The organism is Pseudomonas sp. SWRI99 (assembly GCF_014270125.1).
In the GTDB taxonomy this organism is placed as follows: Bacteria; Pseudomonadota; Gammaproteobacteria; order Pseudomonadales; family Pseudomonadaceae; genus Aquipseudomonas; species Aquipseudomonas hamedanensis.
In genome coordinates this window covers 1-57,671 of the sequence record NZ_JABWQR010000031.1, presented here as the reverse complement: position 1 = coordinate 57,671, position 57,671 = coordinate 1, and the positions used below count along the sequence as shown (strand labels likewise).

Genomic DNA, 57,671 nt, shown 5'->3' with positions numbered 1-57,671 from the left:
ATCTACCGCAGCCTGCGCGCGGGACGGGCAGACACTCATTCGATGTGTATGCCGATTTCTTTTGCGCAGGATGTCTTATGAATGATGTGTCGGGCCGGTCTGGCCGTGCGGCGGGTTCCGCGACAAAAAAACTCCCACCTTTAAGTCCCGCGTTCCTTACGCAAGAGGATGCTGCTTATTGGGTTCATTTGCGTATTCCGCTCCAGGCGGACAGAGAATATGGAAGTGTGATTCTGCAGCGTCCGGACGGTAAGTTCGTTGTCACTTCACCCATTGCTGGCGATGTCAGCAGCTTCGACCTGACCACCATTATCGAACTCGATGCGTCGGGCTTGCTGGTTCCACCCAAGGGCTACAGCTTCGCAGCCAACATTCACAGCCATCCGCCTCGCCATGGAGTCTTTCGCAAGCTTTATCCGGATCTGGATGAAATGAACCTGCGGCTGTTCATCAACTTCTTCTCCAGTGAGGATTTCATTGGCGATGTGGCTAATCAGGAGATCTTCCCCAGTGTTTATCTTTCTGGCCCCGATGGCACCTTGCTGAAGTATTCGCCCAGCGGTTCGGAGGAAGAATTCAACTATTACAGCTGGCACGACGCGGGTTCACCTCCCGGCCATCCGCACGGGACCTATGACGTGCCAAGCATCATCAGAAAGTTTGCCACTGTCGGTGAACTCAAGGTGGTCGTTTCCAATGCTGATTGGGGTAACTCTGTCGGCGTTGTGCCACGTAATTGGCAGCGGGGCAAAGCCTTTGCCCAAGGCGTGGTGCGCGAGATGCCACTGATGACCCGCGTCTGCGTCAGTGCCGAACGGGCAGTGCTGGCTGCGTTGAAGCTCAAGGGCACGCAGACTTCGGGTCTGGTGCTGCGCAAACGTGCAGGCAAGGAGTTCGTCGCAACACTCGCACGCCCGGCCGGTCTGGCGGCGTGGGACCCTGCGCGGTTGTTTCCGCCCGGCGAGAGTGGTCAGCTGAAGCTTCCGGACGGTTACGCGCTGGAGGGTTTTTATGACGCGTCCGGACCGCCCCGCGCGCAATTACCTGCCACCCAACCGTGGTTATACGAGAGTTTCTTCACGCCACAGGCAATCGCCTGGGCCGTCGCCTGCCATGGCAAAAGCCGGCAGCTGTCCGCCCCCGGCGAACCGTTGTCGTTGTACTTGCAGACAAAGGACGCCGCAATGCTGAAATACACCTTCAGTGGCAGCCCGATCGAAGCGGCGCTGAGTGTTGCCCAGGCCGACGGAACAATTGGCGATGGCGGCGTGCAGGCGAAACTGGCGAGCGGCGCCCTGCGTCCGCGCGAATTTGTCGCGATGCTGGTCCTCGCAGGTACCGTTGAGGTACTGCGGGGTAGCCCGCTGTGGGCGCGGCTCGGTCGGGTCGACCTCGACTGGACGCCATACGCGGACTTTCCCTGGCCGGTGCTGAGTCGCTCATTTTTATCGGCGGACGATGCCGCGCGGTATGCCCACGAACAGATTGGCGAGCGCCGCGAGCGTCAGCGCGTCGGCTATGTCTTTCAGACTCCAGAAGGGTTTGTTGCGACCGAACCGCTGGCGGGAGACATCGCTTCGCTGAGGCTGGGCACGCTCTATCCCCTCGACAGCAACGGGAGGCCGATTTTCCCCGACGATTGCGTGCTGCATGCCCGGTATGTCGCCCACGAAGCCTTGTCGCGGCTCGACCCGTTGCACGTTCAAAGTTTGCACTGGAGTCGTCAGCAGGCTGCCTTGAGCCTGCAGATGCTCAGTGTCGAAGAGACCCGGCAGGTGTTGCTCGACAACATCGCGCTGTATGTTTCAGGCGCGCCAAACAGTCTGATCAGCTATCAACCGTCCGCAACAGCGTTGGCGCGCGATTTGTCTAGTCGTCTGGGCACGCCCGAACAGCCCGGTGCATTGGCGGCGGGATTGGACAATGGCACTGTCCTGCCTGAAGCGTTGATTCGCGAGCAGGCCGCGGCCGCTCGCATGACGACCCTGCTGGACAACACTCTGTGGGGCGGCCGTGGGCAAATAGCGGCGACGTGGTCTGCGCCGCTGCTGACTGCGGTTTTAACCCTGAGGCGCCCTGAACCAGTGTCCTTTGGCGCAATTTTCTCCAGTGCCGATGACGCGGCGCTGGACCGCTATGCGCACGACACGCGGCTACAGGATCAGGCTCGTCCGTGGTTCGGCTTCATCCTCAAGCACGACAATCGCGAAGCCTACATTGCCAGTGAAGTGGTGCCCGTCAGCGACCAGCGCAACAACGTATTCCAGCTGCAAGCCGTGTTCGGTGTGCAGCGAACGCCACCCTGGTACCAATACCCGCAAGGCTTTCACCTGCACGCCTGCTTCTACTCGCGCCAACGGGTAAAGCTGCCGGCGAATGTTGCCGATGCCTGGCTGGCGCAGCACTTTATCGCGCCTGACGATCTGGCGATCTCGGTGTATTACGCGCGCCGTCGCTCGCTCGCGCCATTGGCAACGGCTGCGCTGTATATCTCCACCCACGATGGTGCCCTGCTCAAATATGTAAAACACACCACCAGCACGCTGTTTGATGACGATTCACCGCTGCTGCGGCTGGACACGCTCAAGCGCAATCTTGTCCAGGGATTGATGCAGGCAGAGGACTTTGTCCGGGTCGTCGGCAGCAGCGGCGAACTGACGGTCATGCGCACGAGCCGGTGCTGGGACAGGGCGGGCCTTGTCACGACCGACTGGCAACCGAGTGCCTACCCGCTACGCCAGGCGCTGACGCCGGTGTTTCAAAGCGCCGATGACGCAGCGGTATATGCCAAAGGGCTTATACCCGGCATGACACAAAAGCCTCATGGCGGCGTAATCCTGAAAAGGCCTGACGGCTTGTATGTCGCGACCACGCCCATCGAAATATCCCGGGAGGATTTTGACATCGGCGAAATCTACCCGGAGGAGAATCCGGCACTCGGCTCGTTTCCGGCAGGCTGCCAGGTGATCGCACGTTATCGCTCAAGAGTCGCCAGAGAACTTTCAGTGCTGTTGTCGTCAGTAGAAAAGCAGATCTACGCCAACATGCTCTCGGTCCACACGCTGTATTCGGCATTTGTGCACCTGCGGGACAGGCACTTGAGTGAATACCTGTTCGCGCCGGACGGTGCCTTGATTCGTTATGAGCCAGGCCTGTGGGATCAGTTGTTCATTGATTTTCTGTTTACCCTCGCCGAGTACCAGGCGGTGCCTGAGTCGTTCGATGCGAAAAAAATCAAACAATGCATTCACAGTGGCGAGTTGCTGCCCTCTGCGTGGGTCGACGCTCTGGCCAAGGCCGGTCATCTGCATGTGGTGGTCGGCAGTTTGCTGTGGGGCATGCCCGGTACGGTGAACGAGTGGCCGACCTCTTCGATCAGCCTGCCGCCGCCGTCGGGTTACAGCAAAGCCACGAGCGCTCCGGCGTGCAGCCCGGCATTTGTTCAGGCCGATGCGGCTGCGCGGTATGTTCACGAGGCTTTGCTGAGTCGAGACACCCAGACCTTCGGTTTCATCTCCTGCTCGCCGCAGGGTTTGTACATCGCCAGCCTGCCAGTCGAAGTGCAAAAGTCGGCGCTGGCACTTGATCGGGTATTCGAGCAAGGCAAGCTCACTGAAGGGTTTGCCCTGTACGGGATTTATCTGCGCTCGGCACTGCCGGCTCTTGGCGCGCCGAACGATGATTTGCAGTATTTCTGTTTCCCCCCGAGCGACGTGCAGCGGGCGTGTGCGCAGGCCAATACACCACAGGGATACAGGCCCATCTATTTCTCTTGCGCCGACGGCGCGCTCTTGCGCCTGCAACTCCATGCGTTCGAACCCGGTGAGTTCCACGACCGCTTCGGCCAGATCGAGTTGCGCCCCAACGCCTTTGTATCGATGGAGCAGGCGGCGGCCGATGAGCGTGACATTGCCAGCGGCACCTTCCGGTTTGCCGACTATCTGCGCCGGATGGCCCACGCCGGCCAGCTCGACGTGATCGAGACCAGCGCATACTGGTCGCGTCATGGCCAAGTGGCGCAAGACTGGCAGCCGCGTCAGGCCGATGTCCGCGCCGAGCAACGCTGGCGGGACCATCCGGTTCCGGCGCTGGGGCCGATATTCCATCATCCCGACGACGCGGCCCGCTATGCCCATCAGCGAACGGATGACGCCGTGGTCGACACCGGTTACGAGGGCGCGGTTCTGGCGCAGCAGTCCAGCGGCCGATTTGTGCCACTGGAGCCGATGGTTTATGTCGTCGGCGACGAAAATCCGCTGGTGCGCATAGTCCGCACCGGGGCAGATTCTGCCGTCAGTTGGCGCAACCCGGCGCCGCGTTACCCTGCGGGATATGCGCTGATGGCCACCCATCAATTCCACGTCTCAGGCAACACCCTGCTGGTGCCGGATGCCGATCAGGTGTACGCGAATTTCGCCTCGCCTGCGCTGGTGTTTGCGCATACCCACGAGCCTGTCGAGAAAGGCCTGAGTATCCAGGACTATTACTATTCGACACCGCATGGCGTGCTGCTCAAGTACACCCCTGTGTACTCGCAGGCGGAAAAAGATCTGTTGTCGACCCGGGCTGTGACGTTTGAGGGCGGACGCTGGGTGAGCCGGCTCAGTCCCGGGGAGTTTCTGGCACGGCTAATGGAACTGGGTGATTTCAGGGTGTTGGTAGCCGGCCATTACTGGCATCAGACCGGCCGCATGGGCAACACCTGGCGGACCCGACGTCAGCAGAGCCCGACTCCGGGGCCTGTCAGGCTGCGCGATGAGTTGTAAGTCTGCATAAAAAAGCTGGAGCGGGCAGTAGAAACGGCCCGCTCCACTTATCTCAGCGTGGCATATCAGCCGTGCGCCGGGCGACTCGCGGCAGCACAAACCGATCGAGCAACCACACCACCACCAGCGAAGCCCCCACCAACGGAAACACCACGGCCAGTACCAGCATGATCGCCACGCCGGTTTTCCATGTCGGCAGATCATGGCGCAGCGGCGGCACGCCAAACTTGCCTTCGGGGCGGCGCTTCCACCAGATCACCACACCGCTGACGGCGCTGAGCAGGATCATCAGGCAAATCAGCAGCACGACGATCTGGTTGAAAGTGCCGAACATTTTGCCTTCGTGAAGCATCACGCCGATTTCGGTGGCTCGGGCGACCGTGCCGTAGTGCTCGAAACGCACATCGGCGAGGACCTTGCCGGTGTACTGATCGACATGCAGCGTCGCGTCGTTGCGTGGGTCGTCGGCGAATACGGCGATGGTGAACACGCCGGTGGCGGTGGTCGGCAGGGTGATGCTGTAGCCGGGTTCGACCTTGCGTTCGCTGGCGATGTCCTGCACCGCTTGCAGGCTGACGTCGGGGGCGGCTGGACCGGCGTGGGCGTTGCCGTGGGCCATGTGTTCGGCGTGGTCGCCGGACATCGGCATCGGTGTGTTTTCCATCGCCCAGGGCACGGTCTGGCGAGTGGTGCTGTTGAGGCTGCGGGCTTCGATGTCCGAGGTCGGCACGTTCTCCCACATCGCCGCCGGGAACACGTTCCAGACCTGCGCGTATTGCTTGCCCCAGAAGCCGGTCCAGGTCATGCCGCTGAGCAGCATCAGCAGCAACAAGGTCGCGCCCCAGAAGCCGGTGACCGCGTGCAGATCGCGCCATAACACGCGGCCGCGGCTGTTCAGCCGTGGCCACAGAATGCCGGAGGCCTGACCGCGCGGCCACCACAGGAACAGACCGGACACCACCAGCACCACGCCCCAGCCGGCGGCCATTTCGATCAGGCGATCGCCGACGGTGCCGATCATCAATTCACCGTGAATCGCGCGGGCGATGGCTTGCAGGTTTTGCTTGGCATCCTGCTCGCCGAGGATGTCGCCGTGGTAGGGATCGACGAACACGTTGAGTTCGTGGCCGGCATTCTTCACCACGAATTGCGCGCTGCGCTCGGCGTTCGGCGGGGGCAGGTATTGCGTTACCTGACCTTGTGGATAAGCGTTTTTGACCCGTTGCAGCAAGTCATCGGCCGGCACGGTGTGGTGCCCGCTCGGCACTTCAAGCAGGCTGCTGTACATCAATGAATCGAGCTGCGGCTTGAACAGGTAAATGATCCCGGTCAGCGCCAGCATGACCATGAATGGCGCGACGAACAGACCGGCATAAAAATGCCAACGCCAGGCCAGGTTGTAGAAGTTCGGTTGGGGCTTTTGCATCACGTGTGCTCCGCTAGGCTTGGTTCTTTTCGTTGTCTGTCTGGATTGCACATCTGTGGCGAGGGAGCTTGCTCCCGCTGGCCTGCGAAGCAGGCCCTGGCTTTGCAACTCAACAGAGCGGCCGCTGCGCGCCCCGGCGGGAGCAAGCTCCCTCGCCACAGGGCAGTGTTCACACCAGAAATTTCTGTTGGTGCGTTAGAAACTCATATCCGCTTTGGTCCAGAGCGTGCGCCCCGGTTCATTAATCGCTTGCGGGTCATTGGCCGGGTAGCCGAATCCGGCGTTGCCCGCCAGGTTCAGGTGTTCGGCGTAAGCCTTGCCGAACAGGTTGTCGACGCCGCTGCTGACCTTCCAGTGCCGGTTGATCCGGTAGGCAGCGTTGAGCGAAAACACGCCGAAACCCGAGCTCTGGGTGTAATCCTTGCCGACCACGTTGCCCTTGTTCTGATCGATGCGGTGTTGCGCGGCCACCACGCGCCACAGCGCCCCGGTGCTCCAGTGGTCTTCGCTGTAGGTCAGGCCGAAACGTGCGTCCAGTGGCGGCATTTGCGGAAGGGCCGTGCCGTCGCTGCTGTTCTTGCCCCAGGCGTAGGCCAGGGTCGCATCGGCCTTCCAGCGTTCGCTGAGCTTGTAAGCGGCACCGAGCTCACCGCCCATGATCCGCGCGTCGATGTTCTCGGCGCGGGATGTGCTCATGCCCATCATTCCCGGGGTGTAATCGAACAGGATGTAATCGCGCACCACGCCGAGATAGCCCGAGGCCCAGGCCTCGAGTCCGGCGCTTTTGTAGTTCACGCCGAAATCGAGCTGTGTGGTCTTTTCCGGTTTGATCGAATCGAACGCGTTGACCGAACCGGCCGGGCCGGACTTGGGCGAAAACAGCTCCCAGTAATCCGGGAAGCGTTGCGCGTGGCCCAGGCCCGCGTAAAGCGTGGTCGGGCTGTCGGCCAGGTCATGCTCGTAGCGCACGAAGCCGCTTGGCAGGGTATCGGCGCGGGTATCGTCGGCGGTCGGGTTGGCGCGGGCCATCATCCCCGAACCGATGTTCTGCCGATAATCCCTGGCCGAGGCTCGGTCAAGCCGCGCGCCGCTGACCAGGCGATCACGCTCGGCGGCGTACCAGGTCATTTCGCTGAACACGCCGTAGTTGTGGAAATCGGCGTCCTTGCTGTAGGGCAGATGCTTGTAGGTATCGATGCCCATGGCACTGCGTTGGCGATGCTCGTTAGTCTGCGCGTCGAGTCCGGTGATCAGCTCAATGTCTGCCCAGCGCCAGGTCGCCTTGATGCGTGCACCGAGGGTGCGGCGATCGACGTTGGACGCCATGGGCCCCGCCATCATGCCGGTGCCGGAGGGCGTGCGCAGGGTGTAGTTGTCCATCACGTGGTCGGCGTAGTTGTAATAGACCTGCGCTTCGAACTTCTCCAGCACGTCAGTGACATTGGACTTTTCGAAGCGCAGGCCGAGGCTCTCGCGCAGGAACTGCGAACCGTCCATGCCACGCCCGGCGTAGCGCGCCTCGCCGTCGCCCTTGCCGGCAGTGAGTTCGATCAGCGTGTCGGCACCCGGCGTCCAGCCGAGGGCGATGTCACCGTTCCACTTGTCATAGCGCGAGGCGACGATGTCGTTGTTGCCGTCGCGGTAATCGTCGGAATGCGCGGTGTTGCCGATCACCCGCACGTAGCCCAACGGCCCGCCGGCAGCAGCGTCCACAACTTTATCGAAACGCCCATGGGAGCCGGCCAGAATGCTCGCGTTCACCCGGGTGCCGAGTTCGCCGAAGCTCTCCGGCTCACGGTCGAACAGCACCGTGCCGGCCGATGCGCCCGGTCCCCAAAGCACGGTTTGCGGGCCTTTGATCACGGTGAGCTGGTCGTAGGTTTCCGGGGAGATATAAGAAGTCGGCGCGTCCATCCGGCCCGGGCAGGCACCCAGCATCATGCTGCCGTTGGTGAGGATGTTCAGGCGTGAACCGAACATCCCGCGCAGCACCGGATCGCCATTGGTGCCGCCATTGCGCACCAGGGCGAAGCCGGGAATGGTTTTCAGATAGTCGCCACCGTCACTGGCCGGCACCGGCTGGCGCGGGTCCTTGGGGTTGGTGACGATGGTCAGCGGCGAACTCGGGGCGATCGCGGTGATCACCGTCGGGCTCAGTTCGTCGCGGTGCGCGGCATGATCATCGGCCAGCGCCAATGGCGCCAGCAGTACGCCGCAAAGAGCGGCAGTCGCGTGCCTGAAACGAATCGGCGATTCGCTCGCGGCAAAAAACGCGCGGGCAGAATCCACGCGTGAAACAGCAGTAAACCTGGACATGACAATTTCCATCGAACAGTCGTCAACAACACGGCCGGCAGCCTGGAGCTGTCTTCTCAACCGTGTGCAATCAAAGGTGCGGGTTTACGCGGCGATGGGCGGGGCGCGGGTGCGAGCGCCGGGGAAGAAGGGTTGGCGGGCATGGCCCAGACGCGGCGAGGGCGCGGTGAAGGTATTCAGCGGCGGGATGTTGAAGGCGATGAAGTCGCCGCCGCTGGTCAGTGCCGGGCAATTGAACAGCAGGCTGCAATAGCCGCACTTTTCCCAGAGCACATGATGCGAGGATTGCGGCGGGCAATGCTCGGCAGCGGGCTTGGCGTCATGGCCGCTGTGGTCCATGCCCGGCATGTCCATCGACATGTCCAGGCTGATTGGCATTGATGTCGAGGCGTGTTGATCCATCGGCATCGACTGAGAAATCAGTGGGCCGATGAAGATCATCAACATGGCGAACAGGGCGATCCAGCTGCCGCGGCTCAGGTGTGGAGCCTGACGGCGTTGCGTGAATGGCCTGATGCGCAGCGCACGCATGGGCGAAGTCAGCCGGTTCGGTTACTGAGCGTGCACGTGGGGCTGGGTGGCTTCTGGTGGCTTCTTCTGCACGGCAACCTCAACGGTAACGTCACCGGCCTTGTCGAAATGCAAGGTCATCGGGAAACGTTTGCCGTCGCTGAGCAGGCTGCGATCAGTCGGGTTGAGCAGCATGACGTGATAAGCCATCGGCGCAAACGTCACGGTGCCGCCCGGCGCGATGTCCACGCCCGGCACTTGCTGCATCTTCATCAGATCGCCCTGCATGACATGCTCGTGCAGTTGCGCTTCGGGGGCGATGGGCGAGTCGACGCCGAGCAGTCGGTCAGCGGTTTTGCCGGTGTTGTGAATGATGAAATAGGCGGCGACGGTCGGCGCATTCGGCGGCAGCTCTTGCGACCATGGGTGGGCGATTTCCAGCGCACCGACTTTGTATTCATGGGCGTGAGCGAAGCACGCCGGCAGCAACAGCGCAGCGAGGACGATGAGTTTCTTGAACATGGCAGTTCTCCAGAACGATTTGAAACGCGGGGGATTGCGCGAACAAATCAGACCAGAGGGGAAGCACGGGGATTGAGGCTCGGCCATTGCTGGCGCGGTGTCGGGGCTTGCAGCGAGACGGGCGCGACGCTGCGATTGCTCTCGAATCGGGCGAAGTACAACTGCGGCGAATGCCCCGGCAGCGCCACCAGCGGCGCCGAGCCTGAGCAACACCAGCAATGCTGCATGTTCGAATGGCTGTCGTTTGCCGGGGCCTTTTGATCGGTGGCGCCGATGTCGATCGCCACCATCTTCATCCCGCTGCCGGTGCAGAAACTGCTCCAGAGTATTTGCCCGGCCGGGGTACTGGCCGTCTGCGCCATCGCCCCGCTCATCGGCATGGCGAGCATGTTGAACAGCACTGCAAAGCAGGCGATCCAGGCAAATGCTAACCGGCGTCGGTTCATGGGGCAGGTCCGTTGGGTGGGCGATCAGACGCGGCCCATTTAGCCTGATCAGCGCCGATAAGTAAAAAAGCGTCGTGCGGTTTGGTGTCGCAGTGCGGCACGGGTTGCTCAATTCACAGGGACAGCATGAACCTGCATATCTACACCAAGCGTAGTTCGGATTACCGAGAATATTTTGGCGAGATTATCCATGCTCGGATTGCCTTTCGCTGAGAGCATCCGATGCAAGCTTTTACTGGGTCGCTCGGTTTCCCTTGCGAGCTCTTCAAAACCTACGGTGGCGTTAATGAGGTCGCGCAGAATTATCCTGGCCATCTCTGGCTCGCCATTCAAAAATAAAGTCGCGGCTTCATCCAGCAATGCTTGAGCAAATTCAGGATCACGCTGGGCGCGCTCCGCTATTGAATGTTTGTAGCTTCGAGTGAGAACCATCAAATTACCTCCGGTTCTGTTCAGCTTTTTTTCGAGTACGGAATTCGGCTACCAATGCCTTGACCCGTTTGATGTCTTTCTTTTGAGTAGATTTGTCACCTCCGCCGAACAGAATAATCAGGCGTTTTCCTTCTTGTATCAGATAGATTCTGTACCCAGGTCCCCAATTTATTTTGTATTCACCCAGGCCATCAAACCATTTGATATTTGAAGTATTGCCCAATTCCAACCTGACCATCGCATGAGAGACCTTTGCGGCTGCCTGGACACTCAAAGTGGAAATCCACCGCCCAAACGGGCTTGATTCGTCTTCCTGTACATATTCTTCGAGTGTGATCACGGCTGGCCCTGAAGGTAACAAATAGGTTACTTGTCATGCAAGCTGCGGATCTTGCCTCATGAGAGGATCGCCGCCAACGCGGCAAGTGTTTCTTGAAGCGACAGAAATTCCCGATCAACCCCCGGCAACCCCGGCCGCTTCAACACCAGCACTGGCACCCCGCGCTCGCGTGCCACTTCCAGCTTCGGCTCGGTCGCGGTGCTGCCGCTGTTCTTGCTGATCAGCACATCGATCTGCCGGCGTTCAAACAGTGCTCGCTCGTCTTCCAGCAGAAACGGCCCGCGTGCGCCGATGACTTCGCAACGTGCGTTGCCGGGGTAGACGTCGAGGGCACGCAGGGTCCAGAACTGGTGGGCGGGGATTTCGTCGAGGTGTTGCAGTGGTTCGCGGCCGAGGGTGAACAGCGGTCGCTGGAACGGTGCGAGGGCGGCGATCAGTTCGGCCCAGTCGGCCACCTCGCGCCAGTCATCGCCCGCTTGCGGTTGCCACGCCGGTCGGCGCAAGGCCCAGCAGGGGATACCGGTGAGTTGCGCCGCGCGGGCGGCGTTGGCGCTGATTTGTGCGGCGTAGGGATGGGTGGCGTCGAGCAGCAGGTCGATGCCTTCTTCAACTATGAACTGCGCCAGACCTTCGGCGCCGCCATAGCCGCCGACCCGAACCTGACAGACCAGATCGGTTGGCACGCGGCCAACACCGGCGAGGCTGTAAATGTGCTGCGGGCCGAGTGTGCGAGCGATCGCCAGCGCTTCAGTGACACCGCCCAGCAGCAAGATCCGCTTCATGGCAAACCTCCGGCATGCCCGACAATCCCGCCTTGGCGATCGATTGCAAACACCTCGACCTGCACCTGCGCCGGCACCACGCTGCGGGCGAAATCCAGCGCATGGCGACACACCTCATCACCCAAAGCGATCCCCGCCGCACTGGCCATGGCCAAGGCTTGCTGACTGGTATTGGCCTCACGAATGCGCTGTTGCAACGCTGCGTCCGCGCCAATCGCCGCCGCCCACTGCGCCAGTTGCGGCAAATCGATACTGGAATGCCGCGAGTGCAGGTCCATATGCCCGGCCGCCAGTTTGCTGATTTTGCCGAAGCCGCCGCACAGGCTGAGTTTATCCACAGGCACCTTGCGCAAGTGCTTGAGCACCGCGCCGACGAAGTCGCCCATTTCGATCAGAGCGATTTCCGGCAGGTTGTAGACCCGGCGCATGGTGTCTTCGCTGGCGTTGCCGGTGCAGGCGGCGATGTGCAGATAACCGTTGGTTTTCGCCACGTCGATGCCCTGATGGATCGAGGCGATGTAGGCCGCGCAGGAAAAAGGCCGGACGATGCCGCTGGTGCCGAGGATCGACAGCCCGCCAAGAATGCCCAGGCGCGGATTCATGGTTTTCAGTGCCAGTGCTTCGCCGCCCTCGACGTTGACCGTGACATCGAAGCCGCCGCCGTAGCCGGTTTCAGCGGCGAGCAAGGCCAGATGGTCGCCGATCATTTTGCGCGGCACCGGGTTGATCGCCGGTTCGCCGACGCCCAGCACCAGACCCGGTCGGGTCACTGTGCCGACACCGACGCCCGCGTTGAAGCGAATCCCCGGCTCGGCGCTCAGCCGCACCTGCGAATAGAGCAATGCGCCGTGGGTGGCGTCGGGGTCATCGCCGGCATCCTTGATCGTGCCGGCCTCGGCGCCGTCCTCGCTCAGGCGACAGAACTCCAGGCGCATTTGCACCTGCTTGCCCTTGGGCAGAGTGATGTGCACTGCATCGGCGCCGACGCCGGTCAGCAACAGGCGCGCGGCCGCGAGGCTGGTGGCCGTGGCGCAGCTGCCGGTGGTCAGGCCACTGCGCAGGGGCGCGGGTCGTTCGGCGGTCTCGTCACGCATCGAGAGGTTTGACCAGATCGAGCAGGGTGATCGGCAATGCCTGGCGCCAAGTGTCAAACTCGCCAAGCGGCTGCGCCTGGGCGACATGAACGCGCGTCAGTTCGCCGCCGTATTGTTCGCGCCAGTGCATCAGGGCCATTTCGCTTTGCAGGGTCACTGCGTTGGCGACCAGACGGCCGCCGGGCTTGAGTTGTTCCCAGCAAGTCTCGAACACGCCTTCGCGGGTCACGCCACCGCCGATGAAAATGGCATCCGGGCGCTCCAGTCCGGCCAGCGCGTGCGGGGCTTTGCCGCGAACCAGTTGCAGGCCGGGTACACCCAGCGCATCGCGGTTGTGTTCGATCAATTGCTGACGGCCTTCGTCTGCCTCGATAGCCAGTGCCCGGCAGGCTGCGTGGGCGCGCATCCATTCGATACCGATCGAGCCACAGCCGGCGCCGACGTCCCAGAGCAGTTCGCCGGGGATTGGCGCCAAGCGGGCGAGGGTGATGGCGCGCACGTCACGCTTGGTCAGTTGGCCGTCGTGCCGGAAGGCTGAGTCGGGCAGGCCGGCGAGGCGCGATAATTGCGGGACACAGGTATCGGCCAGGCACTCGATCGCGACCACATTGAGGTCGGCAATCGGCATGTCCGTCCACTGGTTGGCTGTGGCATCGAAGCGTCGCTCGGCATCGCCGCCCAGATGCTCCAGAACGCTCATGCGACTGGCACCGAAGCCGCGCTCACGCAACAACTGCGCAACGGCCGCCGGGGTGCTGCCGTCATTGCTCAGCAGCAACAGACGCACGCCACTGAACAGTTGTGCATTGAGCGCCGCCAGCGGTCGCGCCACCAGCGACACAATCGTCACCTCCTGCAATGGCCAGCCAAGCCGCGCCGCGGCCAGCGAGCAGGACGAGGGGGCCGGCAGAATCAGCATCTCATCGCTCGGCACCTGACGCGCCAGGCTGGCGCCGACGCCGTAGAACATCGGGTCACCGCTGGCCAGCACGCAGACCGGCGCGCCGCGCGATTCCAGCAACGGCGCGAGGGAAAACGGGCTCGGCCACAACTGCCGTTCGCCACGGATGCACAGCGGCAGCAAATCCAGCTGGCGCCGGCCGCCGACGATCCGCGAGGCGCCCAGCAGGGCGCGCCGGGCGTTTTTGCCCAGGCCCTTGAAGCCGTCTTCACCGATTCCCACGATCGTCAGCCAGGGTGACATTTATATTCCTCTAAACATGCCGTTCCGACGGGCAGACTTTTCATGCCGCCGGACAAAGCAGGCATAATACCGCGCCTTCGTCCGCGAAGCGCCTTCGCCACACAACCGGTCAGCCCCTTGAACGAACGCCCGATGTCCACCGCCTTACGCCCCTCGGCCTGCCCGGGGTTGCTGCGTATCGTCCAGGCACTGGACGGCGGCATCTGCCGGATCAAGCTCGATGGCGGTTCGATCAGCGCCGCTCAAGCCGAGGCCGTGGCTGCGGCCGCCGAGCAGTTTGCGGGCGGGGCGATCGAAGCGACCAATCGCGGCAATCTGCAGATTCGCGGGATCGGTGAGCAATCGGCAGCACTGATCGCCAGTTTGCTCGCCGCGGGCCTTGGGCCAAAGAACGCTGCCGGCGACGATGTGCGCAATCTGATGCTCAGCCCCACGGCCGGGGTCGACCGGCAGATGCGTATCGACACGCGCCCGCTCGCGGAGCAAGTCCTCGACACCTTGCAAAGCCATCCGCGCTTCCATGAGCTGAGCGCCAAGTTCGCCGTGCAACTGGACGGCGGTGAAGCGCTGGCGATGCTCGAACATCCCCATGATCTATGGCTGTCGGCGTTCGAGCGTGAGGGCGAAGTCCTCTGGGCGTTTGGTCTGGCCGGTTGCCCGACGGATCGCGCACTGGGCGCGGTGACGCTGGATAACGGCCACGCGCTGGTGGTCGCCGTGCTCGAAGGGTTCCTCGACATGGCCCGGCCAGCGCAGACGCGCATGCGCCATTTGCTCGAAGAATTACCAAGGCTCGCATTCCTCGAACAGTTGCGCGAGCGCGTGCCAGTCAAAGCGATCAGCAACTGGCAACGCACGACTCAGGCAGAGCCGCTGCACATCGGCGCGCATGAGCAGCATACGACGGGTCGGTGCTACGTCGGCGCGGTGCCGCCACTGGGGCGACTCGATCCGGCGATGCTGCGCGGCGTGGCGCAACTGGCTCGTCAGTTCGGCGACGGCAGCCTGCGTTTCACACCGTGGCAAAGCCTGCTGGTGCCAAACGTGCAGACGACCGATACCGACAAGGTGCTGGATCAATTGCAGGCGCTGGGTCTGTTGATTGATTCAGCCGAACCGCTGTCACGCCTGATTGCCTGCACCGGAGCCGATGGCTGTGGCAAAGGCCTGGCCAACACTAAACAGGATGCTCGCCAACTGGCGTCTCGGCTACCGGCGGGGCTCAGCGTGCACCTCTCGGGCTGCTCACGCTCCTGCGCCGCGGCCCACTGCGCGCCGGCGACGTTGCTGGCGGTGACCCCCGGTCATTACGACCTCTATTTTCGCAATGCAGACGCGCCCGGTTTCGGCGCGTTGCACGCACGCAATCTTACTATTGAAGCGGCCGCAGCTTTGCTCGACGCCCGCTCCCGGAGCCCCCTTGATGCTTGATTACATCCGCGACGGTCAGGAGATCTATCGCAACTCCTTCGCGATCATTCGCCGCGAGGCCAATCTGGCGCGCATCCCTGCCGATCTGGAAAAACTCGCGGTGCGAGTGATCCACGCCTGCGGCATGGTCGAGGCCGTCGACGGTCTGCAATTCTCCGAGGGCGCGGGCCAGGCCGGGCGCGCTGCGTTGACCGCCGGTGCGCCGATTCTGTGCGACGCGCGTATGGTTTCCGAAGGCGTAACCCGCACGCGCCTGCCGGCCAATAACCCAGTGATCTGCACCTTGCGCGACGACAGCGTGCCAGAGCTCGCTCGCGAACTGGGCAACACCCGCTCGGCAGCGGCGCTGGAGCTGTGGCGTCCGCACCTGGAGGGCAGCGTGGTGGTGATCGGCAATGCGCCGACCGCGCTGTTCTATTTGCTGGAAATGCTCGATGCCGGCGCACCGAAACCGGCGCTGATTCTCGGTTTTCCGGTGGGTTTTGTCGGTGCCGCCGAGTCGAAAGCGGCCCTGGCTGCCGACAGCCGGGGCGTGCCGTTCGTGATCATGCAAGGGCGTCTGGGCGGTAGCGCCATGGCCGCCGCCGCCGTCAATGCCCTCGCTACGGAGATCGAATGATGCAGGCAAAAGGACGTTTGATTGGCCTGGGTGTCGGTCCCGGTGATCCGGAACTGATTACGGTCAAAGCCTTGCGCCTGCTGCGCGAATCGCCGGTGGTGGCGTACTTCGTTGCCAAGGGCAAAAAGGGCAACGCCTTCGGCATCATCGAAGCGCACCTGCAGGATGCGCAGAACCTGCTGCCGCTGGTGTACCCGGTGACCACCGAAGCGCTGCCGGCGCCGCTGTCTTACGAACAAGTGATCAGCGATTTCTACGACGAAGCGGCCGTGGCCGTGGCTGCGCATCTGGACGCTGGCCGAGATGTGGCGGTGATTTGCGAAGGCGACCCGTTTTTCTACGGTTCCTATATGTATCTGCACGACCGCCTCGCCACGCGTTACGAAGCGCAAGTGGTGCCCGGCGTATGCTCGATGCTCGGTGGTGCTTCGGTGCTCGGCGCGCCGCTGGTGTATCGCAATCAGAGCCTGTCGGTGCTGTCCGGTGTGCTGCCCCACGAAGACCTGAAACGACGGCTGGCCGATGCCGATGCTGCGGTGATCATGAAGCTGGGGCGCAATTTCCCCAAAGTACGTCAGGTGCTTGAAGAACTGGGTCTGGCCGAACGTGCGTTGTACGTCGAGCGCGCGACCATGGCCAACCAGAAAATCGTGCCGCTGGATCAGGTCGAGCCGATGTCGTCGCCGTACTTCTCGCTGATCATCGTCCCGGGCGAACGGTGGCAAGGTTGATGAGCCAATCGACTCCCGCCATCGTCATTCTCGGCCAAGGCAGCCTCGCCACGGCCCGACGCATCCAGCAGGTCTATCCGGCGGCGCAGATCCACGGCCTCGCCGGGCGGGTCGACGGCGCCGATTGCTCGTATCAGGAATTTGGCGCGACCCTGCGCACGTTGTATCAGCAGGACACGCCGATCATTGCCCTGTGTGCGGCGGGCATCGTCATCCGCACGCTGGCGCCGCTGCTGCTGGAGAAGGGCGCCGAACCCGCAGTGCTGGCGATAGCCGAAGACGGCAGCGCGGTGGTGCCGTTGCTCGGCGGGCTGGGCGGGGTCAACGTCATGGCGCGTGATATCGCGGCCGCGCTGCAAGTCGCGCCGGCGATCACCACCAGCGGTGAGTTGCGCTTCGGCACCTGCCTGCTCAATCCGCCGAGCGGTTATGCGCTGGCGGATCTGGAGTCGGGCAAGCGCTTTGTCTCGGACCTGCTGGCCGGACACAGCGTGCGCATCGAGGGCGCGGCGCCGTGGCTGGATCAGGCGCAGTTGCCGCAGGATCCACAGGCGCAGCGCTCGATCCATGTCGGCAGCGCCGAACGTGAGGCGAGTGCCAACGAACTGCTGATCTACCCGCGCAGTGTCGCGGTGGCGGTGAGTGCTGAAGTGGCGAACCTGCCGAACGCCGTTCGCACTGCGTTGCAGCAGGCAAATGTCGCCGTGCCGGCACTGGCCTGCCTGGTGGCGGCCGATACCGACATGGCTTCGGCGAACGTGCACCAGGCTGCGCTTGAACTGGGCGTGCCGCTGCGCTTCGTCGCGGCGCAAAGCGATCTTCAGGCATTAGCGCGTGTCGCAGTGCCTGAAGCGAACGTGATTGGCATTGAAAATTTCGCGGTGGCGATTGCCGAGCAACCGCTGGACGTGTCGCGAATCGGCCGTCCACGCGGTCGTCTCGCGGTGATTGGCCTGGGCCCCGGTGCCGCCGAGCTGATGGTGCCGACGGTGAAGGCCGAACTGGCCCGTGCCACCGACGTGCTCGGTTATGAAACCTACGTGCGCATGGCCGGCCCGTTCCGCGACGATCAGGTGCAGCACTGCACCGACAACCGCGAAGAAATGCAGCGCGCCCGCCACGCCTTCAGGCTGGCTGCCGAAGGGCGCTCGGTGATCGTGGTGTCGTCCGGTGACCCGGGCGTGTTCGCCATGGCCGCGGCGGTACTCGAAGCGCTGCATGAGTCGGACGATCCCGCCTGGCACCGTGTCGATCTGGAAATTTTGCCGGGTGTGTCCGCGTCGCTCGCGACCGCTGCACAGGCCGGCGCGCCACTGGGCCACGACTTCTGTGTGATGTCGCTGTCGGACAACCTCAAACCGTGGTCGATCATTGAGAAACGCCTGGACCTGGCCGCCGAAGCGGATCTGGCTCTGGCGTTCTACAACCCGATCTCCCGTGCCCGTCCGTGGCAATTAGGCCGCGCGCTGGAGATCGTCGCGCAGCACCGCCGGCCGGAAACACCGGTGGTGTTGGGACGCGACATTGGACGCCCGGGCCAGACCTTGCGCACCACCACGTTGGGCGCATTGACTGCCGATCAGGTGGACATGCGCACCATGGTGCTGATTGGATCGTCGACGACCTGCACCTTCGCCCGCGCAACGGGCGGGGAGTGGGTTTACACGCCGCGCTGGTATGGACAGAAGCCTGTTTCCTGATAGCACGTCTGTCGACTGTCGAGGAAAGCTGTAAGCAGGTTCGATTGGCTGCAAGCCTGGTTGCAACTTCCTGCGTTTCTTAAGTTTATATAAAAGGCCGTAAGTCCAAGACTTACGGCCTCGTTATTTTGTGCCTGCGTTAAAGCCGGTCTACTTATTGTTACTGATGTATTCGGTGCAGCAGTTGGTATGTGGCTAATTGTTTTCTTTGAAACACCCTGAATGTCTTGAAGTTTGAGCGTTCTGTTGTTGAGCGATAGCGTGTCGTTCGAACGAAAGCTTATAACTAAGGAAGGACGGCATCATGGCGATAAAAGAACGCGAGTCCATCGGTCGCGAATTTGTTTCTCCAGCGGAGTATTCGCAGATAACCCAGGTACTAGAGGAATTTGCCGGCGTACCGGAGTACGCGCGGCTTGACCAGTACTTTCGAACCGCCGGGCAGAGCGCCGACCTGACGGAAAAGTTACAACTGGCAAGTTTGTTTCAGGAACAACTGGCTTCGTTACTCAAGCGCAAGGCTACGCCCGTCCCGGTTGCCATTGATCAGATCGCCATCGGCTTGCAGCAATACATTTCACGTTTATCGGCGGCGCTATCAATGTTGTCGGGAGATGCCAGGCCGGTGCCGAAGATCATGCACTTTGTCTGGGTCGGTGGCAGCGAAGTGGGCGCCATCCAGCGCGATTACATGAATATCTGGCGCCAGGTACTTGAGCCTCAGGGCTATCACTTCAACTTGTGGTACGACAGCGATGCCTTGCTGGCTTTTGAAATGAACCGGGTCATTCTCGACAGCGCCAGGGTGCATGCGATGGAGTCGGGTGGCGATCAGGTAACCCGGCCGGGCCAGTTGGCGACGTTGATCGAAGATCGGGCACGAGTACTGAAACAGCAAATGTTTGAGTATCTGAATCAGCCCCGATGGCACGCCCGCGCCGATGAGGCGCGTATTGACCTGCTGGTTCGCGCGTATGGCAAGGACCGTACGATGCTGGAAGCGTTTCGCCAGAAGTGCTTGGACAGCCACCAGAATATGGTCGGGCCGGATCTACGATTACGCGACGTTCGGCATGAATTCCGCGGTCACTTTTTAGCCGATGTCTATCAACGGGAAGTGGCCATGCGCGGCAACTTCGCCGCGGCGAGCGATGTTGTGCGATTGCAGGCCGTGCATCTGGAGGGCGGCCGTTACAGCGATGTGGATTATCTGCCGCCACTGCTCGATAAGTTGGGGGCTGTGGATATCAGTGATTACAGTCAGACTCAGAAAATCGGCGTTCTGCAACTACTGCTCAACCACAACGACACTTTGATGCCGGGGCGGGATCAGCAGCGTTATCCAGACAGAACGGACAGTATCCCGGCGGAGCACAAAGACGCCTTACTGGACTTTGCCCGCAGCAAGCCCGATACCCGTGCACTGTTCCTGCCGCCGCAGGATATCGCCGCCCCCGACCATGGTTTTCGTATGGGGCGACAGCAAGGCGATGAAATGAACGCGCACTTTCTGGCTCAGCCTGACAGTGGCATGACGCTGTCGATCATGGAGAGGATTCGATTCAACTACGACATTCTTTATGCAGTGGAAAAGCGCCTGGCGGCGTCAGGTTTCGCCTGGGGCGATTATGACCAGTTGGTCCATGTGGTGCAAAACGTCAACAATGAACTCAGGGCGAACGCACGTCTTACCGGTTGGGATGACCTCTACGTTACAAGACTGCTCGAGGCTGTCCTCGGTTATTACCAGGATGGCATCCGAAACGAGGCTAGGGGCACCATCACATTGACTGGGCCGGGTGCGGCACTGGCCGGGCTGAAGGAGTACATCGACGCGCAGTTTCTACCTGCTGCCGAGAACACGGTCTTGTCGCATTTGAAGTTGCGCGAGGGCTATAACTTCGATACAGAGGAGGAAGCCATTTCCGGCTGGACGGTCAAAGGCTCGGACAAGGACTGGCTGGACAAGGAGCATGCCAAGTGGCGCGAAGGCCGGCTCAAATCCCGTTATATCGGCAATTTATCGACGTTGATGATTGAGAGAAGCCTCACCTTTAAACAAGGCTGGCCCGTCATCGAAGGCAACCCGGTGCTGCTGACAACGGTGCTGCAGCAACTGACGGATCAGTTGGGCGAGCCGTTTATTCGCGCCATGGCCGAGAAGTTGAGTGGCGATGTCCGCTTTGATAAAGCCTTTTCCATCGGCTTTGATGTCCGCGAGCAAATCCTCGCGCAACCGCAAGGCGAGCTGCCGGTTTCTCATGGTGCCGAGACCGCGAGCAATGTCAACGAACTGCTGACTCAGTTGGCCAACGGCAAACTGACCCCGGAACACCTCAGCCCTCGTCAGCGCGTCATGCTCGGCGCAATATTCGAGGCCGACAGCCTGGATGCCGCAGGTTTTGCCGGCGCCTGGCAAGCGGCCGTGGACCTCGCCCGGCGCACCGAAACCGGCGGCTTGTTCGCCCGCTACAACGCCATCGAAAACCTCCTCCGTCAGGGCAAATCACCGATGTTCGAGGCCGGGCTTGCCCGTGGTCTGGCGTCTGATACGCAAACGGCGCGGGAGCTGAAGGTGCGTGCCTTGAATGAACCACTCACCGTACAGCAGTGGGGGGAGCGCATCGGGCAGATCAACCGCACCGCGCAACGCGAATACCACCGGCAAATTTTCAAGCGCGGCGGGCAGGTGCGTGAAGCCCTGTTCAAGGCCGGTGCCGTTTCCGCGCGGCAGGTGCCCCAGGACCTGTTGATGATGACCTCTGGCGATCCGGGCCGGCGTTGTTATCCGCTGGCCTTGTTGATGGCCGCGGCACTGACGGCCGGTGATTCCGCCGAACGCGCAGTGATCGGCCGGGTGGCGAATGCCAGCCTGATGCCAGACGACGCCGATGCGCGCGCGCTGCTGCTGGCGCTGGATGAGCTGCAGACCTCCGCGTTCGATGACATCGGCCAACCCCGCGGCACCCTGGATTTGCACAGCGTCACGCAGACGCTGGAAGGCAAGGCGGCGCCGGCCGTTCTGCTGCTCGACACCGGCAATCACGCGCTGCTGGTGGCTAAAGTCATACTGGCAGACGCCACGGTTTATCGCGTGTACGACCCTAATTTTGCGCTCTATGGATTTTCCTCGGTCGAGCAACTGCAACAAGGCATGCAGGCCAGCCTCGGCGCCAATCAGAACGAAATCGCCAGGCTCTATGGACTGGCCGATGCGAGCAATCCGTCATTTAATGTGATCGAGCTGAACACCACGGCGATTGCCCAAAAAATCCTGTCGTCGAACCTGCGGGTTGACCGGTTCCTGCAGAGCACTCCTGCCACCGACCTGCAAACCACGACCGTGTGGGAGAAGCAGGCTGTCGCACGGACGCGCTCGCTTGACGATAACTCGCGAATGGGCCAGAGCCTGGCGCAACTGGATGCGCGCTACTGGGCCGGCGAGTTCGATCAGGCCACCCGGCAATTGCGCAGCGAACACGCCGTCGGGCGGGAATATCTGCCTCTGCTTGAGACCGTCAAGGTTGCAGATGATGGCGGCTACAGCGTGACGCTGGTCGACTCGCGCAACCCGCTCAATACCCTTGACGTCGTGACCCGGGACGCGCGTTTCAGCCGTATCAAAAAACACCTCGGTCAACTGATCAACGCCGTGGCGGGTAAGCCAGGGGCCGCGGGAGAGGCCGACGGTGGCAGCCGCTTGAGTTTTGCCTTTGCGATCCAGGCGCTGATCACTGAAATGCGTCATCGCGATTATCAGGGCAGTGACGGCCCGCCGGCCCTGGCGGTCGCCCTTCAGGTTCAGGTGTACGTCGGCTATGCGCAACTGGGATTTGGTGTTGTCAGCGACGTGGTGCAGATCGGCCGGTTGGTGCGTCAGGTGGTGTCCGGGGAGCAAGCGTTGCGCCAGGCTTCTCTGGCCGGGCGGCTGGCGGCGCGTGCCGCTACGAGTATCGGTGTAGCCTTTTCCGTGGCCAATATCGGCTTCGATATCTACAACCTGGCGCTGGCCGAAAATCACGAGCAGCGTTCGCGGTTTTCCACGTCGCTGGCATTCAACGTGGCAGCATTGGGCCTGGATGTGGCCGCACTGGCTGTGGGCGGAGCAGTGGGGGCGGTGGCGGCATCGTTGTCGATACCGCTGCTGGGTATCGGCATTGGTGCGACCGCCATCGCCAGCAATCTTGGGCAGATCATGGACAAGGCTGCCGGCATTGGCAGGCTGCTGTCCGAAATTCATGACGCTTACCAACTTTCCTTCGAGTCCAGCGGATCAGTCCTGCAGTTTCCGCCTCAAGCGGTGATCACCGAGCTCAACCTGCTGAACAGAAGGGTCAAGTTCGATGGGCAGAAGTTTTATCCCTGGAAGGGCGGTCCACTGGAGTTGCCGCAGTTCGACAGCGATCCGGCTAACCGACACAGCTCGATCAATATCCCCCGTGCATTCCAGCGCCCCGCAGTCGGCAGCGTCTGGGGTGCTCTGCCTGAAGCGGTGGTGTTGCCGTGCACGCCGATCTGCTATTACGGCTATGAATATCAGTTGGGCAGTGCGGGGGCGGCGCCTTTTTCGGTCAGTCGCTATCCGCAGTTGCACGACACTCTGGCGCAACAGCTGGAATACGACGCCCATGGCAATCGGGTGTTCTATCTGTTCAGCACGCCTTCGTTGCCGCACATACTTTACAAACTGTACCCGGTCTATATGGCCACGACCGTCCAGGTGCAGTTGGCCGAGCCAGTGCGCCAGTTGGTGGTGCCGGATTTGCCGCCGGAGTGGAAGGCAAAGATTTCTTACGAGGTGATGGCGGCGCAGGGGCAATACCATATCCGCCTCACGCCGGGCCTGGTGGCCGTGAACTTTGACCAGGCAAACGGCTGGGAACAGGTCACCTGGACGGTGCAGGCGCTCTGGGTGCGGGTGGAGCAAATCCGTTTCGTTGAAAAGCCAGCGCAAAGCATCGATAGCGCGCCGGGACTCCGCGTCGATGGTATCGCGCTGAACAGATTCGACGGTTTTATCGAACTGGCCGAAGGGCTGTTCCGGATCGACTGGCTGAGCCGCAGCCTGCACCTTGTCGCCATCACGCTCGACTATGCAAAAGACTCGGAAAAAGCGTCGGCTCAGGTCGGTTCTGCGGGCCAGACGCCCAGCGCAATCCCGCCGTCCGTTCTGCTCTACCTGCGCGATCAGGTGAAAAACAAGCGATCGATCCCGGCTTATGTGCCGTTGCTCAAATTTCGGGTGCCGTTCAATTCAGTGAGTCAGCCAGTCTTCACCACGGCTTATTACGACACGGCAAGGGATCGGCTGCTGTATGCGCGCAATCTGCCCAAGGACGTCAACGAGGGCTTGATGTTGGGAGGCGTGAGCCCACGCCATGCGTGGTTTTACCATCCGGACCATGCAACCGTCTGGCGGGCCGATGTGCTCACCGGAACTGTTGTGCAGTGCTACCGTTTGAAGAATCCGCGGGAAGGATCAACCATTGTCGAATGCCGGCAGTCTGCCGATGGCACGTTGCATGTCTCGCAAAAGCTTGCAGGGAGCGATCTCTATGGCGTGACCACTGTTGAATACCGGATAACCGAGCAGGCTGTTGAGCTGACCGGCTGCAAAGTCAGGTTCTCGTCAGAGAACTATAGTTTCCAGCCGCAAGCAGCACTTCGATACATTGATGTCCCCTTTGAGGACGCAACGGCGGGCAAGACTGTGCAAGTCAGCGAATGGTCCTATGCGCCGTTTATTGTCGTCGAAGGCTACGCAGTATCGCGGGTGTGGGACCGGGCCTGGATCAACAAAAGGACCGGCAAGTATTGTCAGGCCGCGCAAAACCTCGGTTGGCCCGAGGACATGCAGATACTCCTGCCTTCCGACCCGCAAAACAGTGCGGTGCTCTTCTACAGCAAACAAGACTGGACGCTCAGTCGCGGTATCGAACCCCGTGTCGGCTATTTCGAAAACGTGGTCATCGAACGCGATGTGGTCGAGATTACCCAGACCGACAAACACTACATCGCCACCAAGGCTGACGGTCGACTGTACGAGATCGACATTATCGACGTGCCTCCTGCTGCCTCTATACCGGATGCGGTTGCACTTGAGTACGCAATGCCCCCTCTCACTAACAGGAGCGACGAACAATGGCGTGACCGCAAGGACAACCCCGGGATCCTCAGATTCGCGGGAGTGGGTCAGCATTGGCTTGGCCGCAATCCTGACTGGCTGAGTGCGTTACCTGCGCTGGCCAAAGAATACAAAGCGTCGCCATTCCCAATTATTGGCCTTAGCGGTGTCAGCGGTGATGTTTTCCTGGCCGCGTGGTGCATCGAGGAGAAAGTCGCGCTGGCCGATCTTGGTCACGCCAGGGAATTATCGCTACTCGGTCTGACGCCTGACAAAGACGCGGTCTGGTTGCTCGATGTGACAGCGGGGCAGCTTTATCGCCAGCCGCTGGTCACCATCGAAGCGCTGCGCGGGGCTTTTGCGTCGGGTCATCGACTGCTCGATTCCGGGCAATTGGTCAAGGCGCAGAAGGTCTGGCCGCAATGGGTTTTTACTCAAGTGCAACGACAAGGGGAAGCATTGATCGCGCAAACCCGCGACGGCGTGAACCTGCAGTTGCTGGATAACCAGCCTGCCAAGATCATCGGCGTGGAAAACCGTTGGTCGTCGATGCCTGAGCAGACTGAGGAGCAATTGCGCGCACGCTTGAGAACCCTGCTGAGCGGGCATGATCACGCGCCGGTCCTGCAAGTCGAGCGCTTTGCTGACCGCTACGCCTACTACGTTGCGGAGCTTGATCATCTGTTCGTTCTCTCGGGTCGCAGCGACGGGCAGTTGGCGGTTTTCCTCGGCACGCGCGGGGTGAACCCTCCACTGCTGTTCGACCCGGTTGATCAAGTGATTTTCAGCGCCGGTTCGAACGAAGGCGTCTGGCAACCGGAAAGCTATGCGCATCGCGACGAAGAGGTCATGGCACTAGAGGTGGGCGATGACCTCACAGAGGTTTCGGCATTGCTGCCCGAAGGCATCGACACGCTGCTGCTGACCTACGGTGCGCAAACGGTCGGTTACCGGATTTCGCAAGAGGACTGGCAGCGTCTGGCGTGCATCGTGGTCGATGTGCGGCGTCCCGGCGCGGCGGCAACGACAGAACCGTGCCTGCTGGATCTTGGTTTGGAGGCGTGCGGGCACTGGCTGCTGTCGCGGGTCGAAGCCAATGTGGTTCTCACCGATCCGGACACCGGGCGCAGTCTGATCGTGCGCAACTTTACTGCGCAGGACTCACTGGAAATGGCCGTCGGCATAGCCGGTGAAAAAGTCATCTTCGCACTGGCTGACGGGCTGAAGGCCTTTGCAACCGTGCGCGGCGATGAATCGATCGCGAGCCTGGCAGCGGTGGTGCAAGCGCTGCGCTGAGGTCTCATGCACTGCTCGACCAAACGCCGCAAACGTTTCCGTTTGCGGCGTTTGGTTTCGGCGTTGCGCTGTGCCAGCGCTCAAGGCACCAGATAACCCTTCACTCCAGTAAAGATAATCTGCGCCGCTAAAGCACAGACAAACAACCCCATCAAACGGCTGACAATCTGCAAGCCCTGGTCGCCGAGAATCCGCTCGATACGATTGGACAGATACAGCACAACGCCCACTGTGAAACTTGCCAGCGCAATACTCATGATCGCGGTGAGTTTGTCGTCCCAGTGCGGCTGGCTGACGCCCATCACCAGCAGTGCGCCGATGGTGCCGGGGCCCACCGTCAACGGAATGGTCAGCGGCACAATGGTCACGTCCTGCTGCACATTGTCAGCCTGCACCGCCGGTTTGCCCTGGGCCATGCCCAGCGCCGAAATGAACAGCACGCTGCCGGCGCCGATGCGAAACGCATCCACGGTGATGCCGAACACATCGAAAATCACTCGTCCGAACAAATACAGCAAAACGCTTGAAACCAGGGTTGCCACCGCAACCTTCCAGGCCAGGCGCCGTTGCTCCTTGCGCGAGTAACCACGGGTCAGGCTGATGAAACAGGACAATACGAAGAACGGGCTGTAGAGCACCAGCATCTTCAGGTAAACGCTGAACAGCACATGAAGCATGGCCTTGTCTCGCTGCAAGTAGTGAGTGGGTTGGAGTCTATCAGTCGCGCAAGGGCTTGGGGTATCGGCTTTTAAATGAACAGGTCCGCTGCTTTTTAATCTTTGTTAGTTGTGCAGGGGGGGGCTTTGATAATGGGTGTTACATGTTTTTGTTTGTGCAGTGGTGGGTGGCTTGGCTATTGTTGTTTTGCAAGTTCATGAGGGCTTGTTTAAATATAAATAAGGAAATAAAAGTGAATAGTCTAGTGCTGCAACAAAGCTATGTAGCTAATTGCGTTAATGATCTGCAATGCTATGAAATTGACGAAGAGTTTATTATTCAAAGTCGCAGTGCTTCGCTTGGGCTGAACTCAGGCGACGCTGTAGAGGCCCCGACCAAGGGCTCCATTGTCGGCGAAGGTATCTTGTCCTTCTCGGGAAACATCAGTGGTGAAAACCGATCCGACGCACAAAACGCCTTTCTCTTCGCCAGCCTTGTCGCTAACAAGAAATACCCTCGCGAAGATCAAGGGCGAGAGTGGTACATGCTGTTCCGCGACGTCATGACCAGTGCGGGCTGGACGCCTATCAGCAAATACTACAGCGATCTGCAAATCTCGGGCACCAGTGTCCGGATGGACAAGCTGGTGCTCGAAATCCTCGGCTCGGTCATTGCTGGCGTTGCCCTGCCAGGCCCTTCGACGGCGCTGATGCTGAAGGTGGCGGGAGACGCGATCGCCGCTCTGACGAAACGTGATACCGCATTGACCCTTTATGAGCGCAATGTGCTGAACAATGGCGTAGGCGGTATTTCGGCAGGCGCGTGCACCGAAGTAAACGGCGAAGCCATCATGGCGGTTGGAGCGGTTCGTTTTCTGCGCCGTAACACTTCGACCAAAGTGCTGTTTGTGGATGTAGATGTCCGTGACGTGAAGTTGTACCGCGGCGAAACGGTGTTTGAAAAGAACACCTTGGTCGCTAATGCAGCTCGCGAGACAATCAAGAACAGGCTGGGCCTTAACGTTGTGTCGAAGATCGAAGAATATGACATCTGATTAATTAAAAAAGGCAGTCATGATGACTGCCTTTTTTTTGTTGGGGAGGAAGTAATATGGAGAGCGAGTATTCAACTCTGGTTGTCGGTGCGTGTATATTGATAGTTCCTGCGCATGAAGGGCAGGAAGTTTACAGTGGGTTGATCGAGGCGACGTTACTGGCGCAGTTGGTGGCCAATAAACAGAGCGAAAACAATCTGCAGACCAATTGGTACAGCGTTTATGTGAAGGTTCTCGATGATTTCTGGCTGCGCCAGCAAAAATCAAAACAAACGTGGCAGATCAACAGCACCACTGCAGAAACGGCGTTGCAACTGTTTACCGTGGCGTTGCCCCGTCATGCGCCGCTGCAACAGCGTGTAATGGCCACCATCCTGGCGAAGATTGCACAATTGCCGAGCGACGACGCGGCCCTCCAACGGCTGCACAGTTACATGAACAAGCCTGCAGCGGCTGGTTCGAGCGATTTGCCAGCGACGATGACGCCGGTGCGTTTGCTGGTTATTTGCGCGGATTCTCCCACCTCGATCACAAGCGTCTACGTCGAGTTCAAGACGCGAGAAGCGTTAACCCCCAATCCATTTCAACAGATCTATCAAGCGGGCGATATTCAAGGTCCGGTTCAGGTGCATCACGCCCGGGCGAACCTTTCCGAGACCCGGTATCGGGTCGCGCGCGATGCGATTGCCAGGAAAGTCGCGGACAGGCTTGCCGGCAGTGTGGCGGTGTTGACATTGCCAAAGGAAATTACACCATGACAGAACTGATTGCGCCGCAGGCTGCGGTGGTGGGAGGCAGCGTCGTGGCATTCGCCAACGGCGTGCAAGCATTCCAGCGAGAGGACATCTACATGAGCACCGCTTTTGCGCAAAACGCGACGCGAGCGGCGTTACAGGATGGGCTGGTGGGGGACTGGTTCACGTACTACAGGAACGTGCTCAGGGTTATCGGGTGGGACGTGCCGAAACCAACTGCATTGACACCGTCTGGTGCTCGGATGGCCGGTCAGGCAGTCCAGGGCATCGAGACTGTCATCGGCGAGGCGTATTCCGAGCCTGTGCGGCGTGCGCTGCTGGCCATGGAGCGCAATACATCGGCGCTCAAGCTGTTCGAGGACACAAGCCTGCGCGGCAATGTCGGCTACTTTCAAGTGATTCCCTGCCTCCCGAGCGGCCCGAACAAAGTGCAGATGGGCATTTATCACCGGCAATTCCAGGTCAGGCAACAGGTCAGCGGTTTTCTCTTCGGTGGCAATCCGGCAATTATCCACAATAGCGTTGAACAGATTGCTGTCATTACCTTCAACACTCTGCATTACGCCCAGTTTCGGGAAAAGGTAAAAAAGTCAGTGGTGTCTGGCTCGCTCAAATATCTGAGTAGCCTCGACATCTGATCGAAGGGCGGCGCGAGCTCATTCAGAAGGTCGATGCTGTTCGATTCTGCTGATCGCGTTGCGCGACCCAGTGTTCGATCAGCTCGCGCAACTGCGACAGCTCGACGGGTTTGGACATGTGCCCGTCCATGCCCGCCTGACGCGCGCGTTCCTTGTGTTCGGCAAGGATGTGCGCCGTCAACGCGACGATCGGCGTGCGGATGCGCTGGTTGCTGACTTCCCAGGCCCGCAGCTGCTGGGTCGCGGAGAAACCATCGAGGATCGGCATCTCACAGTCCATCAGCACCAGATCGTAACGCTGGGCCTTCATCGCTTGCAGCGCCTCTTCACCGTTGCTGGCGGTATCAGGTTGCAAGTTGAGCTTGCCGAGCATGCCGCGAATCACTTTGGTCGAGATCGTGTTGTCTTCGGCGACGAGGATGCGGAAATCGCTTGGCACCTTGGCGGCGGTGGCGGCCGTGACGACTTGCGGCTGGAACACCACCTGACCTTTGTTGCGCTGGTTGAGTTCGTCGGCGAGGGTGGTCTTGAGGGTGTAGCCGGCCACCGGTTTGGCCAGAATGCGCTTGATCCCCGAATTGCGCGCGATGATTTTGCTCGGCGCATTGCTGATGCCGGTGAGCATGATCAGCAGAATGTCGTGGTTAAGGCTCGGGTCTTCCTTGATCTTGGCCGCAAGCTGCATGCCGGTCATGCCGGGCATGTTCTGGTCGAGCAGGACCACGTCGAAATAGTCGCGCAGGTGCGCTTTGGTACGCAGCAACGCCAGCGCTTCTTTGCCCGAAGGCACGGCGCTGACATTCAGGCCCCAGGCGCTGCATTGCTGCACCAGCACTTTACGGCAGGTGTCGTTGTCGTCGACCACCAGCACCCGTGCGCCTTGCAGCGGGCTGTCCAGATCCGAGGTCGGGTGTTCCAGGCGGTCCGGGTCCAGCGGCAGGGTCAGCCACAAGGTGCTGCCCGCCGTGGCGCCGCTCTTGATGCCGAACTCGCCGTGCATCAGGCGAATCAGTTGCCGGGCAATCACCAGGCCGAGATTGCCGCCCAGGCGATTGGCCGAAAGAAAGTGTTTGCTGTGCAGCTCGGCGTGCATCAGCGCATCGCGTTCTTCCGCCTCCATCGGCACGCCGCTGTCCTGCACGGCGATGCGCAGGCGCGGCTTGCTGCTGCGCTCATCGAGGGCGACGACGATCAGCACTTCGCCTTCGTCGGTTTTTTTCAGGGCGTTTTCCAGCAGGCTCAGCAGGGTCTGGCGCAGGCGCGTCGGATCGCCGCTGATCACGCGCGGCACTTGCGGCTGGATAAAACTGATCAGCTCGACGTTCTGCTGCTCGGCCTTGGCCCGGTAGATGCTCAGGCAGTCGTCGATCAGGGCGTTGAGGTCAAACTGTACGTCGTCCAGTTCGATCTGCCCGGATTCGAGCTTGGAAATATCGAGGATCTCGTTGATCAGGGTCAGCAGTTCGTTGCCAGCGCTGTGGATGGTTTGTACGTAGTCGCGTTGCTTGACCGAGAGCGGCGTGCCGAGCAGCAACTCGGTCATGCCCAGTACGCCGTTCATCGGGGTGCGGATTTCGTGGCTGATCTTGGCGAGGAATTCGGCTTTGGCGTTGATCTCGGCATTGCTCGCGGCGAGGTCGCGGCTGATGCTGAAACGGCTTTCGGTGATGCTGCGCTGTCGCTCGCCCAGGGCGATGCTCATCAGCAGGCCGCTGATGCAGATGAACACCATCAACGTCATGATCAGGCCTTGCGGCGCGACCAGGGTCAATCCCAGCAACGCCGGAAGGATGATCAGCGTGCCGATGTTGAACACCACCATCGCCGCGACGAACAGACGCGCCGGCCGGTAGCCTTTCTGCCAGTGGTAGAACCCCACCAGCAACATGCTCAGGCCTGCCAGCGCCACCAGCGCATAGGTGATGATGTTCAGCGGCAGCGTGTTGACGAACAGCAACAGCAGGCTGCACGTCACGATCAGCACAATGTCTGTCAGCAACAGCTTGTTCAGCGGGTGCGGCCCGAGCGGGGAGAAGAAGCGCAAGGCGAACATCAGCCCGGCCGGAGCGGTCAGCAGCAACGCCAGATAGGCGCCGGGTGTCTGCAACGCATGCCAGTTCGGCAACCACGGCCCGGCCAGATTGAGCAACAGCAGCAGACTCAACCCGAGCAGACCTTCACAGACCGCCAGCCACAGGCTGCTGCGCGAGCGGGAATAGGCGTAGCGCACCAGATTGTGCAGCAACAGCATGCCCAGACAACCGAACAGCAGGCCGAACACCAGCGTCTGGGTCTGACTGGCCGCGCTGACCACCGCCGACTGCAGGGTGATGTGCGGGCGCAACTGATGGTCGGAGACCATGCGCAGATAAACGTCGAGGGGCTTGTCGCTCAGCGGCAGCGGCAGCATGAAGTCGCTGCTCGGCAGGGGCCGCTCAGCCTGTGGCTGGTCGGTGCCGGTGTTGCGTTGCTCGATCAGCTTGTCGCCGTCGAGCACGTAAAGATTGAGCTGTGACAGGTCAGGGGCAAAGATGCGCAGCACTTGTTCATGCTTGCCCGGTGCCAGCCTGAAACGCAGCCACAAGGCCCCCTCGGGTTCGGCCGCCGTGAGGCGCTCAAGATCGATGGGGCTGAATTGATTGGTGTAGCGAGGGGAGCGGATATCGCTCAGTTGCAGGCTGCCCTGATCGTCAAGCAATACCGACCAGCCACTGCCTTGGGCGGCCTGGGCCGGGAGCATGCAGAGCAGGGTCAGCAAAGTGACGGTGAAGCTTATGGCATTCCTGAGCCAGCGCACGGCGAGATCCCTTCGTAGGTTGAAGCCAGAATATAACGATGCGCGACGGCGGAACAGCCCGGCGAGCAATGGCATTGCGCGCCGGGCGAGGTGGACAACTTATTCCTGGATTTCGCCACGTTCACGGGCAATGGCGCGGTAGCCGATGTCCTTGCGGTAGAAACAGCCTTGCCAGTCGATGGCCGCCGCGAGTTTATAGGCTTGCTGCTGGGCTTCGCTGACGCTTGCGCCCATTGCGGTGGCGCAAAGTACGCGACCACCGGCGGTGACGACATTGTCGTCCTTCAATGCGGTACCGGCGTGGAAGACTTTACCTTCCAGATTCGCGGCAGCCTCCAGGCCGTTGATCGCTGCGCCCTTGGCGTAATCGCCCGGGTAGCCGCCAGCGGCCAGCACGATGCCGACACTCGGACGCGGATCCCACTGTGCTTCGACTTTATCCAGCGCTTGTGCCAGTGCGGCTTCGACCAGCAAGACCAGGCTCGATTGCAGACGCAGCATCACCGGTTGGGTTTCCGGATCGCCGAAGCGGCAGTTGAATTCGATGACCTTCGGATTGCCCGCCTTGTCGATCATCAGACCGGCGTAGAGGAAACCGGTGTAGACATTGCCTTCTTCTGCCATGCCACGCACGGTCGGCCAGATCACCAGGTCCATCACGCGCTGATGCACGTCGGCGGTCACCACCGGGGCAGGGGAGTAAGCGCCCATGCCGCCGGTGTTCGGGCCGCTGTCGCCGTCGCCGACGCGTTTGTGATCCTGGCTGGTGGCCATCGGCAGCACGTTCTTGCCGTCGACCATGACGATGAACGAAGCTTCTTCGCCGTCGAGGAATTCTTCGATGACCACGCGCGAACCGGCATCGCCGAACGCATTGCCGGCGAGCATGTCACGCACGGCGTCTTCGGCTTCGGCCAGGGTCATGGCAACGATCACGCCTTTGCCCGCAGCCAGGCCGTCGGCCTTGATCACGATCGGCGCACCTTTTTCACGCAGATAAGCCAGGGCCGGCTCGATCTCGGTGAAGTTCTGGTAATCGGCGGTCGGGATCTTGTGACGGGCGAGGAAATCCTTGGTGAAGGCTTTCGAACCTTCCAGTTGCGCAGCACCGGCGGTCGGACCGAAGCAGTCCAGGCCACGGGAACGGAACAGATCGACCACGCCAGCGACCAGCGGTACTTCCGGGCCGACGATGGTCAGGGCGACGTTTTTCTCGGCGAAGTCGGCCAGTTGCTCAAGGGCGAGTACGTCGATGGCAACGTTTTCGCACTTGGCCTCAATCGCCGTACCGGCGTTGCCCGGTGCAACGAAGACTTTCTGCACGCGCGGATCCTGAGCCACTTTCCAGGCCAGGGCGTGCTCACGGCCACCGCTGCCAATGATCAAAACATTCAAGGGAGACTCCTTTGGAGAAGCTGCAAGCTACAAGCTGCAAGTAAGGGCGGGTATGCATCGCGCCAGATGGCAGCTTGTGGCTCTGAGTTAGTGAGGCTGCAACTGCAAGGGAAAGCGACTCTGATCAGCTTTTTCTTGCAGCTTGCAGCTTGAAGCTTGCGACTGCTTCTTAGTGACGGAAATGGCGCATGCCGGTGAACACCATCGCGATCCCTGCTTCATCAGCAGCGGCAATCACTTCAGCGTCACGCATCGAGCCACCCGGCTGGATCACGGCGGTAATGCCGACCTTGGCCGCGTTGTCCAGACCATCGCGGAACGGGAAGAACGCATCGGAGGCCATCACCGATCCGGCAACCTGCAGACCGGCATGCTCAGCCTTGATTGCAGCGATGCGCGCCGAGTTGACGCGGCTCATCTGGCCGGCGCCGACACCGATGGTCTGGCGGTTCCTGGCGTAGACGATGGCGTTGGATTTAACGTATTTGGCAACTTTCCAGGCGAAGATCAGGTCGTGGATTTCCTGTTCGGTCGGAGCGCGTTTGGTCACGACTTTCAGGTCATCGGCGCCGATCATTCCGATATCGCGGCTCTGTACCAGCAGACCACCGTTGACGCGCTTGTAGTCCCAGGCAGCAGCGCGGTCAGCCGACCACTCGCCGCAGGCCAGCAGGCGCACGTTGGCTTTGGCCGCGACGATGGCGCGGGCTTCTTCACTGACCGATGGCGCGATGATCACTTCAACGAACTGACGCTCGACGATCGCCTTGGCGGTCTCGGCATCCAGTTCACGGTTGAAGGCGATGATGCCGCCAAAGGCCGACTCGGTGTCGGTGGCGTAGGCCAGTTCGTAGGCCTGACGGATACCGCCTTCGGCGTCCGGGCTGACAGCGACGCCGCACGGGTTGGCGTGCTTGACGATCACACAGGCTGGCTTGACGAAGCTCTTCACGCATTCCAGCGCAGCGTCGGTGTCGGCCACGTTGTTGTACGACAGCTCTTTGCCTTGCAGCTGGGTCGCGGTGGCGATGCCGACTTCGGCAGGTTTGGCTTCAACGTAGAACGCCGCGCTCTGGTGCGGGTTCTCGCCGTAGCGCATTTCCTGAGCCTTGATGAACTGGCTGTTGAAGGTGCGCGGGAATTCGCTGCGACCTTCGGTGGTCAGGGTTTCGGCCGCCTGATTCACGGTGCCCATGTAGTTGGCGATCATGCCGTCGTAGGCGGCAGTGTGTTCGAAGGCCTTGAGCATCAGGTCGAAACGCTGGGCGTAGGTCAGGCCACCGGCCTTGAGGTTTTGCAGGACGTCGGCGTAATCGCTGGCATTCACCACGATCGCTACATCTTTATGGTTTTTTGCTGCGGAACGGACCATGGTCGGGCCGCCGATATCGATGTTCTCGATGGCGGTCGGCAGGTCGCAGCCTGGCTTGTTGATGGTGGCTTCGAACGGATAGAGGTTGACCGCCACCAGATCGATCGGCTTGATGCCGTGCTCGCTCATGATCGCGTCGTCGATACCGCGACGACCGAGGATGCCGCCGTGGATTTTCGGGTGCAGGGTTTTCACCCGGCCGTCCATCATCTCGGCGAAACCGGTGTAATCCGCGACTTCCACTGCGGCAACGCCGTTGTCGCGCAGCAACTTGAACGTTCCGCCGGTGGAGAGGATCTCGACGCCCAGGGCTTCAAGCTCCCTGGCGAATTCGAGGATCCCGGTCTTGTCGGAAACGCTGATCAAGGCGCGGCGGATCGGCAGGCGGGTAGTCTGGTCGGTCATCTCAATTTCCATCAAAAGCAAAGGAAGTCAGCAAAAAAGGCGACCGTTTTTTACGCGGGCGCCTTTCTGGTTTGATTGAATGCTTACAGCAGATCGTACTGCTTGAGTTTCTTGCGCAGTGTGCCGCGGTTCAGTCCCAGCAGCTCACTGGCCTTGGTCTGATTGCCCTTGACGTAGTTCATCACGCTTTCGAGCAGGGGCGCCTCGACTTCGGAAAGCACCAGGTTGTACACGTCCGTGACGGACGCGCCCTCAAGGTGGGCGAAATAATTGTGCAGCGCCTTCTCGACACTCCCGCGAAGGGTCTGGCCTTCTTCGCTCGGCGTATTGAGGTGCTGTTTCAAATTCACGTTGTCGCTCACGGGTGCTGTTCCACTCACTAAAGTCTCGGTCATCATCGTCATGCGGCCACCCCTTCTTCGTCCCCTGTCAGGCTCTTGTAACGCTCGGCGAAGAACTCCCGAACGTTGGCGCATTGTGTTTCCGTACCATCCAAACGATTGAAACGGGCGCGAAACTCCCTGGCGCCCGGCAAGGTTGCGAGATACCAGCCCACATGCTTGCGGGCAATGCGCACGCCCATCACGTCCCCATAGAAGGCGTGAAGGGCGGCCAGATGCTCAAGCAGAATGTGTTCCACTTCGATCAGCTCCGGTGCCGGCAATTGCTCGCCGGTACGCAGGAAGTGCTCGATCTCGCGAAAAATCCATGGCCGCCCCTGGGCGGCACGGCCTATCAGCAGGCCATCGGCACCGGTCGCGTCGAGCACGTAACGGGCCTTTTGCGGCGAATCGATATCGCCATTGGCAAACACCGGAATCGACACCGCCTGCTTGATCGCGGCAATCGTGTCGTACTCCGCTTCCCCTGTGTACAGATCGGCGCGCGTGCGGCCATGCACGGCCAGCGCGGTGATCCCGGCCTGTTCGGCGATTTTCGCCACGGTCAGGCCGTTCCTGTTGTCGCGATCCCAGCCCGTGCGGATCTTCAGGGTGACCGGCACATCGACTGCCGCCACGACGGCCTGCAGGATCTCGGTCACCAGTGCTTCGTCTTTCAACAACGCGGAACCGGCGGCCTTGTTGCAGACCTTCTTTGCCGGGCAACCCATGTTGATATCAATAATCTGCGCGCCCAGCTCGACGTTCGCCCGGGCCGCATCCGCCAGCATCTGCGCATCGCCACCGGCAATCTGTACCGAGCGTGGCTCGGGATCGCCTTCGTGGATCATGCGCATGCGCGACTTGCGGGTGTTCCACAGGCTCATGTCGCTGGTGACCATTTCCGAGACGACAAGCCCTGCGCCCAGACGCTTGCACAGCTGACGAAAGGGCTGATCGGTGACGCCCGCCATCGGGGCGAGAATCAAGCCGTTCTGCAATGTGTATGGGCCGATGCGTACCGCCGACATAGGACTTCCCTGAAGTGGGGCCGGATCATGAGAGTTCGAAAAAGGGTTGGCATGATACCCGCTCTCGATGACTGGTTAAAGGCTCAATTGAACAAAATCTGAACAGTTATTCCGTTATCGCCAGCGGTTTGGTTGCATGGAGAGCAGTCAGAAAACCGCCGTCAATCCGGAGCCGGTCCAGCCGTTCACTCGGGCGAGTGGAAGCTCAGGCTGTAATTCACCGCTTTCGGGCCTGGATCGAGAATATCCAGCGCGATGTGGATCGGTGTTTGCGGTGGCATTTCCGCCAGGCCTTCCAGATCGCCGCTGAGGTATTCGCCGGGCTTGAAGCGGCGACTGGCGATCAGGTGACCGTTGAGATCGGCAAAGCGTAGCTCAAGCAATGGAAACGGTTGGGAGAATGTGGCGCGGTTGTAGATGATCGCGTCGACCACCAGCGCCCCGCTGAACTCGGGATGGCTGCGCACCACCAGGTTACTGCTTTTGATTTTGGCGATGTCGACCTTCGATGGCACGGTGCAGCCGATCTGCGGGCAGACCTGCTGGAACCACGGGCGGTATTGATCCTGGCGCGCCAGTTCGTCGAAGTGATAGGCGATGTACTGGCCGGCCAGCGCGCCGGCTGCCAGCACGACCAGCACCAGCCAGAGCAGGCGCCGACCCCACGGCGAACGGCGTTTCTGCCAGTCCAGTTGCAGCGGGTCGTCGGTCAGGTCTTGCAGCACTTCGGCGCGGACGCCGGGCTCGGCGCGTCCGCGTTTCTTGCGCTGCGGTTCGATCGCGGGCAAGTCGTCGTCTTCGTCGGCTGACAGGCGCTCGCGACGGGCGTTCGGATCGATCGGATCGTGCAGGCGCAGTTGCGGGATCGCCGGCTCGTCATCCAGGTCCACCGGCTCCAGCGACAGCGAGGGTTCCGTGCGCGCGGATTTGACCGGCTCGATCTCCGCCGACGGCGGGGCGTTGTCGAGGTCTTGCGGACGTTCGTTGGCAGGTTCGCTGAACAGGCTGTCCGGCCAGACGGCTTCGTCCGGTTCCGGACTGTCGCGGCGGGCGCTCAAGGCGTCTTCGCGCGGGCGGCCGAATTCGCTGATCGGCTGGATCTCGCGTTGTTCGAGGCGGGCGAGTTCCTCGTCCAGATCGAGGCTGTCCAGGTCCAGCTCCGAGGCACTCCATTGCTTTTGGCTGATCGCCCGCGGTGCGCTTGTGTCGACGGCCGGTGGTTGCGCTGCCGGAGCGGGTTGGGCTACCGACGGTGCCACCGGATCCTTGCCGGCGTGTTGCTCGAGCAACTGCCTGGCGGCGTTGAACACTTGCAGGCAAGAGCCGCAGCGAACCACCCCGCGGGCCACGCTCAACTGAGCATGGTTGACGCGGAAGCTGGTCTGGCAATGCGGGCACTGGGTGACGAAACTGTCGGTCATGCGGCGATCCGGTTCAGGCAAGCGGTCATTTTAGCGCCGACGCCCGGTGATGCGCACCCAGCCATCGCGATTGGCAATCGGGTCGAGGTCGAAGTCCTGCGCATAAGCCGCCGCGACCTCTTCGCCCTGCTCGGCGAGGATGCCGGACAGTGCCAGGCGCCCGCCGGACTTGACCAGGCTGGACAATTGCGGCGCCAGGGCCACCAGCGGGCCGGCGAGAATATTGGCGACCAGCACGTCAGCCTGAACCTGCGGCAGATCCTCTGGCAGGTACAACGGGAACAACTCGTCGGCGATGTTGTTGCGCCCGGCGTTATCGCGCGAAGCTTCCAGCGCCTGCACGTCGATGTCGGTGCCAACGGCTTCTTTAGCGCCGAGCAGCAGCGCGGCGATCGCCAGAATTCCCGAGCCGCAGCCGAAATCCAGCACGTTGCAGCCTTTCAGGTCCTGACCGTCAAGCCATTCCAGGCACAGTGCCGTCGTCGGATGGGTGCCGGTGCCGAACGCCAGGCCCGGGTCCAGCAGCAGATTGACCGCGTCGGGTTCCGGCGCGGCGTGCCAGCTCGGCACGATCCACAGGCGCTGGCCGAAACGCATCGGCTCGAAACCGTCCATCCAGCTGCGCTCCCAGTCCTGGTCTTCGATGACTTCGCTGTGGTGCTCGGGCAGCGGGCCGCCGGTCAGCAGCTCGAGGTGGGCCAGGACCGGCGCAGCTTCGGTGCCGCCTTCGAACAGGGCCAGCAGATGAGTGTGCGACCACAGCGGGGTGGTGTTGAGTTCCGGCTCGAAGATCGGCTGGTCTTCGGCGTCCATGAACGTCACCGAGACGGCACCGACTTCAAGGAACGCGTCTTCGTAGGTTTCGGCTTGTTCCGGAGTGATGGCGAGACGGACTTGCAGCCAAGGCATGGCGGGCACCTTTGAAAAAATCTGTGGGGCAGCCCGAAGCTGCAAAAGCGCGCAGTTTACGCCAGGTCGCCGGCAAAGTGGACACGGCCGTCTGCTGTTACAGATTCCCTGGTTCGATATACATATGTATGGCCGCAGGCGGCTGAGCGGTCAATAGAGTGAGGGCTCACTTCAAGGCATAAAGGACTGGGCGATATGACGGATCAACAAGGGATTGCAGGCGATACGTTGCCGACAACGACTGAGCCGGCGGGGACAGCGCAGGAAGTGCTATTGCGGGTGACACGCTGGCAGGTGATGACGGACAAGCGCCTCGGTAGCCAAATGACCTTGCTGGAAGCGATTGAACACTTCGCATTGATCGAATTGCGCATTCATTACCCTGATGGGGTTATCGATCCGGGTTTCGTCATTTCCCTTGTCGATGCCGTGCTGCAAAAGCTCATAGACGGCAAACCGCTGATCTTCGTCGCCGTCAGGGACGCACCTTATCGCTGGCCCGGAGGGGCGGACCCGGGGTTACCTGCCGATCGCCGAGAGACGGTCATCCGCACCGTTGATACGGTCGCTGCGTATTGTCTTGAGCAGTACAAGCAGTATCTCCATGATCACTGGCAGACCAAGGAGCTGGAGCCACGGTTCGACCGTATGATCGAGCGCAAGCTGCAGCGATATATCGATGACATCGAAAAACTCTTCCATCCCGAGCAGCTTGCCGGACTGACGGCAGCTCGACTGCGCGACAGAATTGAAAAAATCCAGGAGCGTGGCGCGCGCCGGTATCGATTGACCTCACTGGCATCGCCCCGGGAGCGCAAAATTATCGAGGCGCTGGCCTTCGAGCAATTGCCGCACTGGTTGCGAGTGTTGAAGGAACCCGATCGACGTTTGCTTCATGACCATCAAGAACAGACCATGCAAGCCCAGGCCGTGCTCGACAACCTGCTTGAGGGCTACGGTTCGTTGCAGGCCTACGCTCGACAGCGAGCCATCGACTTCATCCAGTTGCAGTTGGACATGCAGGTCGAACCGGACACGACCCTGGTGCGGTTGGCGTGGCGTTCGGCGGTTGGTGAGCGGACGCAGAACCGAAGCCTGACCGAGCTGCTCGCCGGCGGGCCGATTGGTCGGGATTTTGCCTCGGTGGCGGGGTTGGCCAGTGACACGCCTCTGCGGAATCAGCCACTGGAATCGCCATTCATTGCCGACATGCTGGCGACGCAGGATCTTCCCACGGACTATCACCACGAGCTCGTTCGGCAATACGAGCGCGAAGACGTAAAAGAGGCATTGAGCGCCTGGTTTGCGCAGCGACTCAAGCAAAGTGCTTTTGTTGCCCGGTGTGCCGGGCATTTATCGGTCGCCGACCATGAGCGTCTCGAACAGGTATGGGATGGCGAGGCGTCGGTAGCACGTTTTCGCGTCTGCGGTTTGACGCTGCCCAACGGCATGAAGTGTGCCGATCTGCTGCTGTTCTATCACGAAGAAGCTGCCGGCGGCGTTAACGATTTCCTGTTGTATGCGCCCAACAAGCCAGACGGCCAGGAGTGGATCCGGCTGCCTTCACTTGTGGAGTTGAGCGGTGAATTGTGGGGATGGACCCAGACCGAGTCCGGACGTGAATATCTGTTGCGGCAGCTCTCGCCGGCAACCGGGGATAAAGCGCGGGCGTATCTGTTCAGTGTGTCGAACGATCCTCGCTTGTGGGGCATGAGCCGCGACATCAGGCGCGGCACAAAGACGTTCATCGATTGCGTCGATGACGCCGCGCAAATGGGCCTTGCAAACAATCTCAAGCAGGTTGAGCAGGACCACTCGCCAGGCTGGTACGCGGCGCTTGGGCTTGAGGCACGACGACGCATCAGCAGCCTCAATCAGGAGTTAGAGGTTCATCAGCAGGTTCTCAGTGAGCTGCTGACCGGCTACGAGGTCTTCGTCGATTTTGCCAAACGCACCATCGCCGAAGCGATTACACCGTATCTGCGCAGCCGCAATGTGCTGGAGCCGGTTGATCCTGCCACGGTCCTGATTGACCACAGTGAGCCCGGCAATGATTACAAGTCGAAAGTCTCCAGTCTGCTCGATCTGGCCATTTACGGATACGATGAAAACAGGGGGATCAACCATCCGGATCGCGGCGTACGCTCGTCTGTCGGCCAGGACCTGAGTCAGCTGCGCAGTGCTGAGCTGGCGCTGTATCTGCGCAGGGCGTATCTGGGAGACGCCTACGCCAAGGAGATTCGCGGCAAATATCTCGAGTCGGGCGATCCGGCCTATGACAGTCGCCGATATGCCTATCGCACTGTGTTGCTGTTGAAAATGGACCGTGATCTGCGGGTCGCCAGAAGTAAAAATCAAATACTTGAAACGGCTTACATTGCGCTGGTCCGGCAAGTCTCCCGGTTGAGCAATGGGGAGTTGCCGAGCGGGCGGGGCTCGGGAGCCAGTATCGTGGCCCATGACGGCGTGTTCCGGTTCGCGATTCGTGGGCATATCGTGTTGGGGGTTTATGTTTTTGTCTGGTTTGACCCTGATGCGGCTAGCTGGCTTTACATGCCGGACGCTCCCGATGGCGTGACGTTTCGCCGATATGAAAGTTTCTGCGGGGAAACGACAGGCGCTCTGAGTGACTACGTAATGTCGCGCGTGGCCACGGGCGCGCGGCAAGCCGTTTCGCGCTATTTGCGGGCAATGACAGCGAAGAACATGCACGTCGATACGCTATACGAGTGGCAGCGTGTGGGTGATTGCCGGGGAGAGTTCAATGCCTGCATTGAACGGGCGGTCACTGACGTAGCAGACATCACCACCAGTCGCGCCGAGGTGATCGAAAAGCAGGTAGTCAAGGGGTTGGTGTTCGCAGCAGCGCCTTTTTGCATCGTTTTCCCGCCCTTTGCTTTGCTGCTGGATGCCGCGTTTATTGCCGCCAGCGTCACTCAAGCCCTTGGCGCTCATCAGGAGGGCGATACAGACGCAGCACTGTTGCACTGGCTGGAAGCATCCTGGGGAGCTCTGTTCGCCATGGTCGGCGCAGGCAGTGCAATCAAACTCCTCGGGCAAGCACTCAGAAGTCTGAAGCAAACGGTAAGGCCCATATCATTACTGGCCGAGCGCCTGAAGAGCGGGGCACCGGCAAGAACGAAAGAAACCTTGCCGATGGTGCGAGAGGTGCGCTTCAAGCCTAAACAGGCGGTTGCGAAGGCTCCCGAACGGCTGCAGCGGGTGACCGACGATAGTGTCTTTTTTGGTACCTGGCGCAGTGCACCCAGCACGACGCAAGCTCAACCGGCGTACTACATTCGTCACAAGGGTAAATATTACCAGGTCAAGAAAAACCCTCATTTCGACGGTCTGAGTCTGATTGATGCCCAGCGCCCGAACGCCATTTACAATCGGCCCATACGCCTGACGCCGCGTGGCAAGTGGACACATGAGCGGGTTGGGCTCAGAGGCGGGAATGATACCGTTCGCAACCTGGGCAGCATCACGGATCTGCGCGAGGCTTTTCCCGGGCGTGTCAGTCCGGATCCGGTCAGGGGCGCGTTGCAGGGCGAAGCTGTGGTGGCGAAGCTGGTCGACGGAGCTGCGGACAATTATCTGTTTTCAGTCAATGCCCAGACGTGTGTGGTTGCATCGTTGTACAACCCGGCGACGAAGATCGGCGCGGTCATTCATATCGATCACAATATTCGTTCGTTGATCAAGGCACGGGTCGACGATGTGGTGAAGCGCATAGGCGGAGAAGCGAAGGATGTTCGTGCGACCCTCGTGGGCGGGGACTGGCTGTTCGGTGGTGATATCGGCGGGGTGATCAGAAGCGAATTGCGACGCAACGGCGTGCGGCCTACGTGGGATTACTGGTCGTATTCTCTCTGCGTGGGGAATACTTTCGGCGTGTCGCTGAATCTGCGCAATGGGGTCACAACAGTGTTCAAGCATTCCATGGATTCAGTTGGCGGATTATACAATCCATTAGCGAGGACTGCCCACGCGGTACCAGCGCACATGCCCGCGGACAACTTGTCACAGCGCGTATTGAGGGTTGAAGCGCGCGTTACCAGCACGCCGCTGTATGAGAACCGTCCCGGCGTCGTGGTTGATAAGTATGGCAAGGCGGTAACCTCCGAAATGATTCGCGACCAGGCTTTCGCGCTGGTACTGCTGTAGTAACGCGCTGTTTGCAGGCGGAGCTCCCATAAAAAAACCCGATCCAGCCGGATCGGGTTTTTTAGTTACTTTGCGTGCAGCCTTACGACTGTTTGGCCAGCTTGTGCTCGAGGTAGTGAATGTTCACGCCCCCTTTGCAGAAGCCTTCGTCGCGAACCAGATCGCGGTGCAGCGGGATGTTGGTCTTGATCCCGTCGACCACGATTTCGTCCAGGGCGTTGCGCATGCGGGCCAGGGCTTCGTCGCGGGTCGCGCCGTAAGTGATCAGCTTGCCGATCAGCGAGTCGTAGTTCGGGGGTACGGCATAGCCGCTGTACAGGTGCGAATCGACGCGAACGCCGTTGCCGCCTGGGGCGTGGAAATGCTTGACCGTGCCCGGGCTCGGCATGAAGGTTTTCGGGTCTTCGGCGTTGATCCGGCACTCCAGCGAGTGACCGCGGATCACCACGTCATCCTGAGTGAACGACAGCTTGTTGCCAGCGGCGATGCTGAGCATCTCCTTGACGATGTCGATACCGGTGACCATTTCAGAAACCGGGTGTTCCACCTGAACACGAGTGTTCATTTCGATGAAGTAGAAACGACCGTTCTCGTAGAGGAACTCGAAGGTGCCGGCGCCACGGTAGCCGATGTCGATGCACGCCTTGACGCAGCGAGCCAGGACTTCCTGACGCGCCTTCTCGTCGATGCCCGGTGCCGGCGCTTCTTCGAGAACCTTCTGGTGGCGGCGCTGCAACGAGCAGTCGCGGTCGCCCAGATGGATGGCGTGGCCCTGGCCGTCGGACAGCACTTGCACTTCGACGTGGCGCGGGTTGGTGAGGAATTTTTCCAGATAGACCATCGGGTTGCCGAACGCCGCGCCTGCTTCGGAGCGGGTCAGTTTCGCCGAGGCGATCAGGTCTTCTTCCTTGTGCACCACACGCATGCCGCGACCACCGCCGCCGCCAGCGGCTTTGATGATCACCGGGTAGCCGACTTCACGGCCGATACGCAGCGCCGTTTCTTCGTCTTCCGGCAATGGGCCGTCGGAGCCTGGAACGGTCGGTACGCCCGCTTCGATCATCGCGTGCTTGGCCGAGACCTTGTCGCCCATCAGGCGAATGGTGTCGGCTTTCGGGCCGATGAAGGCGAAGCCGGAATTCTCGACCTGTTCGGCAAAATCGGCGTTTTCCGCGAGGAAACCGTAGCCTGGGTGAATGGCGGTGGCGCCGGTCACTTCAGCAGCAGCGATGATGGCCGGGATGTGCAGGTAGGACTGAGCGGCGGACGCCGGGCCGATGCAGACGGATTCGTCTGCCAGACCCAGGTGCATCAGCTCTTTGTCGGCCTTGGAGTAAACGGCGACGGTCTTGATGCCCATCTCTTTGCAGGCACGCAGAATCCGCAGGGCGATCTCACCGCGGTTCGCGATCAGAACTTTTTCCAACTTCGCAGTCATCAAAGGCTCTCCGCAGTTCAAACGATGGTGAACAGCGGTTGGTCGTACTCAACCGGCTGGCCGTCTTCGACGAGGATGGACTCGATCACACCGCTGGTTTCAGCTTCGATGTGGTTCATCATCTTCATGGCTTCGACGATGCACAGGGTGTCGCCTTTCTTCACGGTCTGCCCGACTTCAACGAAGGACGGCGAGGTCGGCGAAGATTTGCGATAGAACGTACCGACCATCGGCGAACGGGCAACGGTGCCGTTCAACGCTGGGGCGGCAGCGGCAGCCGGGGCGGCGGCAGCGACTGGAGCGGCTGCAACCGGTGCAGCGGCCGGAGCCTGCATCGGTGCTGGCGCGTAGTACTGCTGAGCCGGGGTCTTGCTGTGACGGCTGATGCGTACGGACTCTTCGCCTTCCTTGATCTCGAGCTCGTCGATGCCGGACTCTTCCAGCAATTCGATCAGTTTCTTAACTTTACGGATATCCATGAATCATCAACTCCCAAGGGTCGGTCAGGGGCGTTTAACGCTTGTCGTTCAAGCTGTTGCCTGGTTTTCAAGCTGCTCTAGTGCGGCCTCCAGGGCCAGTCGGTAACCGCTGGCGCCAAGGCCGCAGATCACTCCTACCGCTACATCGGAGAAGTAGGAGTGATGGCGGAAAGGTTCGCGCTTGTGCACGTTGGACAAATGCACTTCGATGAATGGGATGCTCACTCCCAGCAGCGCGTCACGTAATGCGACACTTGTGTGCGTAAAAGCCGCCGGATTGATCAGAATGAAATCCACGCCTTCGCCGCGCGCGGCGTGAATGCGGTCGATCAATTCGTATTCGGCATTGCTTTGCAGATGCAGCAGATGGTGGCCGGCTTCGCGGGCGCGGCGTTCCAGATCCTGATTGATCTGCGCCAGGGTCGTCGACCCATAGGTGCCCGGTTCGCGGGTGCCGAGCAGGTTCAGGTTGGGGCCGTGCAGCACCAGTAGTGTTGCCATCTGCATTGTCCTTGTTATCAATGAGCAGTCGTCAGAACCCGGCGACTATGCCGCAAAGCCTTTATGACTGTCCAGTTCCATGCAAAAGGCCGCACGATGGGCGATGTTTGCGCGAGATATGTGACCGGCTGACCTGATCCGGTCATTTACGGAGATTGGGCGGGCCCCTTCGCGAGCAGGCTCGCTCCCACGGGGCATGCATTCCAAAGTGGGAGCGAGCCTGCTCGCGAAAGCGGTGTATCAGACGCGGAAGGCCTGAACGGCTGTATGCAATCGTCCACCCAACACCAGCAAATTCTCGCCCTGTTCACGTCCCTGACCGATCCGCAGCAAGTTGTCCCCACCCAACAGATGAATGCGCTCACTGTGATCGCGAATCTCGCTGACCGCGCCACTCTGCTGTGCGGTGACCTCGGCAATGCGCACGGCGGTGTCGGCAATGGTTTGAATCGCCCCGACGATCTTGTCCAGCGCGCCGTCCGCCGCTTGCGCCTGATTGGCTGTGGCTTCGGCGTGCTCGACTTGCGCACGCATGCCTTCGACCGATTGGCGGGCGGCGGTTTGCAGCCCGGCAATCAGCGTCTGGATTTCGGCAGTCGCGCCAGCGGTGCGTTGTGCCAGCGAGCGCACCTCTTCGGCGACGACGGCGAAACCCCGGCCCATTTCGCCGGCGCGCGCCGCTTCGATCGCCGCGTTCAAGGCCAGCAGATTGGTCTGGTCGGCAATCGAGCGGATCACCGTCAGTACGCCACCGATGGTTGCTGACTCTTGTGCCAGGTGCTCGATCATCTGCGCGTTGCCCTGAACTTCGCCGACCAGCGCATGCAAACCGGTGAGACTCAAGCCAATCACGCGCTGGCCGTGTTCAACCGCTTGCCCGGCGTGACGGCTGGCGTCGGCGGCCTGCTGCGCATCGCCGGCAACCTGCTGGATGGTCGCCTCCAGCTCGCCGAGCGAGTCACGAATCAGCGCGGTATCGCCGGCCTGGTGCTCAGCGCCGCTGTGCAGGTCGTGGCTCAGTTCGGCGAGGGTGCGGCTGCTTCCCGCCACTTGTTCGGCGTTGCCGCGAATGGTCCCGACCAGATCCACCAGATAGGCGCGCAGGCGGTTGAGCGAGGCTTCGATGTCCTGCAATTCGCGATTGGTCTTGCCCAGTTGAATGTCGCGGCTGAAATCGCCATCGGCCCAGACCGACAGCGCCGGGGCGAGGTGGGTCAGGGTGCGGGCAAGGCGGCGCTGCAAGGTGTCGATCAGCAATGCGATCAGCAGAATCAGACCGATCATCACGCCTTGCATCAGGCGCACTTCGCTCTGGATCTGCCCGTGCTGCGCACGTACCACCGGTTCCAGACCGGCGATGGCGTGCTGCACCGTGGCCAGTTTTTCGTGGGTGGCGGCGCTGAGCTCGGCGCGCTTCTGGATCTGTTCGCGGGTGCGTGCCAGTTCTGCCGGATAACGGCTCAACAAGCTGTTCAACTCGCGCTTGAGAGCGACGCCGGCGTCTTCGGCAGCGGTTTTTTCGGTGTTCTCGATGCCCATCATTGCGGCGAAATCGTCGCTGCTCGATTGATTGTCGGCAACCACGCCGAGCAAGGGCAGGGCATCAATCGCCTGAGCCTGGGCGCGCATGTTGTTCACCTCGCGCTCGACATCGGCGGCCAGTTCACTGCGCCCGCTGCTGACCATTTTGTCTCGCGCCAGCGACAGTTTGCCCAGATGCTGCGAAGCCGCAAGCAACGGTGGGAGATAGGCGGTATTGCCGTTGGCGTACGCGCTGAGCTGGTCGAGGCTGGCGCTCAGTTCACGCTCGGCCTGTAGCAACAGCGCCTGCGGGTCGCCCGCCAGTTTGCCGGCGGCGAGCAAGTCGCTTTTGCTGAACGCTTGAAGGCTCGTCAGGCTCGGTCGCAGGGTGTCGGCGAGGGCTGGCGGCAGTTCACCGAGTTCCTTCTGCACCGCTTCGATGGCCTGGGCGGCGCTGCTCAAGCGCAAGGCGTCGCCATTGGCGAGGTAATCCTCGACATTGCGTGCGACCTCATTCTGCAATTGCTGCGACAACCCCAGATAGCGCTCCATCAACAGATACGGACGCTCCAGCGCTTTTTGCGACCACCACAGCGTCGCGCCGAGTGCCAGGCACACGGCGACGAGCAGCAGGGTATTGAGATTGGTGAGCAACTTCAGGCGCATGACGGCTACCAACGGCAAGAAATGGTAAGCGCCTGAATTTATTGCGGTTCTATTACAAGGTTATGACCGAATCAGTGGATTCCGATGAAAAGGTGGCACTTTGCTTTGAGTGTCGCGCGGTCTGCACCCGATTGCGGCCGGCACCCTTGGCGCGGTACAGCGCCTCGTCGGCCTGGCTGGCCATCATCAGGCTGTCGCAGTCATCGCTCATTTCCACCACGCCGGCGCTGAACGTGCACCACAAATCCTGCGGCTGTGCCGGGTAATGGATTTCGGCGAAGCGCTGGCGAATCTCGTCGAGCACCTTGTGCGCAGCTTCAATATCGGTGTCGGGCATGACAATGGCGAACTCTTCGCCACCGTAACGACCGATGAAATCGGTTTTGCGCAGGCGCTGCTTGAGAAACAACGCCAGGCTCTTGATCACGCGATCGCCCATCGGGTGGCCGTGGCTGTCGTTGACCCGTTTGAAGTGATCGATGTCGAGCATGGCAAAGCTCAGCGGCTTGTTCTCGCGACGGGCGCGGAACGAGCAGTCTTCGAGCAATTGCAGAATGTGTGTGTGGTTGTACAGGCCGGTGAGGCTGTCGCGAACCATCCGCGCCTTGAGGTTACGCGCCCGCGCCGCGCGGTTGCGCACGGTGGTGATCAGGTGTCGCGGCTTGATCGGTTTGGTCAAAAAGTCATCGCCACCCTCGCTCATGGCGTCGAGCTGCTTGTCCAGGTCGTCCTCGGCCGACAGGTAAATGATCGGCACGCTGACGTAGCGGTCGTTGTGGCGAATGACCTTGGCCAGCTCGGTGCCGGTGCAGGCTGGCATGTACATATCGAGAATGATCAGATCGGGCTGGAAATCCGCCAGTTCGGCCATCGCCTGAATCGGTTCGATCAAGGTGCGGGTGACGATCCCGGCGCTGTTGAGCAGGCGCTCGGTGTGCAGGGCCTGGGCGCGCGAGTCGTCGATGATCAGCACTTTATAAGGCTCGTACTGGGCGACGCAGGTCAGCACCTCGATTTTCTCCAGCAGACTCGACGCTTCGAGGGTGCCGGTAAGGAATTCCTGGCCCCCGGCGCGCACGGCGGCGAGACGGGTCGGCGTGTCGGTTTCGTGCAGGCTGAAGAACAACAGCGGCAAGGGTTCTTCCAGACCGACCTGGGCCTCGGCAGCGAGTTTCAGGCCGACCCCGGGGCCGCTGAAGTCGACATCCATGACAATGGCAGCGGGCAAACGCTCGACCATGGATGAACGGAACGCCGCGACACTGTCCAGCGCTTGCGCGCTCAGGCCGAAGAATTCCAGTTGTTTGGCCAGCCGTTCGGCACGGTCGTGATCCTGCAGCATCACGTAGATCGGTTTGCGCAGCGGCGGCAAAAACGTCTGGTCGAGTTGGTCGCCGTGGCGCAGACCGGTGCGCGACAGGCGCTGCATCAAACGATTGAGATCGGTGATCAGGCCGCTGCTGAGGCGGCCGCGATTGGCGTCCACCGCTTGCAGCGACTGGCTGATGTGGTGCGCCAACTGGGTGTGTTCCGGCTGTTCGAAACGCTCGGCAAAACGCAGCAGGCGCAGATTCGCCTCGCTCAGTTCGGCGAGATCGACAGTGGACCACTCACTGCGTTGCAGGCGCTGCCATATCTCAAGAATCTGACGTGCCTGATGAATTACCCGCTGGGCAAAGTGCTGCTTGAGACGCTCACGGCTGGGGTCTTCTGGCTCGGTCATATCCTGACTACTAGTTAGGCTGCATGCTGAGATCGACTGGTGGCTCTATGCTAGCACCTCTTTTCCCTTAGACGAGTGTCGTACGTCAATAATCTGCTGCGCGGTACGATTCAGTTTCTGACCGAGCGGTTTCATTTTCGACCTTTACGTCGCGCAAAGGCCCATGAACCGGAGGCTGCGTCGGTGATGGGCAAACCTCGCAGCGGTGTCTCGAACACGTATTTCGGATGTGTCTGGCATCCCCTCCAGGCGGCGAGCGGCGGTCCGGATATAAGGGAAACCCCTAGTCCGGCGCGAAGCGTCATTCGTCCACACGATTTGCGGCTTATCTTTAGCGGCGGGTGCTAGGCCTTAGCACGATGTTGTATGGTTGTGGTCGAACCGTTGAACCCAAGTGATCGAAAGGATAACGCCATGCTGGACTGGAAAAACCGCGCGGGCAGCGCGCCTGAACGTGCCGCCGAGCCGAAGTCGGCCACCCGCAATTATGTGGGCGGGCTGCTGTTCAGCCGGGCGCTGGCCACGCTGGTTGGCATTTATCTGTTGGTGACCATTGCCCTGGGCTGGTACTGGAGTCAGGAGCCGGAACTGTTTCCCGTCGCGCAAAATGCCCAAGTGGCTGCCGAGAAGGAAGGCAAGCAGATGGTGGTCGGCTACACGACGGTCGAAACCCTGAAGACCGTCGCCGGCACTTTGCTGAACAAACCGGGCGGTTATATTTCCAACGATCGTTTCCCGCCGGGCCTGTGGATGGACAACACGCCGAGCTGGGAATACGGCGTGCTGGTGCAGGTGCGTGACCTGACCCGCGCCCTGCGCAAGGATTTTGCCCGTTCGCAATCGCAGTCGGCCGAAGACGCCGATCTGGCCAAGGCTGAACCGCGCTTCAACTTCGACAACAAGAGCTGGGTGCTGCCGTCCAGCGAGTCGGAGTATCAGGAAGGCATCAATTCCCTGAGTCGCTACCAGGCGCGTCTGTCGGATCCGAGCCAGAAAAACGCACTGTTCTATGCCCGCGCCGACAACTTGAACAACTGGCTGGGCGATGTCGGCACCCGTCTCGGCTCGCTGTCGCAGCGGCTGTCGGCCAGTGTCGGGCGGGTCAAGCTCAACACTGCGCTGAAAACCGAAGTGCCGGCCGTCGGCGAAGTGCCGCAGGTTGACGAAGAAGTCGTCGAGACCCCATGGATGCAGATCGACAACGTGTTCTACGAAGCGCGCGGTCAGGCTTGGGCACTGTCGCATCTGCTGCGTGCCATCGAGGTTGACTTCGCCGATGTGCTGGCGAAGAAGAACGCGACCGTGAGCGTGCGTCAGATCATCCGCGAACTCGAGGCTTCGCAGGAGCCGGTCTGGAGCCCGATGATTCTCAATGGCAGCGGTTTCGGCGTTCTGGCCAACCACTCGCTGGTCATGGCCAACTATATTTCCCGGGCTAACGCTGCCGTGATCGATTTGCGCCAATTGCTCAATCAGGGCTGATACGTGGACCAACAAGCCAGAGAGGCCGAGCACCGCGCCGCTTCGGATGCCGAGCAGATCGCCTGGGTCGACGAGCAGGACAACCTGCTCGGCGCTCTGGTGCGCTCCGATTTGCGTGAGCGCGGGCTGATCGGTCGCGGCACCTACATCATGCTGTTCAATTCCGCCGGTGAGCTGTGCGTCCACCGGCGCACCTTGAGCAAGGCGATTTATCCCGGTTACTGGGATGTCGCCGCGGGAGGCATGGTCCAGGCCGATGAAACTTACGCCGAGTCGGCGGCGCGGGAGCTGGAGGAAGAACTGGGCGTCAGCGGCGTCGAACTCACCGCTCACGACCATTTCTACTTCGAAGACACCGGCAATCGCCTATGGTGTTCGGCGTTTTCCGCCGTGTGGGACGGCCCGCTGAAACTGCAACCGGAGGAAGTCCTCGAAGCGCGATTCATTCCGGTTGAGCAGGTCATGCAGGAAATCACCGAAAAGCCTTATTGCCCGGACTCTCTGGCGGCGTTGCAGCGCTATCTCAAGGCGCAGCAAACCGGCGTCGCAAAGAACATATGAAATGGCGCCGATTGGCACTTAGCAATCGCGATTTTTGCCGTTACACTGCGCGACCTTTTCAAGCTGCACCGGATAGTTTGAGGTTGGCCTGCAGATATTCAGTCCAGCGTTCAAAGCTTTCCGATGCAGTAGCGCTGCCCCTGCCTGAGTGGGGCTTCGCGGTCGCGGACCTTGCCCAAGGTTGCGATCAGTCTTTGTCCTCCCGAGAGGATTGCCGGTGGCCAAGAAAGCCGCATCCTTCGCCGCCCTGGGCGGCCTGGTATTTTCCACCGACGCAGGTCGTCATTGCCCGGAATGCAGCAAGCCGGTGGACGCCTGTATCTGTAAACAAACCGTGATTCCGGCCGGCGACGGCATTGCCCGCGTGCGACGCGAGAGCAAGGGCCGTGGCGGCAAGACGGTGACCACCATCACCGGCGTGCCCCTGGCCGAAGATGCGCTCAAAGAGTTGGCGACAACGTTGAAGAAACGTTGCGGCACCGGCGGGGCGCTGAAGGACGGCATCATCGAAATCCAGGGCGATCACGTCGAGCTACTCTTGGCAGAGCTGATCAAGCACGGTTTCAAAGCGAAGAAGTCCGGCGGCTAGCAGCCTCTGTGAAACCCTCCGGCGGCTTGATCCGGCTTCGAGTGTTCTCGATTCCGGCGTCGTCGCCATGGTTTTCACAGAGCCTGTTCATGAACGGTTTCTAAACTCCACGCAGTCAGTGCGGTCTACCGCCGCACTGACGAACCGTCATTTTCATTCTTTAGACTGCGCCGGCCTGCACCTCAGGCGACGCACTCTGACTTCTTTATAGGGGACTTCGATGTCCGTACGACGCACACGTAAAGACGATGGCAGCCAATGGACAGTTGCGGACAGCCGCAGCGTTTACGGGATCCGCCATTGGGGGGCCGGGTATTTCGCGATCAATGAAGCCGGTCGCGTCGAAGTACGTCCGAACGGCCCGAGCAGCTCGCCCATCGACCTGTTCGAGCAAGTCGACCAACTGCGCAAGAGCGGTTTGTCCCTGCCACTGCTGGTGCGTTTCCCTGACATTTTGCAAGACCGTGTCCGTCAGTTGACCGGCGCTTTCGACTCCAACATCGAACGCCTGGAATACCAGAGCAAATACACCGCGCTGTACCCGATCAAGGTCAACCAGCAAGAAGCGGTGATCGAAAACATCATCGCCACCCAAGATGTTTCCATCGGTCTGGAGGCCGGCTCCAAGCCTGAGCTGCTGGCCGTGCTGGCATTGGCGCCGAAGGGCGGCACCATCGTTTGCAACGGCTACAAGGACCGCGAGTTCATCCGTCTGGCACTGATGGGCCAGAAGCTTGGCCACAACGTCTTTATCGTGATCGAGAAAGAATCCGAAGTCGGCCTGGTAATCGAAGAAGCCGCCTCGCTGAAGGTCAAGCCGCAGGTCGGTCTGCGCGTGCGCCTGTCGTCGCTGGCCTCGTCGAAGTGGGCAGACACCGGTGGCGAGAAATCCAAATTCGGTCTGTCGGCGGCACAGCTGCTGTCGGTGGTCGAGCGCTTCCGTGGCGCCGGTCTCGATCAGGGCATTCGCCTGCTGCACTTCCACATGGGTTCGCAGATTGCCAACCTCGCTGACTACCAGCACGGTTTCAAGGAAGCGATTCGTTACTACGGCGAACTGCGCAATCTCGGCTTGCCGGTCGATCACATCGACGTCGGCGGCGGTCTGGGCGTGGACTACGACGGCACGCACTCGCGCAACGCCAGTTCGATCAACTACGACATGGACGATTACGCCGGCGTCGTGGTCGGCATGCTCAAGGAATTCTGCGACGCGCAGAGCCTGCCGCATCCGCACATCTTCTCCGAAAGCGGCCGCTCGCTGACCGCGCACCACGCCATGCTGGTGGTGCAGGTGACCGACGTCGAGAAGCATAACGACGAAATCCCGCTGATCGAAAACAAGGAAAGCCTGCCGGAAACCGTGCAGTGGCTGGTCGACCTGCTCGGCCCGACCGACATTGAAATGGTCACCGAAACCTATTGGCGCGCCACTCACTACATGAGCGACGTGGCTGCGCAGTACGCCGATGGCAAGCTGACGCTGGCGGAAAAAGCCTTGGCCGAACAATGCTACTTCGCCGTGTGCCGCCGCTTGCACAACTCGCTGAAAGCGCGTCAGCGTTCGCACCGCCAAGTGCTCGACGAACTCAACGACAAGCTGGCCGACAAGTACATCTGCAACTTCTCAGTATTCCAGAGCCTGCCGGACACCTGGGCGATCGATCAGGTGCTGCCGATCATTCCGCTGCACCGTCTCGACGAAGAGCCGCTGCGCCGCGCGGTGCTGCAAGACCTGACCTGCGACTCCGACGGCAAGATCAACCAGTACGTCGATGAGCAGAGCATCGAAACCAGCCTGCCGGTGCACGCGTTGAACGAAGGCGAAGATTACCTGCTGGGCGTGTTCCTGGTCGGCGCCTATCAGGAAATCCTCGGCGACATGCACAACCTGTTCGGAGACACCGACTCGGTGAACATCTACCAGAACGCCGATGGCAGCGTGTACCACGCCGGCATCGAGACCCACGACACCATCGAAGACATGCTGCGTTACGTGCATTTGTCGCCGGAAGAACTGATGACTCACTACCGCGACAAGTGCGCCAGTGCCCGCATCAGTGCCAGCGAGCGCACGCAATTCCTCGATGCTTTGCGTCTGGGCCTGACCCGTTCTTCCTACCTGTCCTCCTGAGGCCAGGTAGCGTCTCCACCGGGTTGTCTGAGAATTTTCCCGATGCTGTGGAAAATTCAGATGATCCGGTGGGACATTTCCCCGTTTTCAAGCGAATTGCTTGGCTACCACAGCCAGCAAAGTCATCTGGTCTGCTTTTCGCGTAGGTCATTTCCTAAGTTGTACTTCGGCACTCTACTCGGCCATGCCTCTCGGCGAGAATCCCCGGCCGCCCCTCCTGTAGAGATCCGCCCATGTTCGATCCACTCAACGAGTCGTTTCGTCTCGATGTAGCGGGCCTGTCCGACCCTTTCGAAGTCCTGGCCTTTACCGGTAGCGAAGCCCTCAACGAACCCTTTGCGTTCGAGGTCGATGTCTTGATCGACGACCCGCAACTGGATCTCGCCGGTCTGCTTCACCGTTCGGCGTTCCTGTGTTTCGGCGCGCCTGGCGAAGGTGTGCACGGTCAATTGCAAAGCCTCGTCCAGCATGAACACGGCCAGGGCCTGCGCTTGAGCCGCATTCGTCTCGGACCGAAACTCGATTGCCTCGGCCTGCGTATCAGTCAACGAATCTTCAGTGGCCGCTCGGTGCCGCAGATCATTGAGCAGGTACTCAGGGAACACGGCATCGTCGGCGCCCAGCGGCGCTTCGAATTGCACGGCAATTACCCGCCCCGGACATTCTGCACCCAGTACCGTGAATCGGATCTGCAACTGCTCCAGCGCTTGTGTGCGCAGGCGCGGATTCACTATTACTTCGAGCATCAGAACAACAGGCATTGCCTGGTGTTCGGCGACGACCCCGCGCGGTTGCCGATGGCCGGTGCCGCGCAGTATCAGGACGAGCATGAGCGCCCGAGTGATTCTGCCGGCATCAGCCAATGGCAGTTGAGCGAGGATTCCCAAGCCGGACTGCACGGTGTGCGGGTCGAGGGTTGCAGTGATCTTGCGCAGTTGCGCAGCGGTCACTGGCTGAGTCTGAGCGGGCATCCGTTTGCGGCATGCAATCGCCAATGGTTGATGACCCGGATCGAACACCGTGGCGAGCAATCCCTCGCGTCGCCTTACAGCAACCGCCTGTTCGGGGCGTTGCAGGTGCCGACGTGCGCCGTGGCCACCGCACCGTCGACGCTGCGCATGCACAGCCTGCAACGGGCCTGGGTGGTGTCAGTCGACGAGCCTCAGCCCGATCGTTGCCGGCCAGTGGCGGTGCAGTTCGACTGGCTGTATCAGGGCGAGGGTGCGGCGCCGAGTCATTGCTGGCTGCCGCTGGCCCCGGCCCTGGAGGAAGGGCCGCCGCTGGCGCTGGCCGACGGTGTTGAAGTGGTGGTCAGCTTTCTTGAGGGCGATCCCGATCAGCCGATGATCAGTGGCATCCTTCAGCCGGCGCTCGGCAGTCCGGGGATTACCGACGATCCGCCGTTGCCGCTGCCGGAGCGTCTGGTGGTGGATGGCCTGCATCCACTGCTGGCGTCTGGCGAGCCGCTGTTGCTGCTGTGTCTGATCCCCGGGGGTGGCAGTTTTCGCCATTGCGCCGAGTCGGTGTGCAGTTGTCGGCTGCTCACCGCGCTTGACCAGAGCGGCGCAAGATGAGCGGCGCGACGCTGCAACCGCTGGCGCAATGGCTGCTGCTCGATGGCCCGGACGCCCCTCAGGCCTTGCGCACATTGCGCGCCGGGTTTACCGCTGTACCGCACTGGCGGCTGTTCGACGGCACCGAATTTCAACCGCTCAGCGAGCATGGCCCGGTATTGGTCGACCTGCGTGAAAGCCCGGCACTGACGGCGTTGTGTCTGCGCGACCCGAACACCTGGCGGGGCCTGTTGCTGATCAGTGAGGTGGCCGCGCAGCCATTGCTGCAGCATCTGCAGCGCATGCTCACGGTCTCGTTCGGCCTGAATCATCGGGCCTTGCTCAGCTATTACAATCGCCAGACCGCGAGCTATTTTTTCGACGCCTGCGATGCCGTGGAGCTGAGCCGCTGGCTCGGGCCGATCCGCCAGTTACGCTGGTTCGGCGGCACCTGGGCCGACCGTGCCATCGGCAGTCAGGGCTGGCAACAGCTGTGCAATCCGCGTTTGGCCGTCGAGCCGCTGGGGATCGAGCAAAGCCTTACCCGCCGTCAGCGTGAGCGTCTGCAAACCTGCTTGCTGGAACAGCACATCTGGCGCTGGTGCCAGGCGCTGGAGACCGATTACGCGGCGATCCGCGCCCATGCGCAGCAAGGCCTGGCGCTGGGCTTCAGCGATCGCGCCATACTCGACGGCTGGCTATGGCTGCGCCTGCTCCATCCGCGTGCCGTGCTGGTGCCACCGCCACCAGGGTTGACTCAGCAGGAGCGGCTGGACCATGTGCGGCGCCAGTGGGGGGCGATAGGCTGAGTCCGGCGCGGGTTCGCCCGTGCGTCAGTGAGCCTTGGCGCTGAACCAGCCGTCGCTGCGCTTGAGCCACCAGGCTTGTGCGCCGAGGGTCAGGCTGCGCAGGACCATGAACAGCAGAAACGAGATCCACAGACCGTGATTGCCCAGACCCTGTAGCGCCCAGGCGAAGGGCACAAGCAGGATCACCGTCAGCAGCATGCCGTTGCGCATTTCCCGGGCGCGCGTGGCGCCGATGAACAGGCCGTCGAGCAGGTAGCTCCAGACCGCAATCAATGGCAGCACGGCCAGGTAGGGCAAGTAGATGAAGGCGGTGTCACGCACGCTCTGGATGTCGGTCTGCATTTCGATGAACAGGTGACCTGCGCAGAGAAACAGCAGGGCGAAACCGAGGCTGGCAATCAGCGACCAGCCGCCCGCGACCACCAGCGAACGGCGCAGGGCGAGGCGATTGCGGGCACCGATGGCATGCCCGCACAGCGCTTCAACGGCGTGGGCCAGGCCGTCGAGGGCGTGGGCCGTGAGCAGCAAACCATTAAGCAGCAACGCGTTGGCGGCCACCGTCGCGTCCCCCAACCGGGCGCCCTGTACGGTGATCAGAAAGAACACCGATTGCAGGGCGAGGCTGCGGATGAAAATGTCCCGGTTCACCGCCAACAGCGGCCGCCAGCTCTGCCAACGCTTCAGCGCCGCCCAGACGATTTGCCCCGGATAGGCGCGCAAGGCTGTGCGCGTCAGCAGCAGGCCGAGCAGGGCGCCGCTCCACTCGGCGATCACCGAGGCGCGAGCGGAGCCGACGACGCCCCAGTCCAGGCCGATGACAAACCACAGATTGAGCGCAATGTTGATCAGGTTGGTGGTCAGCAAAATCGCCAGCGGCGCCCGCGCATTCTGCGTGCCGAGAAACCAGCCGACCAGCGCATAAGTCGCCAGCGCCGCCGGCAGGCCGAACAGGCGAGTATGAAAAAATTCCCGAGTGAGCTGATCCAGCGCCGCCGACGGTTGCATGAAATGCAGCGCGACGCCGCTAAGCGGCACGCCCAGACTGCCCAGCACGATAGCAAGTCCCACCGCCAGCAAAAGCCCTTGCAACAGAATCTGCCGCAACGCCGCACCATCGCTGCGTCCGGCGGCTTGTGCGGCAAACCCGGTGGTGCCCATGCGCAGAAACCCCATGGCCCAGGCCAGCAAGGTGTACAGGCTGGCGCCGACCGCCACCGCACCCAATTGATGGGCGTGGGGCAAGTGACCGATGACGGTGCTGTCGACCAGCGCCACCAGTGGCACGGAAATATTGGAAAGAATCATCGGCGCGGCCAGCGCCCAGACCTTGCGGTGAGTCGGGCGGTCGCGCCAGTCGGCAATCAGAGTGGACATGCAGGCTCCTTGGAGGAGCGGCGATTGTAACGATTCATGCCATTCAATGTGGGAGCGAGCCTGCTCGCGAAAGCGCTGTGTCAGTCAAATCAGCTCTGGATGATCCATCGCCTTCGCGAGC

General features: G+C 61.1%; 40 protein-coding genes. 16 read left to right on the top strand and 24 right to left on the bottom strand.

Features of this window, described 5'->3' with window-relative positions; genetic code table 11:
• Positions 1 to 77 precede the first annotated feature (77 nt).
• Positions 78 to 4,766: a DUF4329 domain-containing protein gene (locus HU743_RS22390; RefSeq protein ID WP_273508901.1), complete on the top strand. Its 4,689-nt coding sequence runs from the start codon at positions 78 to 80 to the stop codon at positions 4,764 to 4,766.
• A 52-nt stretch (positions 4,767 to 4,818) separates the two neighbouring features.
• Here HU743_RS22390 and HU743_RS22385 read toward each other — a convergent pair whose 3' ends face one another.
• From HU743_RS22385 to cbiE, 10 genes are all read right to left on the bottom strand, one after another.
• The gene (locus HU743_RS22385; RefSeq protein ID WP_186651285.1) at positions 4,819 to 6,192 is read right to left on the bottom strand and encodes a PepSY domain-containing protein; all 1,374 of its coding nucleotides are present in this window, start codon (positions 6,190 to 6,192) and stop codon (positions 4,819 to 4,821) included.
• Between the two features lie 195 nt (positions 6,193 to 6,387).
• Positions 6,388 to 8,508 carry a TonB-dependent copper receptor gene (locus tag HU743_RS22380; protein ID WP_186651283.1) on the bottom strand — a complete coding sequence of 707 codons (2,121 nt, stop codon included), beginning with the start codon at positions 8,506 to 8,508 and terminating at the stop codon, positions 6,388 to 6,390.
• A gap of 84 nt (positions 8,509 to 8,592) precedes the next feature.
• Entirely contained in the window at positions 8,593 to 9,039 is a 447-nt protein-coding gene (locus tag HU743_RS22375) for a DUF2946 domain-containing protein (RefSeq protein ID WP_186651282.1), read from the bottom strand.
• Positions 9,040 to 9,060: 21 nt separating this feature from the next.
• Positions 9,061 to 9,540 carry a copper chaperone PCu(A)C gene (locus HU743_RS22370; protein WP_186651280.1) on the bottom strand — a complete coding sequence of 160 codons (480 nt, stop codon included), beginning with the start codon at positions 9,538 to 9,540 and terminating at the stop codon, positions 9,061 to 9,063.
• A gap of 47 nt (positions 9,541 to 9,587) precedes the next feature.
• Complete coding sequence (locus tag HU743_RS22365; RefSeq protein WP_186547522.1) at positions 9,588 to 9,986, bottom strand: DUF2946 domain-containing protein; 399 nt, start codon at positions 9,984 to 9,986, stop codon at positions 9,588 to 9,590.
• 108 nt (positions 9,987 to 10,094) lie between these two features.
• Complete coding sequence (locus HU743_RS22360; RefSeq protein WP_186547520.1) at positions 10,095 to 10,418, bottom strand: transcriptional regulator; 324 nt, start codon at positions 10,416 to 10,418, stop codon at positions 10,095 to 10,097.
• Positions 10,419 to 10,422: 4 nt separating this feature from the next.
• Positions 10,423 to 10,758: a type II toxin-antitoxin system RelE/ParE family toxin gene (locus tag HU743_RS22355; protein WP_186547518.1), complete on the bottom strand. Its 336-nt coding sequence runs from the start codon at positions 10,756 to 10,758 to the stop codon at positions 10,423 to 10,425.
• Positions 10,759 to 10,814: 56 nt separating this feature from the next.
• A complete protein-coding gene (locus HU743_RS22350; RefSeq protein WP_186651278.1) occupies positions 10,815 to 11,540 on the bottom strand; it encodes a cobalt-precorrin-6A reductase in 726 nt (241 codons plus the stop codon).
• Positions 11,537 to 12,634: a cobalt-precorrin-5B (C(1))-methyltransferase gene (locus HU743_RS22345; protein WP_186651276.1), complete on the bottom strand. Its 1,098-nt coding sequence runs from the start codon at positions 12,632 to 12,634 to the stop codon at positions 11,537 to 11,539. The genes HU743_RS22350 and HU743_RS22345 overlap by 4 nt, the downstream gene beginning before the upstream one ends.
• Positions 12,627 to 13,838 (bottom strand): precorrin-6y C5,15-methyltransferase (decarboxylating) subunit CbiE, encoded by a 1,212-nt coding sequence (gene cbiE, locus HU743_RS22340; RefSeq protein ID WP_186651274.1) that lies wholly within the window; start codon positions 13,836 to 13,838, stop codon positions 12,627 to 12,629. Before cbiE ends, HU743_RS22345 begins: the two co-directional genes overlap by 8 nt.
• Before the next feature lie 132 nt (positions 13,839 to 13,970).
• On the opposite strand from cbiE, the gene cobG reads away from it, so the two are divergent.
• The 5 genes from cobG to HU743_RS22315 all read left to right on the top strand — a co-directional run bounded on the left by cobG (position 13,971) and on the right by HU743_RS22315 (position 25,739).
• Positions 13,971 to 15,269 (top strand): precorrin-3B synthase, encoded by a 1,299-nt coding sequence (gene cobG / locus HU743_RS22335; protein WP_276569460.1) that lies wholly within the window; start codon positions 13,971 to 13,973, stop codon positions 15,267 to 15,269.
• A complete protein-coding gene (locus HU743_RS22330; RefSeq protein WP_186651269.1) occupies positions 15,262 to 15,888 on the top strand; it encodes a precorrin-8X methylmutase in 627 nt (208 codons plus the stop codon). Before cobG ends, HU743_RS22330 begins: the two co-directional genes overlap by 8 nt.
• Positions 15,888 to 16,619, top strand: coding sequence for a precorrin-2 C(20)-methyltransferase (locus tag HU743_RS22325; RefSeq protein WP_186620620.1), 732 nt, complete (start codon positions 15,888 to 15,890; stop codon positions 16,617 to 16,619). Before HU743_RS22330 ends, HU743_RS22325 begins: the two co-directional genes overlap by 1 nt.
• The gene (cobJ, locus tag HU743_RS22320; RefSeq protein WP_186651267.1) at positions 16,619 to 18,319 is read left to right on the top strand and encodes a precorrin-3B C(17)-methyltransferase; all 1,701 of its coding nucleotides are present in this window, start codon (positions 16,619 to 16,621) and stop codon (positions 18,317 to 18,319) included. Before HU743_RS22325 ends, cobJ begins: the two co-directional genes overlap by 1 nt.
• A gap of 304 nt (positions 18,320 to 18,623) precedes the next feature.
• Entirely contained in the window at positions 18,624 to 25,739 is a 7,116-nt protein-coding gene (locus HU743_RS22315; RefSeq protein WP_186651265.1) for a TcdA/TcdB catalytic glycosyltransferase domain-containing protein, read from the top strand.
• Positions 25,740 to 25,819: 80 nt separating this feature from the next.
• On the opposite strand, the gene HU743_RS22310 is transcribed toward HU743_RS22315, so the two are convergent.
• Positions 25,820 to 26,416 carry a MarC family protein gene (locus tag HU743_RS22310; RefSeq protein WP_025111770.1) on the bottom strand — a complete coding sequence of 199 codons (597 nt, stop codon included), beginning with the start codon at positions 26,414 to 26,416 and terminating at the stop codon, positions 25,820 to 25,822.
• Between the two features lie 233 nt (positions 26,417 to 26,649).
• Here HU743_RS22310 and HU743_RS22305 point away from each other — a divergent pair, with 233 nt between their 5' ends.
• From HU743_RS22305 to HU743_RS22295, 3 genes are read left to right on the top strand one after another with little or no spacing between them, the layout of a single operon-like run.
• Complete coding sequence (locus HU743_RS22305; RefSeq protein WP_186651263.1) at positions 26,650 to 27,450, top strand: hypothetical protein; 801 nt, start codon at positions 26,650 to 26,652, stop codon at positions 27,448 to 27,450.
• 56 nt (positions 27,451 to 27,506) lie between these two features.
• Complete coding sequence (locus tag HU743_RS22300; protein ID WP_186651261.1) at positions 27,507 to 28,208, top strand: hypothetical protein; 702 nt, start codon at positions 27,507 to 27,509, stop codon at positions 28,206 to 28,208.
• A complete protein-coding gene (locus tag HU743_RS22295) occupies positions 28,205 to 28,843 on the top strand; it encodes a hypothetical protein (RefSeq protein WP_186651259.1) in 639 nt (212 codons plus the stop codon). The genes HU743_RS22300 and HU743_RS22295 overlap by 4 nt, the downstream gene beginning before the upstream one ends.
• 22 nt (positions 28,844 to 28,865) lie before the next feature.
• Here the strand turns inward: HU743_RS22295 and HU743_RS22290 are convergent, their stop codons facing one another.
• From HU743_RS22290 to prmA, 7 genes are all read right to left on the bottom strand, one after another.
• Complete coding sequence (locus HU743_RS22290) at positions 28,866 to 31,640, bottom strand: response regulator (protein ID WP_186620520.1); 2,775 nt, start codon at positions 31,638 to 31,640, stop codon at positions 28,866 to 28,868.
• 99 nt (positions 31,641 to 31,739) lie between these two features.
• A complete protein-coding gene (gene purD, locus HU743_RS22285; protein ID WP_186547499.1) occupies positions 31,740 to 33,035 on the bottom strand; it encodes a phosphoribosylamine--glycine ligase in 1,296 nt (431 codons plus the stop codon).
• A gap of 169 nt (positions 33,036 to 33,204) precedes the next feature.
• Positions 33,205 to 34,812, bottom strand: a complete 1,608-nt coding sequence (gene purH, locus HU743_RS22280) for a bifunctional phosphoribosylaminoimidazolecarboxamide formyltransferase/IMP cyclohydrolase (RefSeq protein ID WP_186651257.1) — start codon at positions 34,810 to 34,812, stop codon at positions 33,205 to 33,207.
• Positions 34,813 to 34,895: 83 nt separating this feature from the next.
• The gene (gene fis, locus HU743_RS22275) at positions 34,896 to 35,216 is read right to left on the bottom strand and encodes a DNA-binding transcriptional regulator Fis (protein WP_003221275.1); all 321 of its coding nucleotides are present in this window, start codon (positions 35,214 to 35,216) and stop codon (positions 34,896 to 34,898) included.
• Positions 35,213 to 36,223, bottom strand: coding sequence for a tRNA dihydrouridine synthase DusB (gene dusB, locus HU743_RS22270; protein WP_186547495.1), 1,011 nt, complete (start codon positions 36,221 to 36,223; stop codon positions 35,213 to 35,215). Before dusB ends, fis begins: the two co-directional genes overlap by 4 nt.
• A gap of 185 nt (positions 36,224 to 36,408) precedes the next feature.
• The gene (locus tag HU743_RS22265) at positions 36,409 to 37,644 is read right to left on the bottom strand and encodes a DUF3426 domain-containing protein (RefSeq protein WP_186620522.1); all 1,236 of its coding nucleotides are present in this window, start codon (positions 37,642 to 37,644) and stop codon (positions 36,409 to 36,411) included.
• Positions 37,645 to 37,674: 30 nt separating this feature from the next.
• Positions 37,675 to 38,553, bottom strand: coding sequence for a 50S ribosomal protein L11 methyltransferase (prmA, locus tag HU743_RS22260; protein ID WP_186620524.1), 879 nt, complete (start codon positions 38,551 to 38,553; stop codon positions 37,675 to 37,677).
• A 195-nt stretch (positions 38,554 to 38,748) separates the two neighbouring features.
• On the opposite strand from prmA, the gene HU743_RS22255 reads away from it, so the two are divergent.
• Positions 38,749 to 42,720: a DUF6543 domain-containing protein gene (locus HU743_RS22255; RefSeq protein ID WP_186651255.1), complete on the top strand. Its 3,972-nt coding sequence runs from the start codon at positions 38,749 to 38,751 to the stop codon at positions 42,718 to 42,720.
• Positions 42,721 to 42,802: 82 nt separating this feature from the next.
• Here HU743_RS22255 and accC read toward each other — a convergent pair whose 3' ends face one another.
• From accC to gcbA, 5 genes are all read right to left on the bottom strand, one after another.
• Complete coding sequence (gene accC / locus HU743_RS22250; RefSeq protein WP_186547487.1) at positions 42,803 to 44,158, bottom strand: acetyl-CoA carboxylase biotin carboxylase subunit; 1,356 nt, start codon at positions 44,156 to 44,158, stop codon at positions 42,803 to 42,805.
• Positions 44,159 to 44,175: 17 nt separating this feature from the next.
• Positions 44,176 to 44,637 (bottom strand): acetyl-CoA carboxylase biotin carboxyl carrier protein, encoded by a 462-nt coding sequence (gene accB / locus HU743_RS22245; protein WP_007914603.1) that lies wholly within the window; start codon positions 44,635 to 44,637, stop codon positions 44,176 to 44,178.
• Between the two features lie 48 nt (positions 44,638 to 44,685).
• Positions 44,686 to 45,138 carry a type II 3-dehydroquinate dehydratase gene (gene aroQ / locus HU743_RS22240; RefSeq protein WP_186547485.1) on the bottom strand — a complete coding sequence of 151 codons (453 nt, stop codon included), beginning with the start codon at positions 45,136 to 45,138 and terminating at the stop codon, positions 44,686 to 44,688.
• A gap of 240 nt (positions 45,139 to 45,378) precedes the next feature.
• Positions 45,379 to 47,325 (bottom strand): methyl-accepting chemotaxis protein, encoded by a 1,947-nt coding sequence (locus tag HU743_RS22235; protein WP_186651253.1) that lies wholly within the window; start codon positions 47,323 to 47,325, stop codon positions 45,379 to 45,381.
• A gap of 52 nt (positions 47,326 to 47,377) precedes the next feature.
• Positions 47,378 to 49,048 (bottom strand): diguanylate cyclase GcbA, encoded by a 1,671-nt coding sequence (gene gcbA, locus HU743_RS22230; protein WP_186547481.1) that lies wholly within the window; start codon positions 49,046 to 49,048, stop codon positions 47,378 to 47,380.
• Between the two features lie 414 nt (positions 49,049 to 49,462).
• On the opposite strand from gcbA, the gene HU743_RS22225 reads away from it, so the two are divergent.
• From HU743_RS22225 to HU743_RS22200, 6 genes are all read left to right on the top strand, one after another.
• The gene (locus HU743_RS22225; protein WP_186547478.1) at positions 49,463 to 50,530 is read left to right on the top strand and encodes a DUF2333 family protein; all 1,068 of its coding nucleotides are present in this window, start codon (positions 49,463 to 49,465) and stop codon (positions 50,528 to 50,530) included.
• 3 nt (positions 50,531 to 50,533) lie between these two features.
• Complete coding sequence (locus tag HU743_RS22220) at positions 50,534 to 51,091, top strand: NUDIX domain-containing protein (protein WP_186651251.1); 558 nt, start codon at positions 50,534 to 50,536, stop codon at positions 51,089 to 51,091.
• A 217-nt stretch (positions 51,092 to 51,308) separates the two neighbouring features.
• Positions 51,309 to 51,680, top strand: a complete 372-nt coding sequence (locus tag HU743_RS22215) for a translation initiation factor Sui1 (protein WP_007914613.1) — start codon at positions 51,309 to 51,311, stop codon at positions 51,678 to 51,680.
• 220 nt (positions 51,681 to 51,900) lie between these two features.
• Positions 51,901 to 53,814 (top strand): arginine decarboxylase, encoded by a 1,914-nt coding sequence (gene speA / locus HU743_RS22210; RefSeq protein ID WP_186632384.1) that lies wholly within the window; start codon positions 51,901 to 51,903, stop codon positions 53,812 to 53,814.
• Positions 53,815 to 54,047: 233 nt separating this feature from the next.
• A complete protein-coding gene (locus tag HU743_RS22205) occupies positions 54,048 to 55,388 on the top strand; it encodes a contractile injection system protein, VgrG/Pvc8 family (RefSeq protein ID WP_186651249.1) in 1,341 nt (446 codons plus the stop codon).
• Entirely contained in the window at positions 55,385 to 56,176 is a 792-nt protein-coding gene (locus tag HU743_RS22200; protein ID WP_186651246.1) for a DUF4123 domain-containing protein, read from the top strand. The genes HU743_RS22205 and HU743_RS22200 overlap by 4 nt, the downstream gene beginning before the upstream one ends.
• A 24-nt stretch (positions 56,177 to 56,200) precedes the next feature.
• On the opposite strand, the gene HU743_RS22195 is transcribed toward HU743_RS22200, so the two are convergent.
• Positions 56,201 to 57,550, bottom strand: coding sequence for an MATE family efflux transporter (locus tag HU743_RS22195; RefSeq protein ID WP_186651244.1), 1,350 nt, complete (start codon positions 57,548 to 57,550; stop codon positions 56,201 to 56,203).
• Positions 57,551 to 57,671 lie beyond the last annotated feature (121 nt).

Coding starts and splice junctions, on each gene's coding strand:
- purH (WP_186651257.1), bottom strand. CDS start 34,812: ATGACCGACCAGACTACCCGCCTGCCGATCCGCCGCGCCTTGATCAGC.
- HU743_RS22370 (WP_186651280.1), bottom strand. CDS start 9,540: ATGTTCAAGAAACTCATCGTCCTCGCTGCGCTGTTGCTGCCGGCGTGC.
- HU743_RS22385 (WP_186651285.1), bottom strand. CDS start 6,192: ATGCAAAAGCCCCAACCGAACTTCTACAACCTGGCCTGGCGTTGGCAT.
- dusB (WP_186547495.1), bottom strand. CDS start 36,223: ATGTCGGCGGTACGCATCGGCCCATACACATTGCAGAACGGCTTGATT.
- HU743_RS22365 (WP_186547522.1), bottom strand. CDS start 9,986: ATGAACCGACGCCGGTTAGCATTTGCCTGGATCGCCTGCTTTGCAGTG.
- HU743_RS22390 (WP_273508901.1), top strand. CDS start 78: ATGAATGATGTGTCGGGCCGGTCTGGCCGTGCGGCGGGTTCCGCGACA.
- HU743_RS22360 (WP_186547520.1), bottom strand. CDS start 10,418: ATGGTTCTCACTCGAAGCTACAAACATTCAATAGCGGAGCGCGCCCAG.
- aroQ (WP_186547485.1), bottom strand. CDS start 45,138: ATGGCAACACTACTGGTGCTGCACGGCCCCAACCTGAACCTGCTCGGC.
- HU743_RS22265 (WP_186620522.1), bottom strand. CDS start 37,644: ATGACCGACAGTTTCGTCACCCAGTGCCCGCATTGCCAGACCAGCTTC.
- HU743_RS22295 (WP_186651259.1), top strand. CDS start 28,205: ATGACAGAACTGATTGCGCCGCAGGCTGCGGTGGTGGGAGGCAGCGTC.
- HU743_RS22350 (WP_186651278.1), bottom strand. CDS start 11,540: ATGAAGCGGATCTTGCTGCTGGGCGGTGTCACTGAAGCGCTGGCGATC.
- HU743_RS22310 (WP_025111770.1), bottom strand. CDS start 26,416: ATGCTTCATGTGCTGTTCAGCGTTTACCTGAAGATGCTGGTGCTCTAC.
- HU743_RS22200 (WP_186651246.1), top strand. CDS start 55,385: ATGAGCGGCGCGACGCTGCAACCGCTGGCGCAATGGCTGCTGCTCGAT.
- HU743_RS22255 (WP_186651255.1), top strand. CDS start 38,749: ATGACGGATCAACAAGGGATTGCAGGCGATACGTTGCCGACAACGACT.
- HU743_RS22375 (WP_186651282.1), bottom strand. CDS start 9,039: ATGCGTGCGCTGCGCATCAGGCCATTCACGCAACGCCGTCAGGCTCCA.
- gcbA (WP_186547481.1), bottom strand. CDS start 49,048: ATGACCGAGCCAGAAGACCCCAGCCGTGAGCGTCTCAAGCAGCACTTT.
- HU743_RS22205 (WP_186651249.1), top strand. CDS start 54,048: ATGTTCGATCCACTCAACGAGTCGTTTCGTCTCGATGTAGCGGGCCTG.
- HU743_RS22330 (WP_186651269.1), top strand. CDS start 15,262: ATGCTTGATTACATCCGCGACGGTCAGGAGATCTATCGCAACTCCTTC.
- HU743_RS22235 (WP_186651253.1), bottom strand. CDS start 47,325: ATGCGCCTGAAGTTGCTCACCAATCTCAATACCCTGCTGCTCGTCGCC.
- cobG (WP_276569460.1), top strand. CDS start 13,971: ATGTCCACCGCCTTACGCCCCTCGGCCTGCCCGGGGTTGCTGCGTATC.
- HU743_RS22195 (WP_186651244.1), bottom strand. CDS start 57,550: ATGTCCACTCTGATTGCCGACTGGCGCGACCGCCCGACTCACCGCAAG.
- accB (WP_007914603.1), bottom strand. CDS start 44,637: ATGGATATCCGTAAAGTTAAGAAACTGATCGAATTGCTGGAAGAGTCC.
- cobJ (WP_186651267.1), top strand. CDS start 16,619: ATGAGCCAATCGACTCCCGCCATCGTCATTCTCGGCCAAGGCAGCCTC.
- cbiE (WP_186651274.1), bottom strand. CDS start 13,838: ATGTCACCCTGGCTGACGATCGTGGGAATCGGTGAAGACGGCTTCAAG.
- HU743_RS22380 (WP_186651283.1), bottom strand. CDS start 8,508: ATGTCCAGGTTTACTGCTGTTTCACGCGTGGATTCTGCCCGCGCGTTT.
- HU743_RS22225 (WP_186547478.1), top strand. CDS start 49,463: ATGCTGGACTGGAAAAACCGCGCGGGCAGCGCGCCTGAACGTGCCGCC.
- HU743_RS22300 (WP_186651261.1), top strand. CDS start 27,507: ATGGAGAGCGAGTATTCAACTCTGGTTGTCGGTGCGTGTATATTGATA.
- HU743_RS22345 (WP_186651276.1), bottom strand. CDS start 12,634: ATGCGTGACGAGACCGCCGAACGACCCGCGCCCCTGCGCAGTGGCCTG.
- HU743_RS22325 (WP_186620620.1), top strand. CDS start 15,888: ATGCAGGCAAAAGGACGTTTGATTGGCCTGGGTGTCGGTCCCGGTGAT.
- fis (WP_003221275.1), bottom strand. CDS start 35,216: ATGACGATGATGACCGAGACTTTAGTGAGTGGAACAGCACCCGTGAGC.
- HU743_RS22315 (WP_186651265.1), top strand. CDS start 18,624: ATGGCGATAAAAGAACGCGAGTCCATCGGTCGCGAATTTGTTTCTCCA.
- prmA (WP_186620524.1), bottom strand. CDS start 38,553: ATGCCTTGGCTGCAAGTCCGTCTCGCCATCACTCCGGAACAAGCCGAA.
- accC (WP_186547487.1), bottom strand. CDS start 44,158: ATGACTGCGAAGTTGGAAAAAGTTCTGATCGCGAACCGCGGTGAGATC.
- speA (WP_186632384.1), top strand. CDS start 51,901: ATGTCCGTACGACGCACACGTAAAGACGATGGCAGCCAATGGACAGTT.